Source organism: Dactylosporangium sp. NPDC050588 (assembly GCF_040654975.1).
GTDB classification, from domain to species: Bacteria; Actinomycetota; Actinomycetes; order Mycobacteriales; family Micromonosporaceae; genus Dactylosporangium; species Dactylosporangium maewongense.
The window spans coordinates 1-53590 of the sequence record NZ_JBFAJA010000017.1; the positions used below are offsets into that span (position 1 = coordinate 1).

General features: G+C 73.4%; 63 protein-coding genes (1 of these 63 cut by a window edge). 31 read left to right on the forward strand and 32 right to left on the reverse strand.

Going from position 1 to position 53590, the window contains the following annotated elements; all coding sequences use genetic code 11:
• The 6 genes from AB0I21_RS13675 to AB0I21_RS13700 all read right to left on the reverse strand — a co-directional run.
• Positions 1–2517: tetratricopeptide repeat protein (locus AB0I21_RS13675; RefSeq protein WP_360561017.1), on the reverse strand; the 2517-nt coding region annotated here is incomplete at its 3' end.
• 188 nt (positions 2518–2705) lie between these two features.
• Positions 2706–3149 (reverse strand): hypothetical protein, encoded by a 444-nt coding sequence (locus tag AB0I21_RS13680; protein ID WP_360561018.1) that lies wholly within the window; start codon positions 3147–3149, stop codon positions 2706–2708.
• Positions 3137–3739, reverse strand: a complete 603-nt coding sequence (locus AB0I21_RS13685; RefSeq protein WP_344499449.1) for a sigma-70 family RNA polymerase sigma factor — start codon at positions 3737–3739, stop codon at positions 3137–3139. The genes AB0I21_RS13680 and AB0I21_RS13685 overlap by 13 nt, the downstream gene beginning before the upstream one ends.
• Positions 3736–5040 carry a S8 family serine peptidase gene (locus AB0I21_RS13690; RefSeq protein WP_360561020.1) on the reverse strand — a complete coding sequence of 435 codons (1305 nt, stop codon included), beginning with the start codon at positions 5038–5040 and terminating at the stop codon, positions 3736–3738. The genes AB0I21_RS13685 and AB0I21_RS13690 overlap by 4 nt, the downstream gene beginning before the upstream one ends.
• Before the next feature lie 77 nt (positions 5041–5117).
• Complete coding sequence (locus AB0I21_RS13695; RefSeq protein ID WP_360561022.1) at positions 5118–6686, reverse strand: methyl-accepting chemotaxis protein; 1569 nt, start codon at positions 6684–6686, stop codon at positions 5118–5120.
• 11 nt (positions 6687–6697) lie between these two features.
• A complete protein-coding gene (locus AB0I21_RS13700; RefSeq protein WP_360561023.1) occupies positions 6698–6952 on the reverse strand; it encodes a hypothetical protein in 255 nt (84 codons plus the stop codon).
• 18 nt (positions 6953–6970) lie between these two features.
• Here AB0I21_RS13700 and AB0I21_RS13705 point away from each other — a divergent pair, with 18 nt between their 5' ends.
• The 3 genes from AB0I21_RS13705 to AB0I21_RS13715 all read left to right on the forward strand — a co-directional run bounded on the left by AB0I21_RS13705 (position 6971) and on the right by AB0I21_RS13715 (position 9731).
• A complete protein-coding gene (locus AB0I21_RS13705; protein ID WP_360561025.1) occupies positions 6971–7747 on the forward strand; it encodes a hypothetical protein in 777 nt (258 codons plus the stop codon).
• Positions 7748–7782: 35 nt separating this feature from the next.
• Complete coding sequence (locus tag AB0I21_RS13710; protein ID WP_360561026.1) at positions 7783–8079, forward strand: DUF1330 domain-containing protein; 297 nt, start codon at positions 7783–7785, stop codon at positions 8077–8079.
• A gap of 65 nt (positions 8080–8144) precedes the next feature.
• Positions 8145–9731: a methyl-accepting chemotaxis protein gene (locus AB0I21_RS13715; RefSeq protein ID WP_360561028.1), complete on the forward strand. Its 1587-nt coding sequence runs from the start codon at positions 8145–8147 to the stop codon at positions 9729–9731.
• Between the two features lie 6 nt (positions 9732–9737).
• Here the strand turns inward: AB0I21_RS13715 and AB0I21_RS13720 are convergent, their stop codons facing one another.
• Positions 9738–10220, reverse strand: coding sequence for an SRPBCC family protein (locus AB0I21_RS13720; protein ID WP_360561030.1), 483 nt, complete (start codon positions 10218–10220; stop codon positions 9738–9740).
• Between the two features lie 84 nt (positions 10221–10304).
• Between AB0I21_RS13720 and AB0I21_RS13725 the strand changes: the two genes are divergently transcribed.
• Positions 10305–10433: a hypothetical protein gene (locus AB0I21_RS13725; protein ID WP_360561031.1), complete on the forward strand. Its 129-nt coding sequence runs from the start codon at positions 10305–10307 to the stop codon at positions 10431–10433.
• Here AB0I21_RS13725 and AB0I21_RS13730 read toward each other — a convergent pair.
• Complete coding sequence (locus AB0I21_RS13730; protein WP_360561032.1) at positions 10420–10608, reverse strand: hypothetical protein; 189 nt, start codon at positions 10606–10608, stop codon at positions 10420–10422. The two genes, AB0I21_RS13725 and AB0I21_RS13730, sit on opposite strands and share 14 nt — an antisense overlap.
• A gap of 26 nt (positions 10609–10634) precedes the next feature.
• Here AB0I21_RS13730 and AB0I21_RS13735 point away from each other — a divergent pair, with 26 nt between their 5' ends.
• Positions 10635–11093 (forward strand): TetR/AcrR family transcriptional regulator, encoded by a 459-nt coding sequence (locus AB0I21_RS13735; RefSeq protein ID WP_360561033.1) that lies wholly within the window; start codon positions 10635–10637, stop codon positions 11091–11093.
• 2 nt (positions 11094–11095) lie between these two features.
• Here the strand turns inward: AB0I21_RS13735 and AB0I21_RS13740 are convergent, their stop codons facing one another.
• Positions 11096–11824 (reverse strand): class I SAM-dependent methyltransferase, encoded by a 729-nt coding sequence (locus AB0I21_RS13740; protein WP_360561034.1) that lies wholly within the window; start codon positions 11822–11824, stop codon positions 11096–11098.
• 102 nt (positions 11825–11926) lie between these two features.
• Between AB0I21_RS13740 and AB0I21_RS13745 the strand changes: the two genes are divergently transcribed.
• A complete protein-coding gene (locus tag AB0I21_RS13745; protein WP_360561035.1) occupies positions 11927–12586 on the forward strand; it encodes an HAD family hydrolase in 660 nt (219 codons plus the stop codon).
• 13 nt (positions 12587–12599) lie between these two features.
• Here AB0I21_RS13745 and AB0I21_RS13750 read toward each other — a convergent pair whose 3' ends face one another.
• On the reverse strand, positions 12600–12908 hold the full coding sequence (locus AB0I21_RS13750) for an MTH1187 family thiamine-binding protein (RefSeq protein WP_344499424.1): 309 nt from the start codon (positions 12906–12908) through the stop codon (positions 12600–12602).
• 23 nt (positions 12909–12931) lie between these two features.
• On the reverse strand, positions 12932–14230 hold the full coding sequence (locus AB0I21_RS13755) for a M20/M25/M40 family metallo-hydrolase (protein WP_360561250.1): 1299 nt from the start codon (positions 14228–14230) through the stop codon (positions 12932–12934).
• A gap of 187 nt (positions 14231–14417) precedes the next feature.
• On the opposite strand from AB0I21_RS13755, the gene AB0I21_RS13760 reads away from it, so the two are divergent.
• The 4 genes from AB0I21_RS13760 to AB0I21_RS13775 all read left to right on the forward strand — a co-directional run bounded on the left by AB0I21_RS13760 (position 14418) and on the right by AB0I21_RS13775 (position 17477).
• Positions 14418–15926: a S8 family serine peptidase gene (locus tag AB0I21_RS13760; RefSeq protein WP_360561037.1), complete on the forward strand. Its 1509-nt coding sequence runs from the start codon at positions 14418–14420 to the stop codon at positions 15924–15926.
• Between the two features lie 269 nt (positions 15927–16195).
• Complete coding sequence (locus tag AB0I21_RS13765; RefSeq protein WP_360561039.1) at positions 16196–16444, forward strand: hypothetical protein; 249 nt, start codon at positions 16196–16198, stop codon at positions 16442–16444.
• Complete coding sequence (locus AB0I21_RS13770; protein ID WP_360561041.1) at positions 16441–17028, forward strand: sigma-70 family RNA polymerase sigma factor; 588 nt, start codon at positions 16441–16443, stop codon at positions 17026–17028. Before AB0I21_RS13765 ends, AB0I21_RS13770 begins: the two co-directional genes overlap by 4 nt.
• On the forward strand, positions 17025–17477 hold the full coding sequence (locus AB0I21_RS13775; RefSeq protein WP_360561043.1) for a hypothetical protein: 453 nt from the start codon (positions 17025–17027) through the stop codon (positions 17475–17477). The genes AB0I21_RS13770 and AB0I21_RS13775 overlap by 4 nt, the downstream gene beginning before the upstream one ends.
• Before the next feature lie 9 nt (positions 17478–17486).
• On the opposite strand, the gene AB0I21_RS13780 is transcribed toward AB0I21_RS13775, so the two are convergent.
• From AB0I21_RS13780 to AB0I21_RS13790, 3 genes are all read right to left on the reverse strand, one after another.
• The gene (locus tag AB0I21_RS13780) at positions 17487–17639 is read right to left on the reverse strand and encodes a hypothetical protein (RefSeq protein WP_360561045.1); all 153 of its coding nucleotides are present in this window, start codon (positions 17637–17639) and stop codon (positions 17487–17489) included.
• A 35-nt stretch (positions 17640–17674) separates the two neighbouring features.
• Complete coding sequence (locus AB0I21_RS13785) at positions 17675–17923, reverse strand: hypothetical protein (RefSeq protein ID WP_360561046.1); 249 nt, start codon at positions 17921–17923, stop codon at positions 17675–17677.
• 192 nt (positions 17924–18115) lie between these two features.
• On the reverse strand, positions 18116–18712 hold the full coding sequence (locus AB0I21_RS13790; RefSeq protein ID WP_360561048.1) for a DUF402 domain-containing protein: 597 nt from the start codon (positions 18710–18712) through the stop codon (positions 18116–18118).
• A gap of 23 nt (positions 18713–18735) precedes the next feature.
• Between AB0I21_RS13790 and AB0I21_RS13795 the strand changes: the two genes are divergently transcribed.
• Both AB0I21_RS13795 and AB0I21_RS13800 read left to right on the forward strand, forming a co-directional pair.
• Complete coding sequence (locus tag AB0I21_RS13795; RefSeq protein WP_360561050.1) at positions 18736–19488, forward strand: SDR family NAD(P)-dependent oxidoreductase; 753 nt, start codon at positions 18736–18738, stop codon at positions 19486–19488.
• 18 nt (positions 19489–19506) lie between these two features.
• Complete coding sequence (locus AB0I21_RS13800; protein WP_344499404.1) at positions 19507–19707, forward strand: helix-hairpin-helix domain-containing protein; 201 nt, start codon at positions 19507–19509, stop codon at positions 19705–19707.
• A gap of 6 nt (positions 19708–19713) precedes the next feature.
• Here AB0I21_RS13800 and AB0I21_RS13805 read toward each other — a convergent pair whose 3' ends face one another.
• Complete coding sequence (locus AB0I21_RS13805) at positions 19714–20511, reverse strand: DUF6745 domain-containing protein (protein ID WP_360561052.1); 798 nt, start codon at positions 20509–20511, stop codon at positions 19714–19716.
• Positions 20512–20595: 84 nt separating this feature from the next.
• Positions 20596–20985: a GNAT family N-acetyltransferase gene (locus tag AB0I21_RS13810; protein WP_360561054.1), complete on the reverse strand. Its 390-nt coding sequence runs from the start codon at positions 20983–20985 to the stop codon at positions 20596–20598.
• Positions 20986–21016: 31 nt separating this feature from the next.
• Here AB0I21_RS13810 and AB0I21_RS13815 point away from each other — a divergent pair, with 31 nt between their 5' ends.
• A complete protein-coding gene (locus AB0I21_RS13815; protein ID WP_360561056.1) occupies positions 21017–21661 on the forward strand; it encodes an ABATE domain-containing protein in 645 nt (214 codons plus the stop codon).
• Here AB0I21_RS13815 and AB0I21_RS13820 read toward each other — a convergent pair.
• On the reverse strand, positions 21639–22748 hold the full coding sequence (locus tag AB0I21_RS13820) for a serine hydrolase domain-containing protein (protein WP_360561058.1): 1110 nt from the start codon (positions 22746–22748) through the stop codon (positions 21639–21641). The genes AB0I21_RS13815 and AB0I21_RS13820 overlap by 23 nt on opposite strands.
• 23 nt (positions 22749–22771) lie before the next feature.
• Here AB0I21_RS13820 and AB0I21_RS13825 point away from each other — a divergent pair, with 23 nt between their 5' ends.
• The 4 genes from AB0I21_RS13825 (at position 22772) to trxA (ending at position 26140) form a co-directional block, all read left to right on the forward strand.
• Complete coding sequence (locus AB0I21_RS13825; RefSeq protein ID WP_360561060.1) at positions 22772–24031, forward strand: hypothetical protein; 1260 nt, start codon at positions 22772–22774, stop codon at positions 24029–24031.
• A gap of 73 nt (positions 24032–24104) precedes the next feature.
• Positions 24105–25013, forward strand: coding sequence for an MBL fold metallo-hydrolase (locus tag AB0I21_RS13830; protein WP_360561062.1), 909 nt, complete (start codon positions 24105–24107; stop codon positions 25011–25013).
• A gap of 26 nt (positions 25014–25039) precedes the next feature.
• Positions 25040–25636: a DedA family protein gene (locus AB0I21_RS13835; protein WP_360561064.1), complete on the forward strand. Its 597-nt coding sequence runs from the start codon at positions 25040–25042 to the stop codon at positions 25634–25636.
• A gap of 78 nt (positions 25637–25714) precedes the next feature.
• Positions 25715–26140: a thioredoxin gene (trxA, locus tag AB0I21_RS13840; protein WP_344499388.1), complete on the forward strand. Its 426-nt coding sequence runs from the start codon at positions 25715–25717 to the stop codon at positions 26138–26140.
• A 31-nt stretch (positions 26141–26171) separates the two neighbouring features.
• On the opposite strand, the gene AB0I21_RS13845 is transcribed toward trxA, so the two are convergent.
• Together AB0I21_RS13845 and AB0I21_RS13850 are read right to left on the reverse strand one after the other, a co-directional pair.
• Positions 26172–27653, reverse strand: a complete 1482-nt coding sequence (locus tag AB0I21_RS13845) for an RtcB family protein (RefSeq protein WP_360561066.1) — start codon at positions 27651–27653, stop codon at positions 26172–26174.
• A gap of 44 nt (positions 27654–27697) precedes the next feature.
• Positions 27698–28882: a hypothetical protein gene (locus AB0I21_RS13850; protein ID WP_360561067.1), complete on the reverse strand. Its 1185-nt coding sequence runs from the start codon at positions 28880–28882 to the stop codon at positions 27698–27700.
• A 183-nt stretch (positions 28883–29065) separates the two neighbouring features.
• Here AB0I21_RS13850 and AB0I21_RS13855 point away from each other — a divergent pair, with 183 nt between their 5' ends.
• Both AB0I21_RS13855 and AB0I21_RS13860 read left to right on the forward strand, forming a co-directional pair.
• Complete coding sequence (locus AB0I21_RS13855) at positions 29066–29344, forward strand: GlsB/YeaQ/YmgE family stress response membrane protein (RefSeq protein ID WP_360561068.1); 279 nt, start codon at positions 29066–29068, stop codon at positions 29342–29344.
• 71 nt (positions 29345–29415) lie between these two features.
• A complete protein-coding gene (locus AB0I21_RS13860; RefSeq protein ID WP_360561070.1) occupies positions 29416–29874 on the forward strand; it encodes a GNAT family N-acetyltransferase in 459 nt (152 codons plus the stop codon).
• 11 nt (positions 29875–29885) lie between these two features.
• Here the strand turns inward: AB0I21_RS13860 and AB0I21_RS13865 are convergent, their stop codons facing one another.
• On the reverse strand, positions 29886–30347 hold the full coding sequence (locus AB0I21_RS13865; RefSeq protein WP_360561072.1) for a flagellar basal body-associated FliL family protein: 462 nt from the start codon (positions 30345–30347) through the stop codon (positions 29886–29888).
• A 272-nt stretch (positions 30348–30619) separates the two neighbouring features.
• Here AB0I21_RS13865 and AB0I21_RS13870 point away from each other — a divergent pair, with 272 nt between their 5' ends.
• From AB0I21_RS13870 to AB0I21_RS13880, 3 genes are all read left to right on the forward strand, one after another.
• Entirely contained in the window at positions 30620–31246 is a 627-nt protein-coding gene (locus tag AB0I21_RS13870) for a pyridoxamine 5'-phosphate oxidase family protein (RefSeq protein WP_344499376.1), read from the forward strand.
• Between the two features lie 98 nt (positions 31247–31344).
• Positions 31345–33765, forward strand: a complete 2421-nt coding sequence (gene pepN, locus AB0I21_RS13875; RefSeq protein WP_360561074.1) for an aminopeptidase N — start codon at positions 31345–31347, stop codon at positions 33763–33765.
• A gap of 319 nt (positions 33766–34084) precedes the next feature.
• The gene (locus AB0I21_RS13880) at positions 34085–34291 is read left to right on the forward strand and encodes a hypothetical protein (RefSeq protein WP_360561075.1); all 207 of its coding nucleotides are present in this window, start codon (positions 34085–34087) and stop codon (positions 34289–34291) included.
• A 184-nt stretch (positions 34292–34475) separates the two neighbouring features.
• On the opposite strand, the gene AB0I21_RS13885 is transcribed toward AB0I21_RS13880, so the two are convergent.
• The gene (locus AB0I21_RS13885) at positions 34476–35072 is read right to left on the reverse strand and encodes a DUF1707 domain-containing protein (protein WP_360561077.1); all 597 of its coding nucleotides are present in this window, start codon (positions 35070–35072) and stop codon (positions 34476–34478) included.
• Between the two features lie 83 nt (positions 35073–35155).
• Here AB0I21_RS13885 and AB0I21_RS13890 point away from each other — a divergent pair, with 83 nt between their 5' ends.
• Positions 35156–36058: an MBL fold metallo-hydrolase gene (locus AB0I21_RS13890; RefSeq protein ID WP_360561079.1), complete on the forward strand. Its 903-nt coding sequence runs from the start codon at positions 35156–35158 to the stop codon at positions 36056–36058.
• A 22-nt stretch (positions 36059–36080) separates the two neighbouring features.
• Here the strand turns inward: AB0I21_RS13890 and AB0I21_RS13895 are convergent, their stop codons facing one another.
• From AB0I21_RS13895 to AB0I21_RS13925, 7 genes are read right to left on the reverse strand one after another with little or no spacing between them, the layout of a single operon-like run.
• A complete protein-coding gene (locus tag AB0I21_RS13895) occupies positions 36081–36881 on the reverse strand; it encodes a hypothetical protein (protein WP_360561080.1) in 801 nt (266 codons plus the stop codon).
• Positions 36882–36929: 48 nt separating this feature from the next.
• Positions 36930–37535, reverse strand: coding sequence for a response regulator transcription factor (locus tag AB0I21_RS13900; RefSeq protein WP_344499366.1), 606 nt, complete (start codon positions 37533–37535; stop codon positions 36930–36932).
• Complete coding sequence (locus AB0I21_RS13905) at positions 37532–37675, reverse strand: hypothetical protein (RefSeq protein WP_360561082.1); 144 nt, start codon at positions 37673–37675, stop codon at positions 37532–37534. Before AB0I21_RS13905 ends, AB0I21_RS13900 begins: the two co-directional genes overlap by 4 nt.
• On the reverse strand, positions 37672–38853 hold the full coding sequence (locus AB0I21_RS13910; RefSeq protein ID WP_360561084.1) for a histidine kinase: 1182 nt from the start codon (positions 38851–38853) through the stop codon (positions 37672–37674). The genes AB0I21_RS13905 and AB0I21_RS13910 overlap by 4 nt, the downstream gene beginning before the upstream one ends.
• A gap of 22 nt (positions 38854–38875) precedes the next feature.
• A complete protein-coding gene (locus tag AB0I21_RS13915) occupies positions 38876–39613 on the reverse strand; it encodes an ABC transporter permease (protein WP_360561086.1) in 738 nt (245 codons plus the stop codon).
• On the reverse strand, positions 39610–40509 hold the full coding sequence (locus AB0I21_RS13920; protein WP_360561088.1) for an ABC transporter ATP-binding protein: 900 nt from the start codon (positions 40507–40509) through the stop codon (positions 39610–39612). Before AB0I21_RS13920 ends, AB0I21_RS13915 begins: the two co-directional genes overlap by 4 nt.
• Complete coding sequence (locus AB0I21_RS13925) at positions 40506–41639, reverse strand: hydrolase (protein WP_360561090.1); 1134 nt, start codon at positions 41637–41639, stop codon at positions 40506–40508. The genes AB0I21_RS13920 and AB0I21_RS13925 overlap by 4 nt, the downstream gene beginning before the upstream one ends.
• A 182-nt stretch (positions 41640–41821) precedes the next feature.
• Here AB0I21_RS13925 and AB0I21_RS13930 point away from each other — a divergent pair, with 182 nt between their 5' ends.
• Positions 41822–44053 (forward strand): EAL domain-containing protein, encoded by a 2232-nt coding sequence (locus AB0I21_RS13930; protein WP_360561092.1) that lies wholly within the window; start codon positions 41822–41824, stop codon positions 44051–44053.
• Positions 44054–44058: 5 nt separating this feature from the next.
• Here the strand turns inward: AB0I21_RS13930 and AB0I21_RS13935 are convergent, their stop codons facing one another.
• On the reverse strand, positions 44059–45357 hold the full coding sequence (locus AB0I21_RS13935) for a chitosanase (protein ID WP_360561094.1): 1299 nt from the start codon (positions 45355–45357) through the stop codon (positions 44059–44061).
• A gap of 137 nt (positions 45358–45494) precedes the next feature.
• Here AB0I21_RS13935 and AB0I21_RS13940 point away from each other — a divergent pair, with 137 nt between their 5' ends.
• From AB0I21_RS13940 to AB0I21_RS13955, 4 genes are all read left to right on the forward strand, one after another.
• Positions 45495–45866, forward strand: coding sequence for a metalloregulator ArsR/SmtB family transcription factor (locus AB0I21_RS13940; RefSeq protein WP_360561096.1), 372 nt, complete (start codon positions 45495–45497; stop codon positions 45864–45866).
• Positions 45863–46351 carry an SRPBCC family protein gene (locus AB0I21_RS13945; RefSeq protein ID WP_360561098.1) on the forward strand — a complete coding sequence of 163 codons (489 nt, stop codon included), beginning with the start codon at positions 45863–45865 and terminating at the stop codon, positions 46349–46351. The genes AB0I21_RS13940 and AB0I21_RS13945 overlap by 4 nt, the downstream gene beginning before the upstream one ends.
• 144 nt (positions 46352–46495) lie before the next feature.
• Positions 46496–47428 carry an exopolyphosphatase gene (locus tag AB0I21_RS13950; RefSeq protein WP_360561100.1) on the forward strand — a complete coding sequence of 311 codons (933 nt, stop codon included), beginning with the start codon at positions 46496–46498 and terminating at the stop codon, positions 47426–47428.
• A gap of 335 nt (positions 47429–47763) precedes the next feature.
• A complete protein-coding gene (locus AB0I21_RS13955; RefSeq protein WP_360561101.1) occupies positions 47764–48270 on the forward strand; it encodes a GNAT family N-acetyltransferase in 507 nt (168 codons plus the stop codon).
• Positions 48271–48311: 41 nt separating this feature from the next.
• Here the strand turns inward: AB0I21_RS13955 and AB0I21_RS13960 are convergent, their stop codons facing one another.
• Positions 48312–50555, reverse strand: a complete 2244-nt coding sequence (locus AB0I21_RS13960; RefSeq protein ID WP_360561103.1) for an ATP-binding protein — start codon at positions 50553–50555, stop codon at positions 48312–48314.
• Positions 50552–50833, reverse strand: coding sequence for a histidine kinase dimerization/phospho-acceptor domain-containing protein (locus tag AB0I21_RS13965; protein ID WP_360561104.1), 282 nt, complete (start codon positions 50831–50833; stop codon positions 50552–50554). Before AB0I21_RS13965 ends, AB0I21_RS13960 begins: the two co-directional genes overlap by 4 nt.
• A gap of 104 nt (positions 50834–50937) precedes the next feature.
• Here AB0I21_RS13965 and AB0I21_RS13970 point away from each other — a divergent pair, with 104 nt between their 5' ends.
• From AB0I21_RS13970 to AB0I21_RS13980, 3 genes are all read left to right on the forward strand, one after another.
• Positions 50938–51312, forward strand: a complete 375-nt coding sequence (locus AB0I21_RS13970) for a response regulator transcription factor (protein ID WP_354896400.1) — start codon at positions 50938–50940, stop codon at positions 51310–51312.
• A 9-nt stretch (positions 51313–51321) separates the two neighbouring features.
• Positions 51322–52107, forward strand: coding sequence for a class I SAM-dependent methyltransferase (locus tag AB0I21_RS13975; RefSeq protein ID WP_360561105.1), 786 nt, complete (start codon positions 51322–51324; stop codon positions 52105–52107).
• A 91-nt stretch (positions 52108–52198) separates the two neighbouring features.
• Positions 52199–53182, forward strand: coding sequence for an SMP-30/gluconolactonase/LRE family protein (locus AB0I21_RS13980; RefSeq protein ID WP_360561106.1), 984 nt, complete (start codon positions 52199–52201; stop codon positions 53180–53182).
• A 67-nt stretch (positions 53183–53249) separates the two neighbouring features.
• On the opposite strand, the gene AB0I21_RS13985 is transcribed toward AB0I21_RS13980, so the two are convergent.
• Positions 53250–53590: the 3' portion of a hypothetical protein gene (locus AB0I21_RS13985; RefSeq protein ID WP_360561108.1), read on the reverse strand. Its footprint extends 163 nt past the window's final position; 341 of the gene's 504 nt are visible here — the last part of the coding sequence; its start codon lies beyond the right edge, outside the window; the stop codon is at positions 53250–53252.

Genomic DNA, 53590 nt, shown 5'->3' on the forward strand with positions numbered 1-53590 from the left:
AGCCGAGCCCGACAGCCCCGCCGCGGCTGAGGCGGCGGCCGAACCGGACAGCCCCGCCGCGGCTGAGGCGGCGGCCGAACCGGACAGCCCCGCCGCGGCTGAGGCGGCGGCCGAACCGGACAGCGCCGCAGCGGCCCGGTCCAGGGCAGCGGTCGCATGCGGCGGTCCCGAAGCGCGGTCGTTGGCAGGCTCCGCAAACGGCGCCGAGCCAGTCAGCGCCGTCGCGGTCCGGTCCAGAGCGGCGATCGCATGGCTCTCCGCCGAGATGCGGTCGTTGCCAGGCATCGCAGCCGAGGTGACGGCCGAGCCGGACAGCACCGCAGCGGTATGCACAGCGGCCGAGCCGGTCGGCGCCCCCGCCGGGTGGGCAGCCGACGAGCCGGACAGCACCGCAGCGGCATGCACAGCGGCCGAGTCGGTCGGCATCGGCGCGGCGCGGTGCGGGGCGGCCATCGCATGACGCGCTGCTGCGGCGCGGTCGTTGCCAGGACCCGAAGTAGCCGGGCGGGGCAGGCGGGAGCGGGCGGCCAGCCACGTCGTAGCGGACAGCGTGACGGTGACGGGACGGCCGGTGCAGCCGGGCAGCATCCCCCACGGGACGGTCACCAGGGCGCCGGTTGGCACGACCACGAGGGCGCGGTCGGCGATGCGGTCGAGGACGGGGGTGAGCAGGATGCCGGCCAGGGTGGCGGCGTCGCCGGCGGTGGCGGTCGCCAGGGCGGCGGCCATCCTCGGGGGCAGGGAGCGGCCCGCGGCGGCGTCGAGGTCGGCGCGCAGGCGCAGCAGTGATTCAGCGGCCGCGGCGTAGGAGCCGAGCGGGACGACGCTCGCATGACCGTCCACAATGGTCAGTGCTAGCAGGCGTGGGCCGTCGCGGAGGTACGTGACCATCGCGGTGGTGCCCAGGGCGGCGCGGACGGCGGTGAACGACGCGGGCCGGGTCGCCGTGCCGGGGCCGGAGACGGTCCAGGACTGCTCGCGGATCGTGCGCAGCAGGGCCGTCTCCCGGTGCCGCAGGTCGGACAGTGTGCGGCCGGGACGGTCCCGGGTGGCGGGGCGGACACTGCCGTCCAGCTCCGCCTGGCGGAGGATGGCGCGGACCTGGCGCAGCTCCTCCAGGGCGGCGGCCGCGGCCGGGTCGGTGGGTGGGCGGACCGGCGGCAGGAGCATCGCCTGGGCGCGGGCGAGCTCGGACCAACGGTAGATGTCGCGTGGCGTGCCGTCGCGGACCGCCGCCGCCAGGCCCGCGGCGGCCAGGTCGCGGCCGTGTGCGGAGGCGCCCGTCTGCAGGTCGAGGCAGCCGAACCGGGCGCGGTGCCGCTGCAGCTCCCGGAGTCCGGCTTCCCGGTGCCGGGCGGCGGCGGTCGCGTCGAGCAGCTCGCTGCGGGTGAGGTGCCACAGCAGCCGCGTGTCGAGGCGGCTGGATCGTGGCGGCGGCGGTGGGAGGGTCCCTGATGACCTGGCCGCGACGAGGCGGGCGACGGTCGCGTCCTCCCGCAGGCCCAGGTCGTCCAATGTGGACGCGAGCGCCGCCGCGCGGTCGGCGAGGGCGGGGCGGCCCGCGGCCTGCTCGGCGCGCAGGACCAGCAGCAGCGACAGCGCGGCCCAGCGGTGGTTGTCGCGGCGCAGGAAGGCGGCCCTCGCAACGGTCGCCAGGTCGCGGGCGGCGGCCGCGTCGCCGCGCAGGAGAGCGGCCTCGGCGCGGGCGAGCTGCGCCTCCGCGTAGTCCTGGCCGGTCCGCCGCCGCCGGAACTGCGCGACGGCCCAGACCAGCTCCTGCTCGGCGTCGCGGAAGAGCCCGGCCGCCGTGAGCGCCCGTGCCCTGTCCAGTGCGAGGATCGGCAGCATGCCGGGTTTGCTCAGCTGGTACCGCGGAGCCACCTCCCGGTAGACGGCGAGCGCGGCGGGGATGTTGCCGTTGAGGTGGTCGAGGTAGCCGAGGCTGTGCCTGGCCATCGGGATGATGCGGTCGAAGCCGGCCCGCTCGGCGACGCGGACGGCGCGCTGGAAGTCGTTGCGGGCCGCCCGCATCCGGGCCAGTCCCATGTGGACGTTGCCGCGGTTGTACAGGGCGCGGGCGAGCGCCTCCGGTTCGCCGCCGGACCGCAGGGCGGCGACGGCCGCATCGAACTGCCGCAGCGCCTCCTCGTCGCGGCCGAGGCGGCTGAGGACGACGCCGCGCTGGCCGTACACGGCGCCCCGGCCGTCCGGTGGCAGCAGCGCCTCCGCCTCGTCGAGCAGGCGCAGGCCGGCGTCGACGCGGCCCTGGTCGACCTCCGCGTAGCCGAGCGTCGCCAGCAGCCGCGCCCGGACGGTCGCGGCGCCGGCCTGGTCAGCCGCGGGGAGCCGGTCGAGCAGGCGCAGGCCCTCCCGGAGCAGTTTGGAACCCTGGACGGGACGCATGTCGGCGGTGACCCGCTGTCCCCGGTCGTGCAGCGCCGCGGCCCGCTCGACGACGACGGCCGGCCCCCCACGGCCACGCGCCGCCGACAAACCAGCCGGACGCACAGCCGGCACAGCAGCCAACGAGGCAGCCGGCACAGCAGGCGGCAAGACAGGCGGCACAGCAGGCGGCAAGACAGGCGGCGCAGCAGCCGGCGAGGCAGGCGGCAAGACAGGCGACACAGCAGGCGCCGAGGCAGGCGGAACAGCAGGCGGCACAGCAGCCAGCGAAGCAGCGGCGGGCCGCGGCGCGTCGGCCGTGCTCACAGAGCCAGCGCGGGGGTCACGACGGTCGGGCCGGACGGCGGTTGGACGACCAGCTGCGCCAGGCCGCGCGGGACGTTGTCGAAGACGAACCGGCCGTCGGCCCCCGCGTGAACGGCGCTGTCGGGGCGGGCGGCGACCCGCAGCTCGACCCGCAGCGGGCCGGGCGGGGCCAGCCAGCCGTCGAGGCGGACCCGGCCGTCGGCCCGCTCGACAACGGAGATCATCACGGTGAGGCTGGCGGAGTCGAACGTTATGGTGCGGCTGTGCTCGCTGGCCCGGGCGCCGGATCCGGTCAGGACCTCGCGCTCCAGCCAGGCCATCTCCGTGTCGACGGCGTCGACCTCGAGGGCGAACATGACCCGGTCGTCGAGCCCGGCCGGCGGCGGGTCGGTGCGGTCGAGGGCGCCGGCGAGCAGGCGCAGGAGAGTCAGTTCGTCCATGTCGGGTCCCAGGCGGCGTCGGCGAGGAGGAGGTCGCGCAGCTTGTTCAGGCAGCGGCCGCGGGTCGGGCCGATCGAGCCGCGCGGCATCAGCAGCGCCTCGCCGACCTCGGTGTAGTCGGGGCGGTGGACGGTGGCGACGATGCGCAGCAGCCGCCGGCAGCGCTCCGGCAGCTCCGCGAAGTGCCGCAGCAGGACCCGGTCCCGCTGGTCCGTGAGCACCTGGTCGACCGGCCCGGGTGCCGGGTCCTCCAGCTCGACGAGCGCGTCGGGGTCGCCGGCGGGCCTGCCGTGCAGGCGCTGGCGGGCCCGCCACGCGCCGTGCCGGGTCGTCGAGACGAGCCAGCCGGTCAGCGACTGCGGTGAGCGGATGCCGTCCAGGTGCCGCAGCAACGCCAGCCACGTCGCCTGCACCACGTCCTCGGCCTCGTCGGGCGGCAGGCCGGCGGCCCTCGCCACGTGCCACAGCGTCGGGTTCAGCTCGACGACGACCTCCCTGAGGGCCTCCCGGTCGCCGCCGCGGGCGCGTTCCAGGCAGCCGGCGAGTCGCGTGTACCGGTCGGCCTGCGCCTCCTCCACGTGGGTGTTCATAAGGCGGCCAGCTCGCCGGCGTGCAGCGCGCAGGCGAAGGATGTGCCGCTCCACCGGGCCCAGCCGCGGAACGCGTCGGGGTCGACGCCGACGCCCGCCGAGCCGCGGACCGGCGGCTGCTCGTCGCCGTCCCACACGGGCATCAGGCTGATCAGCGCCGATCCCGGCCGGCGGACCTGCACCCAGTCGCCGTGGTTGCTGTAGTACGCGTCGCTGCCGTCCGGGTTGAGCGCGCCGACGGTGACCACCGGGACGTCCGGCGTGCCGGCGACCGAGAGCGCCGTGAACGCGCCCGGGAAGGTCGGCACCGGCGAGCCGTCGTTGCCCGCGGGCACCACGACCTGCACGCCCGCCCCGCCGAGCGCGCCGAGCACCGCCCGCAGCCAGCCGAGCACGAGCGCGTCGTCGGGCAGGTTGGCGGTGACGGTGATGGGGCAGCACACGACGTCGACGAACGTGGGGTCGGCGGTCCGCTGCTCGTGCAGCCAGCCGAACGCGTTGATGAGCTGGTCGATGTGGGTCGTGCCGTCGTCGTCGACCACGGGGACGGACAGGATCCGCGCGTCCGGGGCGACCTGGCGGATCAGCCCGGCGGAGAACGTGCCGTGCCCGAAGCACTTCGGCATGCTGCGGAAGGACGCGGTCTCCGGCGGCCGGAGCCGGGCCGGGCCGCGCCGCCATCCGTACTGGCCGGCGTCGGCCCAGACACCGTCCGGGTCCGGGTCCGGGTCGCCGAGCCACGGTGCCGGCCGGCCGGGCGCGTGCGGGTCCAGCGCCGTGTCCAGCAGTGCGACCACGGGACGCCGGCCGCCCGGCAGCGCCGACAGCGGGCGGCGGGCCGGCGGCGGCAGGGACGCGGTGACCGGGATCCGGCCCAGCGGCCCGCCGACGAGCGCGGCCAGCTCGGGCAGCGGCCCCGTCTGCCGGACCGCGCCGGGCTTCGGCCCCGGGTTGTCGAACCCGAACGACCCCACGGCCAGGACCGGACCGGGCCACGGCGATGGCCCGGTCCGGAGCTTCAGCAGCGCCAGTACGTCACTGACGGACAGCACGGGCTCGTCCGGCAGCGACAGCTCGGGCCGCCGGACCACCAGCGCCGTCACGACGGGGCGCGTGGCCGGTCCGTCCTCCGGCTCCACCCGCCACCCGGAGCCGAGGTCGGCGAGGCGCGCGTTGCACCAGGCGACCGTCTCGGCGACGTCCGCGCCGGACGCGACGAGCAGCGGCGGGTCGCTGTGGTGCGGCTCGGGCAGCCCCGCCAGCCGGTACCAGTGCCCGGCGCCTTCAAGGTTGAACGGCATCGCGACCTCCGTGACTCGTCCTTCCGACGACAAGAGACCGCGGGGTGCCGCTCAGATACATGCGACCCTCATCCGGGCTACAACCGGAACTGGCCGACCAGCCGGCGCAGGTCCTGGGACATCTGGGCCAGGCCGGCGGCGGCGCTCTGGGCCTCGGCGACGCCGCGGGTGGTGGTGGCCGCGGCGGTGGCGACGCCGGAGATGCTGCCCGCGATCCTGTCCGCGCCGGTGGCCGCCTCCGCGACCGAGCGGCTCATCTCCGCGGTCGTCGCCGACTGCTCCTCGACGGCGGAGGCGATCGTCGCCTGGTACTGGTTGATCTCCTCGACGACGTCGCCCATCCTGCGGATCGCGTCGGCCGCGGCGGCCGTGTCGGCCTGGATGGCGGTGACGCGCTGGTGGATGTCCCCGGTCGCCTTCGCGGTCTCCTGCGCGAGCTCCTTGACCTCGTTGGCGACGACGGCGAAGCCCTTGCCCGACTCGCCGGCCCGGGCGGCCTCGATGGTCGCGTTGAGCGCGAGCAGGTTCGTCTGCTCGGCGATCGACGTGATCAGCTTCAGCACCGAGCCGATCTCGTCGGACGAGGCGGCGAGCTGGTCGACCTTGTCGTTCGCGGCGGCGGCCTCGCGGACGGCGCCGCTGGCGACCCCGGCGGCGTTCGCGGCGTTGCGGGCGATCTCCTGGATCGAGACGCCCATCTCCTCCGCGCCGGCGGCGATCGCGTTGACGTGCCGCGACACCTCGCCCGAGGCGTCCGAGGCGCCGTGCATCTCCCGGCTGGACGTCTCGGCCGCGCCCGAGATGCCGTCGCTGACCTGCGACAGGCTCTGCGACGCCGCGGCGAGGGTGTCGGAGCTGGTGCTGACCTCCCGGATCGACCGGCTGATGCTGTCCAGCGCGGCGTCCAGGTGCGCGGCCATCTGCCCGATCTCGTCCCGGCCCTTGATCTGGGCCCGGTGGGTGAGGTCGCCCTTGGCGAGCGCCTCGAGCACCGCTCTGACCCGGCGGACCGGCCCGCCGATGGCCCGGATCACCGGCACCGACAGCAGCAGCAGGAACACCACCCCGATCAGGATCACGCCGACCGTCGCCCACCGGGCCGTGGTCTGCGCCGCGACCATCGTGTCGCGCTCCTCCTTCACGTGCGCGTCGATGCTGTCCTGCAGGGCGCCGAGCTTGTCGTCGACCGCGTGGTTGCGCTCGGCGATCTCCGGTTCCCGCGCCTGCACCGAGGACTGGTCCTTCTGGGCGTCCCGGACGAACGTGTTGATGAAGTCGTTGAACTGGATGGCGTCGGCCTTGATGTCGTCGACGGCCGCCCGTACCTCGGCCGGCAACGACAACGTGTCCAGCTCGGCGAGGGTGTCGGTGACCGTGGCCATGTCGCCGGGCAGGTCCGCGATGATCGGTGCGATGTCCTTCTCCGCGAGCGCCCGGTACGCGTCGACCTTGAGCTCCGCCTCGCGCGTGTCCAGGTGGTGCATGAGCCCGCTGGCCTCCTGCAGGTCCCGGACGATCTCGGCCTGCTCGGCGAGCGTCACCTGCGCGACGATCCCGACGCCGCCGGTCGTCGCCGAGATGACGACGCCGGCGGCGCACAGCACCCCGATCTTCTGCACGATGCCGAGGTCGGCGAACATGCCCATCTGGTCCCCCATTACACCGTCGCCACGGGCGCACCACCCGATCCACCCGATACATCGGCGTTGCGAGCCGGTTGCTGAGTAAGATTCGCCCGGTCGCGCGACGGCCGCGGATCGGGGGCGATGGTGGACGACGAGATCGTGGCGGCCTGGCGGCGGGTGTTGCCGGCGGCGCTGGAGCTGCTGCCCGGACCGGCGGACGGCGCGGCGGTCGAGGCGGCGTCACAGAAGCGCTGCCGGAGGACTTCAAGGCGATCCTGCTCGTCCACAATGGAACGACCTGGGGAATGCCCAGTCCGGTGCCACTGCGCCAGCTGTGCCGCACGGACGACCTCGCCGGGCAGACCCGCGCGGGAGCCGTACGCGTGACGGGGAGCGGCGAGACCTTCTGCGTCGACGCGTCGGGCCAGGTGCACGGGGTGTTCCCGCCGGGCGCGCACGTGTTCCCCGTCGGCGCGGCCGAGGTCGTGGCGCTCGACGCCGCCGTGCGGGAGGCGCTGGCGCAGCGATGGGCCGTCACCGGCGGGTCGGTCGAGCCGGGCCCGTCCCGGGTCGAGGTCCTGAACCGCTTCGTCCGCGAGCGGCTGCCGGGCCTCATGGCGGCGCTGACGGAGCAAGGGTCCGTCGTGGCCGCGACGCTCGCGCGGGCGGTGGCACGGGTCGAGGCGTTGGAGCAGCTCGGGGCGCCCGAAGGGGTCGTCGCGGCGGCGCGCGCGTTCGCGCTGGAGGTCGCCGCCGAAGGCTGGCGCCCGGTCGTCGACCTGGACCTGCTGGTGCCCGACCCGGCCGAGGCGGCCGCCGCCATGGACGACGACGCGACCCTGGCGGTCGCCGACCTGTCGCCGATCGTCCTGCTGGCGGCGCTGTGCGCGGTCGGCCCCGCCCAGTCGGTACCGGCGCAGGATCCGGCGCTGCGATGGCACCGGCTCGGCGGCGAGGCCCCCGACATCCCCCACGAAAGGGCCGTGGGACTGGCGGTGTACGACGAGCGCGTCGAGCGGCTCGACTACGCGCTGACCCCCGACGGCGGGGCGCTGCTGGCGGTCACGTTGCCGACAGAGTGAGCGCGGACGCGGGCCCGGGCCGGTGAGATGATCACGTGACAGTCTTCGCCATCGCCCAGATCTCCGTCCACGACCGGCCGCGGTACGAGCGGTACGTCGCCCGGTTCATGCCCGTCCTCAAGCAGTACGGCGGCCGGCTCCTCGCCGCCGACGAGCGGGCGACCGTCGTCGAGGGCGCGTGGCCGCACGACAAGCTGATCCTGATGGCGTTCGAGGACCGGGCCGCGTTCGAGCGGTGGGCGGGCTCGCCGGAGTACCAGGAGATCTCCAAGGACCGGGTCGCCGCCACCGAGGGCGTGGTGCTCCTGGTCGACGGCGTGCCGGGCGCCTGAGCGCGGTACGCGCGAATCTGAGGAAGTCTCATTCGCGGCGGGTGTCTCGTCCCTAACGTAGAAGCGTGGCTCTGCGTAATCTGAGTGTGAACGTCAGGATCGTCGCGGCTGTACTGGTCGCGGTGCTGGTGGCGCTGGTCAACGGGGTGCTGGCGGTGTCGGCCCTCGGCGGCGCGAGCGACGCCGCGCAGCAGATCTACCGGGCGAACGTGGCGCATACGAGCGCGGTCGGCAAGATCCGGCTGGCGGCGGCGCAGACCCGGGTCGACCTGGCCAACCATGCGATCTCGTACGGGGACCCGACCAACCAGAAACAGTACGAGCAGGACTTCACCGACGACGTCGACAAGTTCGCCGCGGCGCTGACGGCGTACCGGGCCAGCAGGCCGGCGGGCGACGCGGCGACCATCGACGAGCTGAAGACGAACTGGGACAAGTTCGTCCAGATCGGCCAGACGGTCCAGCTGCCGAACGGCGTGAAGGGCGACATGGCGGCGTGGCTTGACGTGCGCAACACGCAGGTGGCGCCGGTGTTCGCGATCATCAACAAGGACCTGGACACGCTGGAGCGCGCGGAGGCGGGCGCGGCGGCGGCCTCCGCGAAGGCGGCCCGCGACTCCTACGAGTCGAACCGGACGATGGCGATCGTGCTGCTCAGCATCGGGATGGTCGGCGCGCTCGCGCTCGGGTTGTTCGTGGCGCGCGGGATCGTACGGTCGCTGCAGCGGGTGCAGGCGGTCTGTGAAGGGCTCGCCGAAGGGGACCTGACCCGCACGACGGGGCTGACGTCGCGGGACGAGCCGGGGCTGATGGGCCGGGCGCTGGACACCGCGACGGCACGACTGCGGCAGACGGTGTCGACGATCGACGGGTCCGCGGGCCGGCTCGCCGGGGCTTCGGAGCGGATGTCGGGCGTGGCGACGAGGATCGCCTCGTCGGCGGCGCAGACCTCGGCGCAGGCGCAGACGGTCGCCGCGGCCGCGGAGGAGGTGTCGCGCAGCGTCGACACCGTGTCGGCGGGCAGCGAGGAGATGGGCGCGTCGATCCGCGAGATCGCGCAGAACGCCAGCGAGGCCGCCCGCGTCGCCAACGAGGCCGTGCAGATCACCGAGCAGACGTCCGCGACGATGAGCCGGCTCGGCGACTCGTCCGCGGAGATCGGCAACGTCATCAAGGTCATCACGTCGATCGCCGAGCAGACGAACCTCCTGGCCCTCAACGCGACGATCGAGGCGGCCCGCGCGGGCGAGGCCGGCAAGGGCTTCGCGGTCGTCGCCTCGGAGGTCAAGGACCTGGCGCAGGAGACGGCCCGGGCCACGGAGGACATCTCGCGGCGCGTGCAGGCGATCCAGGACGACACCAGCGGGGCGGTCGCCGCGATCGAGCAGGTGTCGGCGGTCATCGCGCGGATCAGCGACTTCCAGACCACGATCGCGTCCGCCGTGGAGGAGCAGACCGCGACCACGTCGGAGATGAGCCGCAGCGTGACGGAGGCGGCCGCCGGCACCGGCGAGATCGCCCGGAACATCACGGGTGTCGCCGAGGCGGCCCGGCTGACCAGCACCGGCGTGACCGAGTCGGAGCAGGCGACCGTCGACCTGGCCCGCATGTCCGGCGAGCTGACGGACCTGGTCCACACGTTCCGCTATTGACGCCGGTCACCGGCCCGGGACGGGCGCGCGCTCGACCTCCCGGGCCATGGCGCGCAGCGCCCGGCGGAACCCGATCCTGCCGACCGCCGTCACGATGAACGGGAACCGCCTGGTCAGGGCGTGCGGCACCACCGTCACGTCCTCGTGCCAGACGACCAGGCTGCGGCCGCCGGGCAGCGGGATCACGTCGAAGGCCGCCGTGCCGTGGATCACCCGGCCGGACTTGTCGACGTCGCACCGGCCGGGCTCGTCGCCGGGCTCGTCACCGGCCGGCGGGCGCCACACCGCCACGGTCATCGGGTCGTCGAACCCGACCCGGCCGATGCCGGAGCGCGCGACGAACGTGGCGCCGATCCCGTCGGGGCGCGGCGTCACGACCCGCACCGACGTCAGCGGTGCCCAGTCGCCGTGCCTGGGCCAGTCGACGAGCGCCGCCCACACCCGCCCGGCGGGAGCGGCGACGTCGAGGGTGACGCTGAAGCGTGCCATGTCCCCATTGTCCGTCGCCGGATGCACCCACCGGCGTTCGCGGTGGCTACCGTCCGGCAATCCGCGCCGCCCACACTCGGACGCATGGTGGTGATCAGCAGCTGGAGCGTGCAGGACCCCCCGCAGTCCCGGGCCGAGGTGACGCGGGAGCTGGTCGCGGTGTGGTTCGTGCACGCGCGCCGCTCGCTCCGCCTGATCCTCAAGGGCTGCTGACGCTCCCCTTCGCCGCCGAGGGCGTCCCGGTGCCGCCGGGGTGGGTGTTGTACCGGTCGGCGCGGTCCTGCCCGGACAGGGCGCCGATCGCGGCCATGATCTCGTCGGTGGCGGCGCGGCGGGCGCGGGGGTCGCCGGGCAGCCCCGTGCACCGCAGCGGCTGGCCGAAGCGCACGGTGCCGGCTCGCCACCGACCTCGGCATGAGCAAGTCCGGCGTCCTCGGCCACTTCGGCGACAAGGGGTCCCTGCAGCTCGCCGTCGTCGAGTTGGCCGCCGACGAGTTCTGGCGCGACGTGTGGGAGCCCGTGGCCGCGACCCCGGCCGGGCTGCCGCGGCTACGCGCCGTCGCGGGGTCCTGGCTGCGCTACGTGACCGGCGACCGGCCGCCGGGCGGCTGCTTCTTCATGGCGGCCGGCCCGGAGTTCGACGACCGGCCGGGCCCGGTCCGCGACGCCATCGCCGGCGCCGCCGACCGCTGGCACCGCGAGCTGCTGCACCAGGCACGCCAGGCGGACGGCGAGGTGGCGCGGGATCCCGAGCAGGTGGTCTTCGAGCTGACCGGCATCATGCTGGCGCTGCACGCCGCGCACCGCCTGCGCCGCGACCCGTCCGCCCCGGCCCGCGCGGCGCGTGCGGTGGCGCGGCTGCTGGACCTGTAGGACTAGGCCAGCACGAGCAGGTCGAGCGCGTCGACGACCGGGCCGGGCTCGGTCTCCGCGAACCGCCGCAGGCGGGCCAGGCCCGCCGCGTAGGCCTCGTCGCTGATCAGCTTCAGCGGGGTGTGCGCGTCGCGGCGCAGGGCCTGTGCCGCCTCCCGCCACGACGGCGCGGTGGTCTGCGGGACCCGTTCGAGGGCGACGGTGCGGAAGCCGTCCCGGAACGCCGCCTCGACGTCCGCCACGCTCGGGTACGTGTCCAGCACCTCGGCGGCCTCCGGGAAGCACCGCACCAACGCGAGCCCGTCGTGCCGGCCGGCGAAGACGGAACGGATCAGCAGCGGCGCGCCCGGGCGCAGGACCCGCCGCAGCTCCCGCGCCGCGGCCGCCAGGTCGGGCACGTGATGGATCACCGTCGACAGCCAGACCGCGTCGACGGTCCCGTCCCCGACCGGCAGCTGGGCGGCGTGCCCGTCGACCACCGGCTGGTGCAGCGACCGGGCCCGCATCGCCGCCGACGGGTCCACCGCCAGCACCTCGACACCGGGGAACCACTGCGTGAACGCCCGCGCCCAGCTGCCGGTGCCGGATCCGAGGTCCAGCAGCCGCTGCCCGGGCCGCGGCGAGACGTGCCGCCCGACCGCCTCCCGCCACGCGTCCAGGCTCGCCTCGCTCAGGTGCCGGTTCGCCTCGAACGCCGCCGCTTCCCTGTCGTCGTACGCGATCCGCCCCATCCGCCGAGCCAACCGCCCACCGGCCCGGGATTCAAGGGAACGTGCATCGATTCACAGCACTGCGGCGATGCCGCGGTCGCGGTTGCTGTTAGCGTGCCTGGCATGCTGCCCCGGTTCCTGGTGTTCGACCTCTTCCACACGCTGGTCGACGGCGCCGACGGCGAGCGCGACCGGGTCGTCGGCGAGATGGCCGAGATGGTTGGGGTCGACCCGTCGGCGCTGCGGCAGGCGTACCGCGACACCTGGGACGAGCGGCTCACCCGCTGGAGCGTCGAGGAGACGATCCACATCCTGGCGGGCCGGCTCGGCGTCACCCCCGCCGAGGACGCCGTCGCCCGTGCCGCCGCGCACCGCCGGGCCCTCGCGCGGCGGGTCCTGGACGCCGCCGGCCCGGCGACCCTCGAGGCCCTGGACGCGCTGCGGGCCGGCGGCGCGCGCCTGGCGCTGGTGAGCAACGCCACCTCGGAGGCCGCCGAGGCGTGGCCGGCGTGCGTGCTCGCGCCCCGCTTCGACGTCGCCGTCTTCTCCAGCGTCCTCGGCGTCGGCAAGCCCGACCCGCGCATCTACCTGGCCGCCGCCACCGCGCTCGGCGCCGATCCGGCCGACTGCGTGTACGTCGGCGACGGCGCGGACGGTGAGCTGGCCGGCGCCGCCGCGGTCGGCATGCGCGTGGTGCGCACCGTCGAGCACAAGGACACCGACCCCACCTGGCCCGGCCCGGTCATCAGGACCCTCCGCGACCTGGCGGACTGCCCCGTGTAGCGGGGCCGGCGCCCTACTCGAGGCCGGCGAGGTGGTGCTCGACGCTGGCGACCTTCTTGTCGAGGGCGCCGGTCACGCCCTCGCGCCAGTCGACCTTGATGACGGTGGAGGTGCGGGGGGACTTGGCGTGGACCGCCTCGACCGCGGCCTTGACGACGGCCATCACCTCGTCCCAGGTCTCGCCCTCGACGGCGGTGAACATGGCGTCGGTCCGGTTGGGCAGGCCCGATGCCCGCACGACCCGGACGGCCTCCGCGACGAGGGCACCGACCTCCTCACCCGAGCCGAGCGGGGTGACACTGAACGCGACGAGCACCGACATGCGGCCACCCTACCCAGCCGCGGTCAACACATTCGCAGGAAGCGGTCCAGGACGCGGGTGCCGAAGAGGAGCCCGTCGACCGGGACACGCTCGTCGATGCCGTGGAAGAGGGCGGTGAAGTCGAGGTCCGGCGGCAGGCGGAGCGGGGCGAAGCCGAGGTTGCGGATGCCGAGGCGCTGGAAGGACTTCGCGTCGGTGCCGGCCGACAGCATGTACGGCAGCAGGCGCGCGTCAGGATCCTCGGCCACCAGCGCGGCGGTCATCGCGTCGACCAGCGTGCCGTCGAACGTGGTCTGCACGGGTGGCATGCTCTTCCACTCGCGGCTGACACCGGGGCCGACGACGGCGTCGACCTCGCTCAGGAACGCCTCCTCGCGGCCCGGCAGCATCCGGCAGTCGAAGATGGCGGACGCGGTCGACGGGACCACGTTGTCCTTGTAGCCGGCGGTGAACATGGTCACGTTCGCGGTGTCCCGCAGCGACGCGCCGATCATGCGGGCGACGGACCCGAGCCGGCCGAGCACCGCCGCCGGGTCATCCTCGGAGAAGGGGACGCCGGTCAGCTCGCTCACCCCGGCGAGGAAGTCGCGCACCGGCGGGGTCAGCACCAGCGGGAACTCGTGCGCGTCGAGCCGGGCGACCGCGGCGGCGAGCCGGGAGACGGCGTTGTCGGTGTGCAGCAGCGAGCCGTGCCCGGGGGTGCCTCGGGTGGAGAGCCTGAGCCAGCCGACGCCCTTCTCCGCGGTTTCGACGAGGTACGCGCGGACCCCGTCGGCCACGGTGAGGGAGAAGCCGCCGACCTCGCTGACCGCCTCCGTCACCCCGTCGAACAGGTCGGGGCGGTGGGTGACGAGCCAGCCGGCGCCGTGCACCCCGCCGGCCTCCTCGTCGGCGAGGTACGCGAAGACGATGTCCCGCGGCGGGACCACCCCGTCGCGGCGGAACCGGCGGGCGACGGCGAGGCTCATCGCCGCCAGGTGCTTCATGTCGACGGCGCCGCGGCCCCACACGTACCCGCCGGACACCTCGCCGGAGAACGGGTGCACCGACCACTCGGAGGCGTCCGCCGGCACCACGTCGAGGTGGCTGTGCACCATGAGCGCGCCACGGGACGGGTCGCCGCCGGGCAGGCGGGCGAAGACGTTGCCGCGGCCCGGCGCGCCCGACTCGACGTACGTCGTCTCGTAGCCCACGTCCTCGAGCCGCTCCGCCACGTACTCGGCGGCGAGCCGCTCACCGCCGGTGCCGTCCGGCGACCCGGTGTTGGTGGTGTCGAACCGGATCAGCTCACTCGCCAGGGCAACAACCTCGTCCACCCGCAGGACGGTAGCGCTTCGGCAGCCCGGCGGACGACCTGAGGGTTTCCCGCGAACACGACCCGCCGGTCGGACGCAGGTCGGTCAGACCGTGTCGGGTGAGCGGGCGGAACGCGACTCCCGCCGGTGACAGGACCGCTCCGGGGCGGTGATCGTGGACTCGACCGCCGAAGCGATTGGAGCGCGCACCTTGGTGACTCGCAGACGAACCATGCTGGCCCTGACGGCCGGCGCGCTGGCCCTGCCGGTCGCGCTGACGGCCGGCGCCGCCGCGACGCCGGCCGCCGCGTCCGGGGGCTGGTCCAGCTCCTGGGCCTCGACGGCCGACACCAGCGCCCCGGCGACCACCCTCGCCCAGGTGCGCACCATCATCGGCGCCGACACCGGCGCGGCCGCGGCGCTGACCGGCAAGGGCGTCGGCGTCGCGCTCATCGACACCGGCGTCGCGCCCGTGCCGGGCCTGCCGGCGGCGCAGGTCGTCAACGGCCCCGACCTGTCGTTCGAGTCGCAGGCGGCGAACCTGCGCTACCTCGACACCTACGGGCACGGCACCCACATGGCCGGCATCATCGTCGGCGACGACACCGCGTCGGGGACGAAGGGCCTCGCGCCGCAGGCGAAGCTCACCTCGATCAAGATCGGCACGGCCCGGGGCGCGGTCGACGTGACCCAGATGATCGCCGCCGTCGACTGGGTCGTGAAGCACCGCAACGACGACCCGGCCAATCCGATCCGCGTCATCAACCTGTCCTACGGCTCCGGCGGCAACCCGCCGAACTGGACCGACCCGCTGCAGTTCGCGGTGGAGAAGGCGTGGCAGGCGGGCATCGTGGTCGTCGCCGCCGCCGGCAACAACGGCAACGGCACCACCAAGCTCACCAACCCCGCCATGGACGAGTGGGTCCTCGCCGTCGGGGCGACCACGACGAACGGTACCGACGCGACCAAGGACGACACGCTCGCCACGTTCACGAACCTGTCCACCGGCGGCAACCAGGTCGACCTGCTGGCGCCGGGCACCTCGATCGCGTCGCTGCGCGACCCCGGCTCCAACATCGACAACACCTACCCGTCCGCGCGCGTCGGCACCACCCTGTTCAAGGGCAGCGGCACCTCGCAGGCGACCGCGGTCGTCTCCGCGGCGGCGGCCCTCGTGCTGCAGTCCAAGCCGTCCGCCACCCCCGACCAGGTGAAGGAGTGGCTGATCAAGGGCGGCACCTTCCTGCCGACCGGCAAGGCCGGCACCATGGGCCTGCTGGAGCTCAACGTCAACGGCGCGCTCGCCCGCACCGGCACCGCCGTCGCGAAGCCGACGTGGAACACGTCCAGCGGCAACGGCACGTTCGAGCTGTCCCGCGGCACCAGCCACGTCGTCCTCGACAACACCCCGCTGTCCGGCGAACGCTCCGTCTGGGGCGCCCTGGCCGCACCGCAGTGGGCCGCGAAGGCCGCCACCCAGTCCTCCTGGTCCGGCGGCACGTGGATGGGCTTCAAGATCGCCGGCGACGGCTGGACCGGCACGTCGTGGGCGTCGAAGACGTGGGCCCCGGCGACCTGGGCCGTGACCCCGTGGGCGACCGGCGCGACGTGGACCGATCCCGCGTGGACCGGCCGCACGTGGTCGGGCCGCACCTGGTCCGCGGGCACCTGGTCGGGTCGCACCTGGTCCAGCGACGACTGGTCGGCGACCAGCTGGTCCTAGCCTGGTGTGATCCAGGTCACCATCGCGGAGCCAACCTCCAGTGGCGTGGTGCGTCTATCGCTGCGAAAGCCGTACCTCGTCCACTGGAGTTCCGCGATGCGTCTGAAGGTTCGTTCCGCTGTCTACGTCGTGTGCGCGGCCGCCGTCGCCACGATCGGCGCCGTGTCCGCCGTCGCGTTCGCCGATGACGGCCCGCCACCGGTGACGCCGTCGCCGGTCCCGTCTTCCGTGGCGCCTTCGGCCGTGCCGTCGCCCGTACCGCAGTCATCGTGGTCGGTCGCGCCGTCACCCGTACCGCGGTCATCGTCGTCGGTCGCGCCGTCGCCCGTACCGCAGTCATCGTGGTCGGTCGTGCCGTCGACCGTACCGCGGCCGTCATCCTCGGTCGTGCCGTCGCCCGTACCGTCGCCCGTGCCGCGGTCGTCGTCGGTCGTGCCGTCGCCGGTGCCGCTCCGGTGACCCCGGCCCGCCCCCGCGGTATCGTCGCGTGCCCGTCCCCTGACCTGCGAGCACCATGACGCTCACGTTCCGCCTGCCCTGGCCGCTGCTGCGCGTGCTGCGCTCGATGCTGTCCGGCACGGCCACCTCCCGGGGCACCCCGCACCGGGACGGCCCGCCGGCGATCAACGAGCTGTACCACGCGCGGCGGCTCAGCCTGGTGCGGCTGGCCGTCCTGATGGTCGACGACCTGCCCACCGCCGAGGACGTCGTGCAGGACGTGTTCGCCGCGCTGTACCAGCGGCACGGGGCGGACCTGCGCGCGATCGCCGACCCGCACGCGTACCTCACCGCGGGGGTGATGAACGCGTCACGGTCGGTCCTGCGCCGGCGCCGCAGCGCCCGTGCCTACGTGCCTCCACCGGCGTCACCAGCGCCGGCCGCCGAGGACGAGGCCCTGCTGCCGGAGGAGGACCAGGAGGTGCTCGCCGCCCTGGCGCGACTGACCGTCCGGCAACGCCAGGTGGTGGTCCTGCGGTACTGGTCGGAGCTGTCCGAGCGGGAGATCGCCGAGGCCCTGCACGTGTCCCGCGGCACCGTGAAGTCGACCGCGAACCGTGCCTTGACGATCCTGCGCGACGCCCTGTCGGAGGCCCGACCATGAACGCCGACCTCGAACAGCGCCTGCGCTCCGCACTCGCCGCGCAGGCGACCCGGGTCACCCCGGACCGGCTGCGACCGGCACTCCCCCCGACCGCACTGCCGGCGCGCAGCCCGGCGCCCATGCTCCTGCGACGCGCGGCCTGGGCCGCCGCAGCGCTGCTGCTGGTGGCCGTCGCGGTCATCACGCTGCGCCCGACCGGCCCGGCACCGCAGCACCCGACCGTGGTGCCGCCATCGCCGTCCGGTTCGTCCAACCCGCCGTCGCCTTTACCGTCGCCGTCGACGTCGACCCCGCCGTCGCCGACGCCTTCACGATCGCTTTCGCTGCCGCAGTCGTCTTCACTTTCACTGTCACTTTCGCCGAGCCCCGCCGCGCTGTCCGGGGACAGCGTCGCACCGTCCAAGGGTCACGTGGTCGCGTCGCCGGACACCCGTTCGTCAGCGCCGTAGCGGGCCGGATCAGTCGCGTCGGATGGTGGTGTACTGGCTGAGCACGGTCGCTCCCGCGCACACCCAGAACACCACCTCCCACCGCTGGAACAGCGCCACCATCGCCGCCACGAACAGCAGCCCCGGCGCCAGCTCTCCCGCGCGACCACCCCACCGTCCCATCCCGCTGAATCCTACCGACATGGTAGGCGTTACGTCTATGGCTGCGCTGTTCCGCCGGTGTACTCGCGGACGCGCTCCTCGCAGTCGTCGAGGGCCTCGTCGAGGAACTCCGCCGCGCCGGCCCCGGCGGCGCCAATGAGCCCGGCCAGGTAGTCGCCGCGCGCGTACGAGTGGGTCGTCTCCTCCCACAGGAACCGCAACGTCGGCACGGCCTCCGCGACCCCGAGCCGCCCGAGCCCGCGCGCGGACGTCTCGGCACCACACCACTCCCGCCGCCCGGCCATCGCGGCCAGATTTGCAGGGCTCGGGCTTCAGCGCGCTGTCGGGGTGCACACGCTGTCGCGGCGCGGGCCGATGCGGCCGACCGCGCTAACGGCGACGGAGCAGGTCACCCAGCCCGCCATCACCAGCCTCGCGCGGCGGCTGGCCGGTCAGGACAACCAGGACACGCTGGGAAGCGCCATGAACCTGCCGACCTACGCCGCACCTTCCGCGGGCAGCCTCGGCAGCGGCCAGTCGCCCGGGGTGAAGTCACACCAGGTGCCGTCGAACGGAAAGCTCCCCGCCTCGACCGCCGCGGCGACCCGGTCGCCCTCCGCGCGGATCGCCGCGGCCTGGTCGGCGCTCCAGAAGCCGGGCCGGCCGATGCAGTCGGTGAACTCGTCCTCGTCCTTCCACCGCCAGCGCCGGTCCGGGGCGACGTCGATGTCGAGGTGGTGGTCGACGACGTCGATCCCGCCGTCGCGGCGGACCGCCGGGGACTCCAGGTTGACGTACCAGCCGGCGAACTCACCGCCGGCGAAGAACCACCACACCGAGTGCGCGGCGCCGGGCGGGTGCAGCAACAGGACGTCGTAGCCGCGCCACGTCCGGGTCGCGAGCGGCGCCGCGCCGCAGGCCTCCACGGTCGGTGCGGCCCGCAGCGGCCGCCCGTCCGCGTCGACCCGGCACGCGAACTCGGCGCCCACGGGTAGCCACAGCAGCAGGCCACGGTCGTCGGCGGCGACGAGCCTGGTCGCCTTCGCCCACACCAGGTGAGGTCCGCGGAAGTACCGTCGGACGAAGTCAGCCATCGGCCGATCCTAGAATGTCTGGTATGGCACGGGTACTGGTGACAGGGTCGACGGACGGGATCGGGCTGGAGACGGCGGAGCAGCTGCTGCGGCTCGGGCATGACGTGGTGCTGCACGCGCGCAGCGCGGAGCGGGCCGCGGCGGCCGGGCTGCCGGGTGTGCCGGTGGTCGTCGGGGACCTCGCGTCGCTGGCGGAGACGAAGGCGCTCGGGCGGGACGCCGGGCAGTTCGACGTGGTCGTGCACAACGCGGGCATCGGCGGGCAGGACGAGCGGCGCACCACCGGCGACGGGCTGGAGCGGACGTTCCAGGTGAACGTGCTCGCGCCGTACGTGCTGACCGCGCTCATGCCCAAACCGGCGCGGCTGGTCTACCTCACCTCGGGCCTGGAGTCGGTCGGGGTCGCCGACCTCGACGACCTGCAGTACGAGCGCAAGCCCTGGCACGGCATGCAGGCATACAGCGACTCGAAGCTGCACGACGTGGCGCTCGCGTTCGCCGTCGCGCGGCGGTGGCCGCAGGTGCGCAGCAACGCCGTCGACCCGGGCTGGATCCGCACGAAGCTCGGCGGCCCCAGTGCCACCGACGGCCTGCCGGAGGGCGCCGAGACCCAGGTCTGGCTGGCGACCTCCGACGACCCGGCGGCGACGGTCACCGCCCGCTACTTCAAGCGCCGCACCGACCTGAAGGCCAACCCCGCCGCGTATGACCGCTCCGTCCAGGACGGTCTCCTCGCCGCCTGCGCCTCGCTGTCGGGCGTCCAGCTCCCCGAGTGACCCGGAGAGTGACCCCGGATGACCGCGAAACCCGACCTCGACTCGCTGCCGAAGATCGGCGCGCCGGCAACCCGGGCGCTGCACGACGCCGGCTACACGTCGCTGCGTGACGTGGCCGGTGTCCCCCGTGTGCGGCTGGCCGGGTTGCACGGCGTCGGACCGAAGGCCCTGCGGCTCCTGCAGGAGGCCCTGCAGGAGCACGGGCTCAGCCTCGGCTGAGCGGCGTCACCAGGTGATGGTGGTGCCGTCGCGGTAGCCGACGCGGCGTGGGGCCACCTGGGACGGGCGCTCGACGAGGACGCAGACGTCGTCGCCGGGCCACCACCAGCCGGCGGCGCGGGCCAGGGCGGCCCACTCGTCGAGCTGCGCGTCGTCGTGCGGGCGGAACCTGGCGAGGCCCAGCTTGCGGATCGTGTCGTAGAAGCCGATCCAGGTCGCGTCCTGCTGGCCGTACCAGCAGACCGGCACCGTCCTGTGTGGACTCAGGGCGGACCGGACCGGCCAGGTGAGGCCGGCGGCGAGGGGCTCGTGCAGCGACCGTTGCAGGACCTCCAGCAGCGGGACCCCGGCCTGCAGGGCCTGTCGCGGCGGGAGGACCGGCCACGGCTTCTTCACCGCGGCGGCGAGCAGTTCGGTGTGCTCGACGGCGTCGTCGAGCGCGCCGCGCAGGCGGGCCAGGCCGGCGGCGATGTCGCCGGCCACCGGTGGTGTCCCTTGTGGACGCCGGTCGCGGACCCAGGACTGCAGGACCTCGTGCGTCGGCAGGCCGGCGAGCAGGGGCAGCGCCTGCCGTGGCGAGGCGACCCAGCGGAACACCGGCACGCGCCGGTGCTGCCGGCGGTAGAGGCCGGCGATGAGGTGTTCGGTCGTCGCCCGGTCGGCCGGGCCGGTGGACCTGCCCGCTTCGAGCCACTCGTCGCGGATCGGCTCCGCGCGATGCCACAGCTCGAGGACCCGGGTTTCACGGGCGGCGGACTGGCGGAGGGTGGGGGCAGCGGCGGCACGCCGCGCCGTGGCGGTCAACGCGCGAGGGCGGACGCGCCCTTCCGGTGAGTGCGGATCATGTCGACCATTCTGCAGGTGTACGGGCAGCGCCCGCAACCCCGTTCACAGCTTGATGAGTCCGGCACCGGTCGGGGTGAAGCCGCACGACTTCAGGTAGAAGCCGCTCAGGTGGTCCTCGAAGTCGACGTGGAGCCACTCGCAGCCGCCGGCGCGCGCACCCTCGACGGCCGCCGCGACGAGGCCCGTGCCGAGGCCGCGACGCCGGCCGGCGGACGAGACGACGGTGTCGAGCACGAACGCGTGGGACGCGCCGTCCCAGGCGACGTTGACGAACCCGACCAGCCGGCCTTCGGCGCGGGCGCAGACCCAGCCGAGGCTGTGCCGGTTGACCCGGGCCCACCACGCGCTGCCGGTCGGCGGATGCCCGAAACCTTCCGCGTGCAGTGCCTCGACCTCAGCGTCGGTGAACGCGCCGCGCCATGTGTACGTCACGGGCCGCACTCTACCCATATATGCTGCGTCAATGTCGTTCCGCCAGGGCACAGGACGGCTGTGTCTGGACTTCGTCCACACGCTGCGCGACCGTGGCAGCGGCACGCCGGTCGAGGACCTCCCCGACGGTCCGGCGCTCGCGGCGTGGGTCCGGCAGTTCGGCCCGGTCGCGCCGCCGGCCGGCAGCAGCGTGCCCGCGGCGATCGTCGCCGGCGCGTGGCGCCTCCGCGAGGCCGTCCACGCGCTGGTCGTGGCCGGCGCGACCGCGGCGCCCGCGCAGGTGCGCGACGCGGTCAACGACGCCGCGGCCCGGTCGGTGCCGGTGCCGTTCCTCGACGCCGGTGGCGCGCCGCGCTGGCAGGCCGCCGACCCGGTCACCGCGACCCTGGCGCTGGTCGCCCGCGACGCCCTGGACCTGGTCACGTCGCCCGCCGCCGCGCGGGTGCGGGCGTGCGTCGACCCGTCGTGCGCGGCGCTGTTCCTGGACGCGTCCCACACGGGCACCCGCCGCTGGTGCTCGGCCGACCCGTGCGGCAACCGCGCCCGCAAGCGCCTGGCCCGCGGCCCGTCGAGCCCGGCACCGGTCAACGGCACACCGCCGCACGCGACCGGTCTCGCTGCCCGAGCGGCACGAGCTGCACCAGCCACACGAGCTACATCACGGCGCGGCGGGTGAACTCCTGCACGGTGCCGTCGAAGAGCACGTCGGACACCTGGGTCAGCAGGACCCGGACGGTGCCGGTCGCCGGGCTGTTGCTCCACGACGTGCCGTAGCCGCCGTCCCAGCCGTACGTGCCGTCGGCGTGGACGGCCATGCCGAAGCCCCAGCCGTGCCCGCCGAGCAGCATCCCGCCGCCCTCGATCTGGGCCGGCGTCAGGCGGTTCACCGTCATCGCCCGCAGCCCCGGGCCGCCGCGCAGCAGGTGCCGGCCGAACGCCACCACGTCGTCCACAGTGGATGCCAGCCCGGCGGCGCCGTCGGGGAACGCCGGCTCGCGGGTCCATGCCTCCGCGGTCGCCACGTCCGTCTGCCGGACGCCCTGGAAGTACACCGCCGGCAGCTCGGCGGCCCGCTCCGGCGGCAGCGAGAAGCCGGTGGAGGTCATGCCGAGCGGTTCGAACAGCCGCTCCCGCAGCGCGTCGCCGAGCGGCATCCCGGCCGCCCGCGCGACCAGCACTCCCAGGATGTGGCCGCTGGAGTTGTACGCCCAGCGCTCCCCCGGCTGGAACAGCAGCGGCAGCGAGGCGAACCGGCGCATCCACTCGTCGACGTCGTGCGGGGTCCTCGGGTCGGGCCGGACGATCGCCAGGTCCAGCGCGTCGGCGGCCCGGACGGCCGGCACCGGCGGGTTGATCGGCGGGTCGGCAGCCGGGTCGAGCAGCAGCCCGTGCCCCATGCGGTAGGTGAGCACGTCCTCGACGGTGATCGCCCGCCGGGCCGGCACCGTGTCGTCGACGTCGCCGTCGGGGCGGCGCAGCACCCGCGGGCCGGCGAGCTCCGGCAGCAGCCGGTCGACGGGCTCGTCGAGGGCGAGCAGCCCGTCCTCGACCAGCGTCATCGCGGCCGCGGCGACCATCGGCTTCGTCACCGACGTCAGCCGGACCGGCGTGTCGCGGCGCATCGGCACCGCGTCGGGCCCGGTCGACGTCGAGCCGAGCACCTCGACCCGGACCGGCCCGTCGGCGCCGGCGACCGCGGCCACCAGGCCGGGCACCGCGCCACGGTCGACCAGTCCCGCCATGCTCCCGTGCAGCTCGTCCATGACCTCACCTTATGGTGTTCCCCGTGGAGACGTCCCTGACCGCAGCTGTCGACGCGTTGCGCCGGTCCGGCCTGGAGCCGGTGGTCCGCCAGGCGCCGCGCCAGTGGTCGGCGAGTCCGGTGGAGCCGGGCGCCTGGGTGCGGATGCCGGGCGAGGAGGCCTACGCGGTCGTGACCGTCGCCGACATCCGGCCCGGCGAGCGCGTCGGCGACTGGGAGCAGGTGGACGCCCTGCCGGACCCGGCGGCCGTGCTCGGGTTCACCGCCGCGTTCTACGAGCGCCGCCAGGGCGACGCGCAGCCGCTGGAGCACGGCGACCCGCTCGCGGTGCCGTCCGGCCAGTTCCACTCGGTGTTCCCCGAGGACGTCGTCGCCGCCGTCGAGGAGTGGGCGCAGTGGGAGGCGACCTGGGCCGTCGTCCCCGCCCTCGAGCCCGAGGGCCGCCGCCGGGCCCGGCTGCAGCGGCTGGCGACGTCGAAGCTCACCAGCGACCGGATCCCCGTCGACGTGGCGCTCGACCCCGCGCTGCTGTCGGTGCTGTCGGAGCGGCAGCTGGAGGACCTCGACGAGACCGTCGCCGGGCTGTTCCTGCCCGGGATCCGGTGGTGGTTCCCGCGCGACCGGACCGGTGGCCGGCTCGCCGGTCGCGTCCAGGTGCTGCTGCGGGAGATCGTGCCGCCGGCGAAACCGGCGGGTAAGGGCATCTGGCTCGCGGTCGGCGTCGTCCCCGGCGGTGGCCTGCGGGCGGGCCTCACGCGGGTGGCGGGCGCGGCGGCACCTCACCGCTGGGACCGGATGCCGCAGTACTGGCAGTCCCCCGCCACCGGCGTCGGCGAGCTGTGGGGCGACGCGGACGACGCCGGCGCGGTCGTCGACGCGCTGCTGGCCGGGCACGCCATGGACGCCCTGGACATGTGCGGCGTCACCACCGACCGGGCCACCGCGCGCGTGCTGCGGGGGCTGCCGGAGAGCTTCCGGCTGCGGGAGTGGACCGACAAGTGGACCACCAACGCGACCGCCCTCATGGCCAACGCGGCCCCCTGGCGCTGGGCGGGGTCGGTCGTCGACGGGCAGCGCCCGCGGCGCCTGGAGACGCTCGGCGGGTTCGGCGCCAGCCGCCGCCCGGGCCTGTTCCTGGGCTCGGCGGGCGGGGCCGCGCACCTGACGTTCGCGCAGAGCGGCAGCCCGCTCGTGGCGCCGCGGGTGGAGTGGGAGCGCGACCTGGACTTCGACCTGGTCAGGCTCGGCCTCGTCACCCCCGGCCAGATCCCGCTGCGACGCTAGCCGCCTTTTCGGGGCCTTTCCGGGACGTTGCGGGACTTTTCGGCGTCATTCCGGTGGCGGTACGCTGCGGGGCATGACGCTGCACGAGGTCGTGCCCGGGGTGCACGCGTGGGTCCAGCCTGACGGCACGTGGTGGCTCAACAACGCGGGCGTCGTCGCCGGCGGTGACCAGGTCCTGCTGGTCGACACGTGCGCGACCGAGACCCGCACCAGGCGCTTCCTCGCCGCCGTGCACGAAGCGACCGGCGGCGGCACGGTCCGCCTCGCCGTCAACACGCACCTGCACGGCGACCACACGTATGGCAACAGCCTGCTGCCCGCCGCCACCGTCATCGTCGGCCACGAGCACATGCGCGAGGGGCTGCGCGTCGACCCGGTCATCGACGGCTGCCCGCCGCTGTGGCAGCCCGTCCCTGACTGGGGCGCCGTCACCCGCAGGCTCCCCGACATCACCGTGCAGGACCGGCTCACCGTCCACATCGGACAGCGCCGGGTCGACGTCGTGCACCCCGGCGGGCCCGCGCACACGACCGGCGACCTCGTCGCGTGGCTGCCCGAGGAGCGGGTCCTCTTCGCCGGCGACCTCGTCTTCAACGGTCTCACCCCGCTGGTGTTCATGGGCTCCGTCACCGGCGCGATCGCGGCCCTGGACTGGCTCGCCGCGTTCGGGCCCGACCATCTCGTCCCGGGCCACGGGCCGCTGCTCACCGCCGCCGACATCGACCCCGTGTTCGACCGGATCCGCCGGTACCTGCGACTCGTCCTCGACACCGCCGACGCGGGCCTGCGGGCCGGGCTGACCCCGCTGGAGGCCGCCCGCGCCTGCGACCTCGGCGAGTTCGCGGGCTGGGCCGACGCGGAGCGGATCGTGCCCAACCTGCACCGCGCGTATGCGGACAGCCGCGGCACCGACGTCGATCCGGTCGCCGCCCTCACCGACGCCGTCGCCTGGCTCGGCGGCCCCATGGCGACCAGCGTCTGAGCCCGTCCGCGGGTAGGCTCCATGCGATGACAGACTGGATCTTCGCCGTCATCGACCAGCTGGGGCCTGTCGGGGTCGGGCTGCTCATCGCCCTGGAGACCCTCGTCCCGCCGATCCCGTCGGAGCTGATCCTGCCCCTCGCGGGCTTCCGGGCGCGGGCCGGCGCCATGCACCCGGTGCTCGTCTGGCTGTGCGCGACCGCCGGGGCCGTCGCCGGGTCGCTGCTGCTCTACTGGCTCGGTGCCCGCCTCGGGTATGAGCGGCTGCACCGGCTCGCGGGGCGCCGCTGGTTCCTGCTCGCCGGGCAGCGCGACCTGGAGCGCGGCCGGCGGCTCTTCCAGCGGCACGGCTCCTGGTTCGTGGCCCTGTCGCGGTGCGTGCCGGTGCTGCGCAGCCTCGTGTCGATCCCGGCGGGGATCGAGCGGATGCGGCTGCCGAAGTTCGTGCTGCTGACCACCGCCGGCTCGGGCGTGTGGAACGCGCTGTTCATCGGCGCCGGCTGGATGCTCGCCGAGCGCTGGCACCAGGTCGACCGCTTCAGCGCCCCGGCCGGCACCGCCGTCGGCGTCCTGCTCGCCGCCGGCGCGGTGACCCTCGCCGTCCGCAAGCTCCGCGCGACCTGACGCCCTCGTCGTCGCGGGAATTTCGCCGGTACGGGCGGCGCTTGCACCTGATGGGTCCTGAGCGAACGGGAGTGACCAGTGGCGGGCAGCATCGTGGCGTGCGCGGCGTGCGGCAAACGGAACCGGGTCCCGGCGGCGGCGTCGGGCAGACCCGCCTGCGGCAGCTGCGGCGCGAAGCTGCCATGGATCGTCGACGCGGGCGACGACACGTTCGCCGAGGTCGCCGAGCGCTCGTCGACCCCCGTCCTCGTCGACCTGTGGGCCACCTGGTGCGGCCCGTGCCGCGCGGTGAGCCCCGCCCTGGAGCAGGTCGCCACCGAGCTCGCCGGCACGGTCAAGCTCGTGAAGGTCGACATCGACAAGGCCCCCGGCCTGTCCCGCCGCTTCGACGTCCGCGCCGTCCCCACCCTGATGATCGTCAAGGACGGCAAGGTCGTCGCCCGCCAGTCCGGCGCCGCCAACGCCACCGTCCTGCGCCGCTGGGTCGAGCAGTCCCTGGCCTGAGGCCTGCCGGCAACCGGACGGCAGGGTCCGGTCAGCCCTTGACGGTGAGGAGGGGGCGCAGCTCGGCGACCGGGGTGGCCACGCCCGCGGTCTCCAGGGTGCGGACGACCGGGCCGACCTCCTTGTACGCCCAGGGTGCCTCCTGTTTGAGGTCGCGGCGCCAGGCGTCGAGGATGTCGCGGCGGCCGGCGAGGGCGGGGTCGCGGTGGTTCAGCGGGGTCACCACGCGGAACTCGTCCAGGAACGCGTCGAGCTCGGCGTCGCTGCCGCGGGAGGCGGAGCCACGCGGGACGCTGCGGCCGGCGCCGTGGCAGGCGCTCTGCAGGGCGCGCGGGTTGCCGAGGCCGCGCAGCAGGTGGCTGGGGGCGCCCATCGAGCCCGGCACGATGACCGGCTCGCCCCACGGGGTCGTGTCGCCGGGGCCCGCGGCGGGGGTGGCGCCCTTGCGGTGCACGACGGTGCCGTCGGGCGAGGGCCACAGGAGGTTGTGCGGCGACTCGTACACCAGCCGCGAATCGACCTGTCCGGCGACGGCGGCGAGTCCGGCACGCATCATCAGGGCCAGGAAGAAGCGGTTGCCGATGGCGAAGTTGGCCGCGTTGGCGAACGCCGTCAGGTACTTCCCGATGCGGGCGGAGCCCTCGTCGGTCAGCTGCATGGGCAGGATGCGGTTACGGGGCATCGGCACGCCCCGCGGCCACAGGGCGCGGGCCTGGTCCTGGCCGGTGGAGTTGGCCTGGTGGCCGAGCGAGAGCGACCCCGTGTGCACCATGAGCACCACCCGTCCCGGGGCGAGGCCCCAGGCGTAGGCGGCCGCGCCGTCGTGGATCTCCGAGACGTACTGCAGCTCGGCGAAGTGGTTGCCGCCGCCGACGCTGCCGATGATGCTGTCGTAGCTGGTGCCGCCGCCGCTGGTGATCCAGTCGTCGAAGCCGGCGGCGGACGCGACCGGGTGGCCGGCGGCGTGCAGGTTGTCCGGGGCGAGGTCGTCGGGGCGGACCTGCGCCCAGGCGCCCTCCGCGCCGGACGGGACACCGGCGGACAGCAGGCCCGGAAGGCCGTCGCGGAGCAGGCCCTCGCGGTGCGCGGGGGTGAGGCCGATGCGCCGGCCGCCCTCGAAGAACAGGTGCCGCAGGTGCTGCTCGAGGCGGTCCAGGTGCGGCCGGACCCGGTCGACGGTCAGTGACGTGGCTTCGACCCGCATGCCGCAGTTGATGTCGTTGCCGACCGCCTGCGGGATGAGGGCCCCGGTCGTCTGCAGGACCGTGCCGATCGGGATCCCGGCGCCCTTGTGGAAGTCGGGGGTGCACACGACCCGGTCCAGCCGGGCGCCCATGGCGTCAAGCGTGGCCGCCGTCTCCACGACGGTGAGCAGCTCGTCGACCGCGGCGGACTCGATCGGCACGTCGGGCGCGGCGCAGATCTCCACGGGCACGCCGTGCGGGTTGGGCAGGGTCAGCCAGGAGTCGTCGGTGCGGGCGAGGCGCGGATCGGGCCGCTTGGTGGTCGACATGGTCCGCCCAGGGTAGGAAGGCGCCCCGCCCGCCGTACAACGAATTACCCGTCGAAGTCGGCCTGCTTGACGGCGAACACGTTGCGGTGCCCGACCTGCTCCTGCAGCGACCACAGCAGATCCGCCTCGGTCGCGTCCTCCCAGTAGCTGATGCTCTCGCCGCCGCTGACCCACGCGTACGTGTGTGAGCCCGCCGACGGCGTCCAGTAGTACAGCTGCTTGGCGCCGGACGAGTTGAACCACCAGCGGTTGTTGTGCGAGGCGACGCCGTTCAGCTTGTACCAGGGAAGCTGCAGCGCCTGGCTGGCCGTGGTGCTCGCGGCGAACGTGGTGGCGCCGGCGGCGAACGGGAAGCGCACCGCCCGCGGGGGCCGGTTGGGGTAGTCGGCGCAGCCGGAGGCGCACGTGTACTCGGTCATGACGATCGACCGGCTGACCCGGTCCAGCGAGATGGACGACCAGGCCAGGTTCGTGCCCGACGTGGTCGCCGCGGTGATCGTGCCGATCTGGGGCAGCACGTACGCGTAGTTGTGCGCGTAGTAGGTGGTCGCGTTCTGCCGGCCGATCTGCGCGGCGGTCCCGCCGGTGTTCGTCTTCAGGATCTTGCGCATGTCGAAGACCCGCATGCCGCGGCCGGTGTCGGCGACGTACAGGTAGTCGCCGAACCACGAGACGCCGCCGGCGTGGATCTTGATGTCCTTGAAGTCGGGGGCGGCCGTCGTGCCGGTCGGCTCGACCAGCAGGACCTTGCGGTACTTGTTGGGATACGTGGCGTCCCAGTCGACGAGCGTGATCCGGCTGCGCGAGGACGCCCCGTCGCAACCGTCCTTGGTGTACCAGCTGACCAGGATCAGCTGGTGGCCGTCGTAGTTGCCGCTGTTGGCGGTGCCGATGGCGTCCCGGCTGGTGGTGATGCCCTGCGGGTAGTTGGTGCAGTCGTTGTCGTCGCCGGAGTCGAACGAGAAGCCGGTCTCGTAGCTGATCCCGAGCGAGTCGGTGATCCCGGTCCGGTCGTGGTTGGCGTTGTCCATGACGGTGTGCACGGCCGCGGTGCCCAGCGTGGACACCAGGGCCGAGTTCACCGCGTCGAACTGGTGGTAGTTCGCCGACAGCGTGAACTGGCCGGCGGGCAGCGTGGCCGGCGCCGCCGCGGCGGACGCGCTGGTGGTGGCGGTGACCAGCGTCGCGGCGACGGTGACTCCGGCGGCGACGACAGCGAGGACTCTCATAGACGCGTAACGATAGCCGATTGCCGGAGTTGCGCCGTCCCGATCGAGGACGGGTGCGATCGGTTTCGGATGACGGGTGCGATCGGTTTCGGATCAGGAACGCACGGGCATCACTGAAGCAGAGCCGAGGCGGAGCGGGAGCAGGGCCGAGGCACACAGGAAGCAACGAGTTCAGGAGGAGCAATGACCGTCACTGGGATCATCACCGCGCTGATCGTCGGTCTGATCGTGGGTGCGCTCGGGCGGCTCGTGGTCCCGGGCCGGCAGCACATGTCGATCCTGCTGACCATGGTCGTCGGTGTCGTCGCCGCGCTGCTGGGCACGGTCCTGGCGAACGCGATCGGCATCGCGACCGACACCCCCGGCGTCGACTGGGGCGAGCTCGTCGTGCAGGTGCTGCTCGCCGCCGTCGGTGTGGCGCTCGTGGCCGGCTTCGCCGGTCGGGGCCGCCGGGCTCTCTGAGCAGACGTCCAGCGCTGACTTCAACGGCGCCCGGCCACCGTGCCGGGCGCCGTTGCCGTATGGTCGCGGCCATGTCGAGCCTGCGGATCGGACCGGTCACCGACGACGCCACGCTCGAGGACTGGAGGCTGGTGCACAACGCGGTCGTGCCGGACGCCGCGATGTCCACCGACGAGGCGCGCGAACGGGTCGGCAGGTATCTGCTGGAGGTCGCCTACGACGGTGACGTGCTGGTCGGCTGCACCACGGTCCGGCCGCCCGAGGCCGGCGGCGGGGCGTCCACGGTGATCGTCCGGGTGCTGCCGCAGTGGCGCGGCCGCGGGCTGGGTGCGGCACTGTACGAGCGGGCGATGCGCCAGGCCGCTGACCAGGCCGTCGACCAGGCCGCCCCCGCGGTCGAGACGGTGGTCTGGGCGGCGAACACCGCCGGTGTCCGGTTCGCCGAGGCGCGCGGCTTCGTCGAGGTGGACCGCTACGAGCCCGAGCCGGGCGCCGTGCCGTACCTCACGCTGCGCCGGCAGACCGCCTGAGCCGTCGCTGACTACTGGATCACGAACGTGGTGTAGTACACGTCCATGATCTCCTTCTCCTTCTTGACCGTGTAGGCCTTGACGACCAGCGCCTTGAGCTGCGTCTTGTACTTCTCCCGGCCGTCGTTGGTCAGCAGCTCCTTGGAGTCCATGTTGCTGAACAGCGAGATCGCGGCGTCCAGCGCCTTGCTGCCGTCCGGGGCCTCGGCCGCCTTGTCGGTCGCCTGCAGCGTCATCTTCAGCTTCAGGTAGTGCCCGTCGGCGAGGTTGATCGTGATCGCGTCCAGCGGCACGACGACCCCGGCCACGAGGACCTCGGCCTCCGCCTTCTTCGGCGCGAACATGAAGTACCCACCGGCGCCACCACCGGCGAGCGCGACCAGGACGATCGCGAGGATCATGATGAGCTTCTTCTTGCCGCCCTTCTTGGGGGCTTCCTCCGTCGCCGCCTTGTCCTTCTCGTCCTTCGCCATGAAGCTCCCCCTCGTGCCTGTACGACCTCCGACGCTTCCTGACATCGGACCGATCGCCCGACAGGTGAGTTGCAGCCAGGTGCGGAGCGGTAGCGCCACGAGCGCACCACCGCGACGCCGGTGCGTGCCGTGGCCGCTGGGACGCCTGTGACGGGGGCGCCGGCAACCGGCCCGGCGGGGCGGCACCGACGTACACGGTGTGCGACGGGACGGTCGCGCGCGTGGAACACTGCGATCTTCGGGGGTCGACGTTGGAGGCAGCGGTGGACACGATGGCCAGCACACACTTGCCGGGGACCGCGGGTGAGCACCTGCTGCAGTCCCGGTTCGGGACCGTCGAGCGGGCGGAGCGGTTCTACCAGCAGCAGGTGCTACCGGAGCTGAACGCCGACATGGTGGACTTCGTCGGCCGGCAGGAGATGATGTTCGTCGCGACGGCGAGCGCGCTCGGGCACTGCGACTGCACGTTCCGCGCCGGTCCGCCGGGGTTCGTGCAGGTGCTCGGGCCGGGGCGGGTCGCGTGGCCGGAGTACCGCGGCAACGGCGTGATGGCGAGCCTCGGCAACATCGTGGAGAACCCCCACGTCGGCCTCGTCTTCGTCGACTTCCTGCGCGACGTGATCGGCCTGCACATCAACGGGCGCGCCACGATCGTGCCCGACGCCGAGATGCGCCGGGCGTTCCCCGGCCTGCCGAGCGACACCGTGCCGGGGCGCCGGGCCGAGCGGTGGGTCAACCTGCACGTCGACGAGGCGTACATCCACTGCGCGAAACACATCCCGCGGCTGCGCAAGGTCACCGCCGAGGAGCGCGCGTGGGGCACCGACGACGCGCGCCGCAAGGGCGGCGACTTCTTCCACGTGGCGGCCGAACGCGCCGGCGCCGACCGCGGCGCCTGATCACCCCGCCCGCTCGTTCAGCTGTACGGCGTCACGGCAGCCACCAGGTCAGTAATGGTCAAGCTGGCAATCTGTCCACGCCGCCTTAGGATCGGCGGATGAGCAACCCGAGCCTGACGCAGGTCGAAGCCGAGCAAAGGGCCGCGCTGCTGGCCGTCGAGCACTACGCGATCGACATCGATCTCACCGAGCTGCCGTCGGGGCCGCGGGTCCGGTGCGTGTCGCAGGTGCGGTTCACCTGCCGCGAGCCGGGCTCGCAGAGCTTCGTCGACTGCGCCGCGGAGGTCGTCAGCGCCGAGCTCAACGGTGTCCCGCTGCCACCCGCCGAGGGCGGCCGGATCCCGTTGCCCAGCCTCGGGGCGACCAACCACCTGCGGGTCGAGACCGTACAGGCGGAGACCAAGGACGGCGAGGGCGTGCACAAGGCGGTCGACCCCGCCGACGGCGAGATCTACGTGTGGACGTCGTTCGAGCCCGACGAGGCGCACTTCGTGTGGGCGTGCTTCGACCAGCCGGACCTGAAGGCGCCGCACCAGTTCACGGTGCTCGCGCCACCACAGTGGACGGTCGTGAGCAACAGCGGCGACCCGGTCGTCACCACCGCCGGTGCCGCGCGCCGGTGGCAGTTCCCCGCGACGCCGCCGCTGTCGGTGTACAACACGGTCGTCAACGCCGGACCGTTCCACGAGGTGCGCCGCGACGTCGACGGGCACGACCTCGGGCTGCTCACCCGCCGGTCCCTCGCGGCCGTGCTCGACCGCGACGCCGACGAGCTCTTCGCGCTGACCCGGCAGGGGCTCGCCTTCTACGGCGAGGTGTTCCGGATGCCGTTCCCGCAGCGCCGGTACGACCAGGTCTTCGTCCCCGAGTTCGGCGGCGCGATGGAGAACTACGGCTGCGTCACCTGGTCCGACTCGTTCATGTACCGGTCGGCGCCCACCCCGGCGGAGCGGGAGCTGCGCGCGAAGGTCCTGTTGCACGAGATGGCGCACATGTGGTTCGGCAACATCGTCACGATGCGCTGGTGGGACGACCTGTGGCTCAACGAGGCGTTCGCCGAGTTCGCCTGCAACTGGGCGGCGGAGCGGGCGACCGAGTTCACCGACGCGTGGGCCGGCCACCTCGCCGAGGGCAAGCTCCTGGCGTACCTCGCCGACCAGGGCCCGGCGACGCACCCGATCCGCCAGCCGATCCACGACGTCGCGCAGGCGATGTCCATCTTCGACGCCATCACCTACCCGAAGGGCGCGTCGGTGCTGCACCAGCTGATGCGCTACGTCGGCGAGGCGGACTTCGAGGCCGGCATGGCCACCTACTTCGCGCGGTACGCCTGGAGCAACACCACCCTGCAGGACCTCATCGACACGCTCGGCGCGGCGAGCGGCCGGGACCTGAACGCGTGGCGGACCGGCTGGCTGGAGACCGCCGGCACCGACCGGATCACGCTGCGCCACACCGGCGACGGCTTCGTCCTGGACGCCCGCGGCCCCGACGGCCCTCCGCGCCCGCAGGTCCTGGCGGTCGGCGCGTACCGCAGCGACGGCGGCGAACGGCTGGAGCGGACCGCCCTCGTCCAGGTCGAGATCGCCGGCCCCACGACCCCCGTCGACCTGCCCTCCGGCGCCGACCTGTACCTGGTCAACGACGAGGACCTGACCTTCGCCACGACCCGCCCCTCCCCCTTCCCGGCCGCGACGGCGCTGCCGAGCGCCATCTCCCGCGGGGTCGCCGTCGCCACCGTCTGGGACATGCTGCTCACCGGCGAGGCGTCCGCGGCGGAGGCGGTGCGCTGCCTCACCGGCGTGCTGCTCGCCGAGACGTCGGGGTCGGTCATCGAGCCGTACCTGACGCTCGCCGCCGACGTCGCCGAGCGGTGGTCGCCGGACGCCGACCGCCCGGAGCTGATCGAGTCCGTCGCCGCGACCTGCCGCAAGCTCGCCGAGCACCCCGACCAGGCGCAGGTGGCGCTGCGCACCCTCGCCCGCACCGCCGCCGACCTCGACGAGGTCGCGTGGCTGCGCTCCCGGGCCGGCGACGACGTCGACCTGCGGTGGCGCGCCCTCGCCCGGGCGGCCGAGCTGGGCGGCACCGTCGACGCCGACATCGACACGCTGCTCGGCGTGGACCCCGACCCCGACGCCTGGGTCTGGGCCACCGTGGTCCGGGCGGCGTCGCCCGACCCGGCGGTGAAGGAGTCCGTCTGGCAGGCCGTGGTCGTCGACCGCTCAGTACCGATCAACGAGGTCAAGACCGTCATGGCGGCCTTCTGGCGCCCGGGCCAGGACGCGACGCTCGCCCCGTTCGCCGCCAGGTACCTGGAGCTCGCGCCGCAACTGCACCGCGGCGGGATGACCCCGGCGATGGTGTTCGCGAACCGGCTCTTCCCGCTGCACGGCGTCGACGAGCCCTACCTGCGCCGCGCCGAGACCGTCACCGCCGACGCGGCACCGGTGGTCGCCAAGTACATGACCGAACGCATCGACGTCGTCCGCCGCATGCTCCACACCCGCACCACCTGACCCACCACCCTCCCGACCCCCCACTGACGTGGCAAGCCACCCTCCACCCCCGAGACGCCCCCTGCCCCGGATAAATCCAGGCGCAAGCGCCCGGATTTATCCGACATTTCGTATATGTCCAACCGACTCTCGTCACCTGGCGGCCGGACCATGATCGAAGGACGGATCTGGTCGCCCGGACAACCGGATCCATCCTTCGATCTTCGAAGAAGTTCGGCACTCAGCGACGGGGCGGTCCACGCGACAGCGATGGTGACGATCTCGTGGAGGGCGGCGTCATAGGTGCTTGCCGCCGCCGCGGTTGAGATGGTGACGAGTGGTGCGGCTGAAGCCGGCGGGGAGTGGGGTGATCCTGGCGAACGCGGCTTCGCCGGCGATGCGACCGTGGGACCAGGCGGCAAGCAAGGGCAACAACGGGACCAACGCCGGGCAGGTCAAGCAGACCAACGACGACCAGATCCGCCATTCGATCTTCGCAGAAGTTCGGCACTCAGCGGCGGGGCGGTCCACGCGACAGCGGTGGTGACGATGCCGTCGAGGGCGGCGTTGAAGGTGCCGACGCCGCGGTGATCCCGGCGAACGCGGCTTCGCTGGCGATGCGACCGTGGGACCAGGCGGCGAGCAAGGGCGACAACGGGACCAACGCCGGGCAGGTCAAGCAGACCAACGACGACCAGATCCGCCATTCGATCTTCGAAGGAGTCCGGCACTCAGCGGTCCTTGCGGCGGACCGTCACGCCGCCCCAGAAGGCGAAGCCTGTGACGACGATGCGGGGGGCGCCGTGGCGGCCTGCGGTGGCGGCGCCGTGGTCGAAGCCGCCCATCACGCCCATGCCGGTGACCTCGACTGCGGCGTCGTCGGGGACGATGACGTCGACGCCGCCCATGACGGCGAACGCGCGGATCTTCAGGTCGCCGTACAGGAAGCGGGCGTCGCGCAGGTCGAGGGTGCCGCCGCCCCAGAATGCCAGGCAGGTGAAGAGGCGCGGCGGGATCCAGGCGCCGCGGCGGTGGAAGCCGCTCATGACCGCGACCGCGCCGCTGCGCTCGGCCACGTCGCCGGGGCGCGGCGGATGGACGCCGTCCAGGTTGACCTTGGCCGATGAGTGGGCCGGCAGGTCGGCGAGGAGCGGCTCCAGGTCGGCGTACGTGCGGGAGGCGTACACGGTGCGCAGCCGCTCGTCGAGCTCGTCCAGGTCCAGCCGGCCCTCGGCGGCGCTGGTGCGCAGGACCTCGGCGACCTGCTCCCGGTCGGCGTCGGACGCGCGGAGCTGCCGGTGGTCCACCCGCTCGGGAAGCTCGCTCATGCCGCCAGCGGAGACGCTGCCGCGCTAATCGGGTTGCCGCCGCCGGTACCGTCGACATTGGACACAGACCGGAGGGGAGCGTCATGCCGCACGCCGAGCTGCTCGACCGCGGGCACCCCTTCCGGCAGTGGAAGTCGTGGGCGATCCTCGGCGCGGGCATCACCATGAGCGGCTACTCCCGCTCCAACGACAAGACGTTCTTCCTGCTGCCGGAGCTGAAGGCGGGCGTCGACTGCGGGCTCGTCGAGGGCTGGCAGCCGGACATGGTCTTCCTGACCCACACGCACATGGACCACAGCAAGGACCTCGACTACGTCGCGGTCAAGGAGACCGGCGTCGACATCTACCTGCCGGCGGCCGCGGTCCCCTACGCGGAGGGCTACATCCGCGCGACGAGCGAGCTGAACCACAACGCCGCCTACGACCCGTCGCTCGCCCCGGCGGCGCGGCTGCACGGCGTCCGCGGCGGCGACGAGTTCAGCATCGGCAAGCGCGGCGCGCACCGGGTCAGGGTCGTCGACTGCGAGCACAAGGTGCCGTGCGTCGGCTTCGCGATCTCGTCGGTGAAGCGGGCGGTCAAGCCCGAGTTCGAGGCGTTGAAGGCCGATGGCCGGCTCCTCGCCGCGAAGCGCCGCGAGGGCGTCGAGATCGACCACGAGGTGGTGACGCCGCTGGTCGCGTTCCTCGGCGACACCCGGCCCGACGTCTTCACCCGGTCGCCGTGGCTGCTGGACTACCCGGTCGTCGTCACCGAGTGCACGTTCCTCGGCGACGACCAGCTGGAGCGGGCCCGCCGCATCGGCCACACCGTGTGGAGCGAGCTGCGCCCGGTCGTCGAGGCCAACCCGGCGACCACGTTCGTGCTGACCCACTTCAGCCTGCGCCACACCGACCCGGAGATCGTCGCGTTCTTCGACAAGCAGGGCCTTCCCAACGTGCTCGCGTGGGCGCACCCGGCCGGCCGGCTGCCGGAGTCGTACCAGTAACTCCGGCAGCCGGCCGGGGTGGTCAGTTGTTGAAGAAGTCGTACACCTCGGCCGGGGCCTCGACGACGGCCTTACCGGTGGGCTTGGCCAGCACCGTGGCGGTGTACCCGGTCACCGTCAGCTTGAGCTGGTGCGCCTTCTTGTCACCGGCCGCGGGGACGTCGATGAGCAGCTCCTTGAGCTGACCCTCGGCGTCGACGGTCGCGGTGAACGGCACGGTGGCCGCCTTGTCGCCGAGGGCCTTGACGACGTCCTCGTCGGTCATCGGGGAGTCGTCGCCCTTGGCGAGGTCGAGGGTGCCGGTGAACTTGCCGGGGCCGTCGGCCTTCACCGACTGGGCGCTCTTGAGCAGCTCCTTGACGTCGAGCATGTCGCTCTCGTCGGAGGAGAAGCCCAGGCTTCCGTTGTCCTTGACCTTGGTGCGGTCGACGTGCATCCACGTCTTGCCGTCGAGGTTCTTGATGCCCATGACCTTGGCCAGCTCACCCAGGTCCATCTTCACGTAGGCGTCCGGCTCGACGAGCAGGAACTCCATCGTGAACTTCGCCTCGGGGTCGGTGGCGTTCATCTTGATGTAGGCCTGCTTCTTCGACGCGTCGATCGCGGCCTGTCCGCCGCCGTCGAGCCCGGTGAAGTCGATCGAATACACGCCCTTGTCGTACTGCGACAGCGAGGTCAGCAGCACGTCCTTCGGCTCGGGCGCCTTGGAGGTGGCCGGCGCGCCGGCCGTGCCGCTGTCCGTGCTGGTGCCACAGGCGCTCGCCCCGACCATGACAGAGGCCGCGACGATCAGCGCCGCGGCCCGTTTCCATGCAAGCTTCATTGAGTTCTTCCTCGGAGGGGATTGAGACGGCAGATCGTACCTGTCGCCTCAGATCCAGCCGCGCCCGCGGGCGATGCGGGCCGCCTCGTGGCGGTTGGCGGCGCCGGTCTTGGTGACGGCCGAGGAGAGGTAGTTGCGGACGGTCCCCGGGGAGAGCGCGGCGCGGCGGGCGATCTCGTCGACGGGCGCGCCGTCGCCGGCCAGCCGCAGCACGTCGGCCTCGCGGGCGGTGAGGGGGCTGTCGCCGGCGCTGATGGCCTCGGCGGCGAGCTGCGGGTCGACGTACCGGCCGCCGGCGTGCACGGTGCGGACCACCGTGGCGAGGACCTCGGCGGCGACGGTCTTGGCGAGGAAGCCGCGCACGCCGCCGGTGAGGGCGCGTTTCAGGTGGCCGGGCAGGCCGTGGCTGGTGACGATCATCGTGCGGCAGGTGGGCACCTCGGCGTGCAGGGTGGTGGCGACCGTCACGCCGTCGAGGTCGGGGAGCTGGAGGTCCAGGACGGCGACGTCCGGGTGCAGGGCCCGGGCGAGGCTCAGCGCCTCGGCGCCGGTGGCCGCCTGCGCGACGACCTCCATGTCGTCCTCGAGGCTGAGCAGCGCCGCGATCGCGCCCCGGATCAGGTGCTCGTCGTCGGCCAGCAGCACCCGGATCACGCGGCCACCGCCGGAGCGACCAGCAGGAGTGGCAACGCCACGCTGCCACCGGCCAGAGCGGCCGGCAGCAGCGGCAACGCAACACGGCCACCGGCCAGAGCGGCCGGCAGCAGCGGCAGCACGACCAGCGGCCGGATCACGCGGCCACCGCCGGGGCGGGCGTCAGCAGCGGCAGCGAGACGAGCAGCTGGAAGCCGTCCGGTGGGGTGCGGACCGCGGTCACCGTGCCGCCGAGGGCCGTGATCCGCTCCGTCAGCCCGATCAGCCCGCCGCCGAACACGATCTTGCCGGAGGCGGGGACGCCGTTGTTCGTCATCGTGAGCGTCACGGCGTCGGCGCCGGTGCGCAGGGTGACGACGCAGGTGCGGGCCTCGCTGTGGCGCAGGAGGTTGGTGGTGCCCTCGCGGACCACCCACCCGAGCGTGCCCTGCAGCTCCGCCGGGAGGGCGCCGCCGTCGCCGATGACGCGGCACTCGATGCCGGCGGAGGCGAGCAGCGCCCGGGCACCGGCCAGCTCCACGTCGAGGTCCGCGGCACGGTACCCGCCGACGACGGCGCGCAGCTCGGTGAGCGAGTCCTGGGCGATGCGCCGCACCTCCAGCATCTCCGCCACCGCCTCCTCGCGGCCCCGGCGGGCGAGCTGCGCGGCCAGTTCGGACTTCAGCGCCACGACGGACAGCGTGCGGCCGACCACGTCGTGCAGGTCGCGGGCGAACCGCAGGCGCTCCTCGGCGACGGCGAGCCCGGCCTGCACGTGCCGGGCGCGGTCCAGCTCGCGGACCACGCCGAGCATCCACAGCGACACCCGGTACGCGCCGATGATCGGGACGAGCAGGGCGCCGAGCGCGATCGCCGCCCCGGTGCTGCTGGTGACGGTGCTGAAGAGGCAGCTGCCGACCACGACGGCGAGCACGACCCGGGGCCGGACGGCGGCGCACAGCGCGGTCACGTACGTGACGACGAGCACGATGAGGATGGCGGTGGCGGGACCGTCCGGCCGGCCCGGGGTCGCGTGCGGGTAGGCGAGGAAGCCGAGCGCCAGGCCGGCGACGGTCAGCGCGCCGCCGGCGAGGATCAGGCCCGTCGGGCGGGGCCGCAGCCCCAGGTACGAGCCGATGCCCGCGTGCACGAGCAGCAGGCACACGACGGTGTGCACGACGAACCCCGCGACGACGACCCCGAGCGCGGTGCGGCTCACCTCCAGCTGGACCAGGAAGCCGATGAGCACCGGCGACAGCGTGAGCTGGCCGTAGAAGGAGCCCCGCACGTACCACTCCAGCCGCGTCGCCTGGCTGCGCCGCCGCCACCACCCGATCAAGACCCCGAACCCCCATCTGCGGCTAACGCCGCGGTGACCAGCGGAACCAGCGTCGCACGGCCACCCAGCCGAGCACGGTCCACGCCGCCAGCAGCCCCGCCGGCGCGGCCGCCGCCCCGAGGACGCCGAGGACGCCCGCCCCGGGCCTGCCGAGCCAGCCGAGCCGGACCAGCTCCAGCGTCGGCGACAGCGGCAGCCACCGTAGCGCCTCCGCGACCGGCCCCGGCAGCGCGTCCGACGGGATCGCGAAGCCGGCACCGGCGACGCAGACCAGCAGGACCGGCAGCGTCGTCACCTGCGCCAGCTCGACGGTGCGGGTGAAGGTCGTGCTCACCGCGGCGAGCAGCGCGAACACCACCGTCCCGAGCAGCACCCCGAGGAGCAGGACGGGGGCGTTCACCGGTGCGGGCAGCCCGAAGGCGGTCGCGCCGACGGCGACGAACAGCGCCATCTGCCCGAGCGCCACGGCGACCGCGGGGCCGGCGGTGCCGGCGAGGATCTCCAGGTCGGTGAGCACGCCGACCCGCAGTCGCTGGAGCACCAGGTCCTCGCGTCGGGCGACGTAGGTGCTGACCAGCGTGTAGTACAGCACCCCGACGAGGACGAACCCGAGCATCCCGGTGACGGCCGCCGTGTCGCCGCCGGCATCACCGCCGGACGCGAGCAGACCGATGATCATCATCGGCACGAGGACCGAGTTGAACACGGCCATCCGGTTGCGGGCGAGGAGGAGCAGTTCGGACCGGACCAGATGCGTCATGCCGCACCCGCGATCGACAGGAACGCCTCGTCCAGCGTCGCGGACCGCGCGTCGAGCCCGGTGAGCGTGATGCCGTGTGCAGCGGCCCAGCCGAGCAGCGTCGTGAGCGCCGTTTGCAGCTGCTGCGTGTGTACGAAGACCCGCCCGCCGGTCAGGTCGTAGGCGCCGACCACGTCCGGCAGCGCGTCGAGGGTGACGCCGGGCGGCAGGTCGAAGGTGATCCGGGCCGGGAACGCGGCGACGACCTCGGCGACGGAGCCGGTCGCGACCACGGTCCCGGCGCGCAGGATCGCCACCCGGTCGGCGAGCTCCTGCGCCTCCTGCAGGTAGTGGGTGCTGAGCAGGATCGTGACGCCGTCGGTGAGCAGCCCGCGCAGCAGCCGCCACGTGTCGTGCCGCGACTCGGGGTCCAGGCCCGTGGTGGGTTCGTCGAGGATGAGCAGGTCGGGCCGGCCGACGATGGCGACGGCGAGGTCGAGGCGGCGCCGCTCGCCGCCGGACAGCTGCCGGACCCGCACGTCCGCGCGGTGCGCCAGGCCGACGAGGTCCAGCGCGTCCGCGACTGGCCGGGCCCGCGTGCCGAACGTGCCGGCCCACATGCGCAGCGCCTCCGCCGGCGTCAGGTCGGGTGGGAAGCCGCCCTCCTGCAGCATCACGCCGGTACGGGCCCGTACTGCGGTACGGTCGCGGACCGGGTCACGGCCGAGCACCCGTACCGTACCCGCGGTCGGCCGGTCGAGCCCCTCGACCAGCTCGAGCGTCGAGGTCTTCCCGGCGCCGTTCGTGCCGAGCAGCGCGAACAGCTCGCCGCGCTCGACGTCGAAGGACACGCCCCGCACCGCTTCGAACGATCCGTAGCGGCGGCGCAGCTCGTACACCTGGACCGCCGCCGTCACGGGAGGAACCGCATCTCGGGGAACGCCGCGCACGGGCCGTCGAGCAGGGTGCCGCCGCGCCCCGACAGCCAGCGGTCGGCCCAGGCCAGCAGGTAGGCGCGCTGCACCCGCACGGACCGCTCGCCGTCGATCGTGCCCAGCTGCCCGGCGAGGTCCTCCGCCGGGATCCCGGCCTGCGGGAGCAGCACCTGGTAGTCGGTGAACGACATGTGCCCGGAGTCGCGCAGCTGCAGCTCGAGGCGCGGCCCGCGCAGCACGGCCCAGAACGCGGCCCAGGTCTCGTCGCCGGCGCGGCCGTGCCCGTCCGACCCGACGAGGACGAACGGCCGGTCCAGGCCCTCGGTCATCACCCGGCCCGACATGGCGCCGTCGAGGTTCACGCCGGCCTTGACGCGACGGTCCTCCAGCATCGTCTGCGCGGCGGTGGTACCGCCGAGCGAGTGCCCGATCATCCCGATCGCGCGCTGGTCCACGGCGTGCCAGAGACCGCTCGGCAACGCCCGCTGGGGACGGGCGAGCCAGTCGAGGACGAACCGGGTGTCGGCGACCCGGGCGGCGAGGGCCTTCGCGATGAGCCGCTCCTCCTCGCCGGGTTCGCCGGTCGGCGGCGGCACCGCGCTCCTGGCGACGCGCCCGCCGGGGAACTCGACGAGCGGCGAGTCATGGGTGTGGTCGATGGTGACGACGATGTACCCGTGGCTCGCGAGCTCCTCCGCGACGGCGGTGCCGGCGGTCCGCTCCACGCCGAAGCCGGGCGAGTACAGCACGACGGGCCGCCGCCCGGGCAGCGCGGGCGCGCCGAGCCGGGCGTGCGTGAGGGGCAGCTCGTAGCCGGAGCCGGGCGGGTTGAGCAGCGCGGCGAACGCCGGCGACACCCACGGCGCGAGCGGCAGCCGCCGAGCGTCGTGGGCGGGGTACCACAGCTGCACCATCAGCTCCCGGACCCGCTCCGCGGGCACCCACGGGTCGGGGCGGGACCGGTCGACGAGGTGCAGCGCGACGGTGCCGATGCGGTGGCGCCCGGTCGGCGCCGGAAGGACCAGCCTCACCGGTCCGGCGGCGAACGCCGGTGCGGGGACGGCGGCCACCGCGGCCGCTGCCGCCGCCGTCAGTACGACTCTGCGTCTCATATGGACAGTCTTCGTGGCCTGCGGCGGCGCTCGTAGTGCTGTCACACACCGGTTGCGGTGCACCGTGCACGCCCCGCCCGTGACAAATGTCAGACTGCAGGCCTCCCCGTTCGCTCCCGTTCCGCACCCGCGGCGGGAACGGATCGGCTCAGGAACACCGGGGCCGCACCGATCAACGGACCATGTCGGTGAACGCGCTGGAGCAGCACGAGAGTGAGTACCGCGCCCGCCAGATCAGACTGGGCACGTGGGTCGGCGTCGCGGTGATCGCCATCGGCGCGGTCCGGGTGCACCTGGACTGGCAGGGCGGGCCGCTGCTCGTCGCCGCGATCGCGGTCGTGGGCGTCGCGCAGGGCGCGATGGCGCTCCTGCCGTGGCACCGGCTGGTCGACCGGCCGTGGCTGCCGCGCGCGCTGGCCGCCTGGTGGCTGGGGAACCTGGCGGTGCTGCTGGGGTTCACCGCGTACGACGTCGCCGCGCTCGCCATCTACCCCGCCGGCGTGACCCTGATCCTGGCGTCCACCGCGGCGCTCGCCTCCGAGCGGGCCGTCATCGGCATCGGCGCGGCGTCGCTGATCGGGTACGTGTCGCTGGTGCTCACCCGGGACCGCCCCGTCACCGGTACCCTCGCCGCGCTGAGCCTCGCGCTGATGGCCGGCGTCATGTGGTTCTGCGCGCGGACCGCCAGCAACCGCCGGCACCTCGACGCGGCCCGGCTCAGCGCCGAACGGCGGATCGAGGCGCTGCTGGAGAACTCCTCCGACGCGGTCATCGCCGTGCTGCCCCGCGGCGGCGTCACCTACTGCAGCCCGTCGGTGCGCACCGTGCTCGGCTACGAGCAGGGGTTCGTCACCAGCGACCTGCTCATGGACATCACCCACCCCGACTTCCTGCCGGTGGTGATGGAGTGGTGGTTGAGCGTCGCCAACGGCGCCCCCGGCTCCTCCGCGCGGGTCGAGTCGCGGATCCGCCGCGCCGACGGCGCCTGGATCTACGCCGACGTGATCGGCACCAACCGGCTGGACGACCCGTCGCTGGAGGCCGCGGTCATCAGCATCAGGGACATCACCGAGCGCAAGGAGCTGGAGGAGGAGCTGACCCGGCAGGCGTTCGCGGACTCGCTGACCGGCATGCCGAACCGGGCCCTGTTCCGCGACCGGCTCGAGCATGCCATCGCCCGCAACCGGCGCGGCGGCGGGCGGATCACGCTGCTGCTCGTCGACCTCGACGACTTCAAGCTCGTCAACGACAGCCTCGGCCACAACGCCGGCGACCAGCTGATCGCGTCGACGGCGCTGCGCCTGCACCAGCAGCTGCGGTCCGCGGACACCCTCGCCCGGCTCGGCGGCGACGAGTTCGCGATCCTCGTCGAGGACATCAACGAGCTCGAGGCGATGGACCTCGGGGACCGGCTCCTCGCCGCGATCCGCCGCCCGTTGCGCCTCGGCAACCGTGAGGTCGTCTGCTCGGCCAGCATCGGCGTCGCGACCGCGAAGGCGAGCGAGGGCGAGGACGGGCCGGACCCGGGTGAGCTGCTGCGCAACGCGGACCTCGCGATGTACGCGGCGAAGGCCGCCGGCCGGGACCGCTACGCGCTGTTCGACCCCGCCATGTACGCCGACATCCTCCGCGAGGCCGACGACCGCGCGGAGCTGGAGCGCGCGCTCGCCGACGAGGAGTTCGTCGTCCACTACCAGCCGATCGTGGACCTGCCGACGAGCCGCCTCATCGGCGTCGAGGCCCTGGTGCGGTGGGAGCACCCGGCGCGCGGGCTGGTCGGGCCGAACGCGTTCATCCCACTCGCCGAGTCGACCGGGCTGATCGTGCCGCTGGGCCGGTGGGTGCTGCGGCAGGCGTGCCAGCAGCTCGCGCAGTGGTGCGCGGAGTTCCCCGAGTCAGCCGGGCGGATCCGCATGAACGTGAACCTGTCGGCGCGGCAGTTCCAGCACGAGGGGCTCGTCGAGGAGGTCGGGCAGATCCTCGCCGAGACCGGCATCAACCCGCACCAGATGGTCCTGGAGATCACCGAGTCGCTGCTGATGCAGGACACCGACTCGACGATCGAGACCCTCGGCCGGCTCAAGTCGCTGGGTGTACGCCTCGCGATCGACGACTTCGGCACGGGCTACTCGTCGCTGTCGTACCTGAAGCGCTTCCCCGTCGACATCCTGAAGATCGACCGGTCGTTCGTCGACGGCATTGACACCGAGGACGGCGACGCGACCCTGGCGGAGGCCGTCGTGCAGCTCGGCCGCGCCCTGCAGCTGCAGACGGTCGCCGAGGGCATCGAGACGCAGGAGCAGTGGTCGACGCTGCAGGACCTCGGCTGCGAGTTCGGGCAGGGCTACCTGTTCGCGAAGCCGGGCGCCGCCGAGGCGATCTCGTCGATCCTCGGCGGCGCCCGTACTGAATAGCTTTGCTACGCGGGGATGTTGAACGGGTCCCCGTACACCTTCCAGCTCAGCGGCGGGTTGAGGTCGAAGTTGCGGTTGTTGAGGAACACCCGCTGCGCGGTGTCGACCCGGCTGGTGTCGCTGTGCGCCTCCTCGGTCTTCATCGCCGCGACCCGCGCGTCGAGGAAGGCGTTGAGGTAGGTGAACTCGTCGCCGCCCTGTGCGGGGGTGCGGGCCTTGGCCATCGCGGCCCGGCGGATGCCGCCGAAGCTGACGGCGCTGTCGCCGGGGCCGTGCATGACGATCGCGTCGTAGTAGGCGAACTGGCCCAGGGCCCGCAGGCCGTCGGCCTTCGCCTGCTGCACCGAGGGGTTGAAGTAGACGCGGTCGCGCTCGTCGTTCTGCGCGGTCTGGAAGGCGGGGTCGGCCGCGGCGGTCTTCCAGTCCCGGGTGAAGTTCGGGTCGAGCCCGGCGTGCGAGTCGGTGCCGTCGACGTTGCGCAGCGCCGGCAGGTACTTGGCGAGCACGTTGCCCGGGACGCGCTGCGTGTAGAGCTGCACCAGCTCCAGCATGTCGCCGGTGCCGGAGCAGAAGCCGATGATCCCGGCGGTGTACCCGCGGCCGTCGCCGATGTCCTCGATGTACTTGTACTGCGCCTTCCAGTCCAGCGAGGAGTTCTCCGCGCTGGACACCAGCTGCATGGCGATGTCCTTCTTGCGCGGGTCGGTGAGGTCCTTGCCGGCGCTGGGGCTGCTGCTCGGCGTCTTCGACGGCGTCGGGCTGCTGGTCGGGGTCTTCGACGGCGTCGGACTGGCGCTGGGCTGGGTGCCGGGCGTCGTGCCGTACACCTTGAACTCCCACAGCGAGTAGCCGTAGGTCGTGCCGCGGGCGGTGCCCAGGACCCGGACGTAGCGTCCCGTGCCGTTCAGGCCGGTGAGGTCGTCCGTCGCCCCGTTGCCGGTGGTGGTGCTGAAGATGGTGGTCCAGGCGCTGCCGTCCGGCGAGGTCTGGATCTGGTACGCCTTGGCGTACGCCGCCTCCCAGCTCAGGTTGACGTGCGTGATCGTCTTGGCGGCACCGAGGTCGACGCGGATCCACTGCGGGTCGACGCCCTCCGCGCTGGCCCAGCGGGTGCCGGTGTTGCCGTCGACGGCGTTGCCCGGGCCGAGCGAGGACAGCTCGTCGGACGACGACGTGGCCGGCCTGCCTTGTGAGAGCAGGCTCTCCGTGGCCGCCTCGGCGCCGTAGGTGGTCACGGCGACCGTCACCCCGCCGATCAGCGCGACCGCGGCACCGATGCCGACCAGCCTGCCGGGAATCTTCACGAGGCCTCCCTCTCGTTAGATAGGTAACTTACCTGACAGATAATCTGATTCGAATCCTTCGATGTCAAGGTGCCTAAGCCAGACTTCAGACTCCGTTAGGCCAGGCAACGTGTAACCCGTGGGTTACACTTCTCGGCGTGGACGACGTGGCGGAGGCGATCGCGGACCCGGTGCGCCGGGCGATCCTCGAGCTGCTGCACACCGGCGGATCCGCGCCGGCGGGCCAGGTCGCGTCGGCGATCGGCGCCCGGTTCGAGATCAGCCGCCCCGCCGTGAGCCGCCACCTGCGGGTGCTGCGCGAGTGCGGCCTGGTCCACGACACCCTCGAGGGCCGGCGCCGCGTGTATTCCCTGGACCCCACCCGGCTCGGCGAGCTGAGCGGCTGGCTCGCCCGGTTCACGGCGCCGCCGATCTGGCAGCAGCGGATGGACGCGCTGGAGACCGAGGTGTACCGCACCCGCCGCGACCGCCTTCGCAACCCACCCATCGGAGAGGAACGCACCGCATGAGCCCGACCCCCACCGGCCGCTGGGTCCCCACCCCCACCGGCGGCGAACTGGTGATCAGTCGCACCTTCCGCGCCCCGATCGAGGACGTCTGGGCCAGCGTCACCGAGTCCGACCGCACGGCCCGCTGGTTCGGCCCCTGGAAGGGCGACGCCCGTCCCGGCGGCCGCATCCAGTACCAGATGATCCAGGAGGAAGGAGCCCCCTGGTCCGAGGCGCGGATCGAGGCGTGCGAGCCCCCGCGGCGGCTCGTCCTGACCGACTCGATGGCCCACCTGGAGCTGCGCCTGTCGACCGTGGACACCGGCACGCTGCTGGAGCTGGTCCACCACCTGCCCGGCCCCGACGGCGTCGGCGCCGGCGACTACGGCCCCGGCTGGGAGTTCTACCTCGACGCCCTCGTGGCCTCCCGCGACGACACCCCGATGCCCGACTTCAACGACTACTACCCGTCCATGAAGCCATACTTCGAGGCCCTGCTTGAGTGATGTCCCCGGCGTCCTCCTGACCTTCACCTGCTGTCGCAATCGGCCGCCGCGGCGCCGATTGCTTCACCGACGTGCCGCCGATCCGCTCAGGTCGGCGCGTCCGCGGCCGATCGGGGGCGACAGGGCTGGAGCAGGGAGATGGCCGTGAAGCACAGGCTCGTGACGCGCAGCGACTTCGACGGCTTGGTGTGTGCCACGCTGCTGAAGCACCTGGACATGATCGACGAGATCGTCTTCGTGCATCCGAAGGACATGCAGGACGGCAAGGTCGAGATCACCGCGAACGACATCATCACGAACCTGCCGTACGTGCCCGGTGCGCACATGGTGTTCGACCACCACCACTCGGAGACGGTGCGCGTCGGGCCGCAGCCCAACCACATCATCGACGCGTCCGCCCCGTCGGCGGCACGGGTCATCTACAACGAGTTCGGCGGCGCCGACTTCTTCACCGACGTGCCGCCGGACCTCATGGACGCGGTCGACAAGGCCGACTCCGCGCAGTACACCGTGGAGGAGATCCTCGACCCGACCGGCTGGACCCTGCTGAACTTCCTGATGGACAGCCGCACCGGCCTGGGCCGCTTCCGCGACTTCACCATCTCCAACTTCGAGCTGATGATGAAGCTCATCCACGCCTGCCACCAACTGGACAGCGTCGAGGAGATCCTGGCGATGAAGGACGTGCGCGAACGCGCCGACCTGTTCCACGCACACACCGAGCCGTTCATCGACCAGCTCCGCCGCGTCACCACCGTCCACGACGACGTCGTCGTGGTCGACCTGCGCGACGAGGACACCATCTACGCCGGCAACCGCTTCATGGTCTACGCCCTCCACCCCGACGCCCGCATCTCCATCCACGCCCTGTGGGGCCGCGCCAAGCAGAACACGGTGTTCGCCGTCGGCAAGTCCATCGTGGACCGCACGTCCCCGGTCGACATCGGCTCCATCATGCTCAAGCACGGCGGCGGCGGCCACCGCGCCGCCGGCACCTGCCAGGTCGACAACCCCACCGCCGACCACGTCCTCACCGAACTCATCCAGTCCCTGTCCACCCCCCGCGTCCCCGCCTGACCCCGCTCGGCGAGCGGTTCCGCCGGGAACATGTCCGGCACCCGCACCTGGGGGCTGTCCATCCGGCACGCCGAGAAGCTCCGCCGTGCACACGACAACACTCCGCCCGCGACCACGACCGCCGACCCCGAGAAGGTCGCACGGGCCGAACCGCTCACGTCCTCCCGCACGGCCGGAATTGTTGAAGAACAGCCACCAATCACCCCGGAGCGTCAATTCGTGGAATTCAGGCAGACCGCAGAAACACATTCCAGAACGCTGGCGAATACGAAAACGGTGTCTGTCGGCGGCGGAAATCTGGTGGCGCTGGCGGGTCATCTGGGTAGGGTCGGGCGATGCCCGAGCTGGAGCGGTTGGATGCCGGTCATGCCCCGGCGGTGCTGGACTTCGAGTTGGCGAACCGGGCGTACTTCGCCGCCTCGGTCTCCGACCGGGGCGACGACTTCTTCGACCGGTTCGCCGACCGGTTCAACGCCTCGCTGGCCGAGCAGGAGGCCGGCGTGTGCGCCTTCTACGTGCTCGTCGGCGAGGGCGGCTCGGTGGTGGGCAGGTTCAACCTGTACAACATCGAAGGCCGCGTCGCGGAGCTGGGTTACCGGGTCGCGCAGCATGTCTCCGGCCGTGGCGTGGCGACCGCGGCCGTCCTGGAGCTGTGCCGGCTGGCGGCGGCCCGGCACGGGCTGGGCACGCTGCGGGCGGCCGCCTCCCACCAGAATGCGGCGTCCCGGAAGGTGCTGGCCAACGCCGGTTTCGTCCCTGCCGGCCCGGCCGACCCGGCGCACCTCGGTGGCAAGGCAGGCACCTGGTATCAGCGCGACCTGGTGCTCGAGCCGCGCCTGTAGCGGTGCTTGAAGGGCGCGGAGACGCCTGCGGGGAAGGGGCGTCAGGAGGCGTTGACGTCGCTGGGGCGCATGAGGCGTTCCCAGCCGGCGTCGGCGGACATGCCGTAGGTGCGTAGGGCGGCGATGGGGTCGGGTTCGGTGGGGTGGTCGGCCGTGGGGAGGGAGACGCAGAACCTGGTGCCGCCGCCGGGGTTGTCCTCGACGGCGATCGAGCCGCCGTGGCGTTCGACGATGCGGCGGCAGATGGCCAGGCCGAGGCCGGTGCCGCCGTAGTCGGCCGGGCGGGCGCGGTAGAAGGACTCGAAGACGCGGGCCTTGTCGCCGTCGGGGATGCCGATGCCGCGGTCGGCGACGACGAGGACGATGCCGTCGGGGTCGGACACGGCGGTGACCTCGATGTGCGGGGTCTGGCCGGCGGGGGTGTACTTGATGGCGTTGCCGATCAGGTTGTCCACGACCAGGCGCAGCAGGCCCGGGTCGGCCTTGATGTGCGGCAGGTCGCCGATGTGGATGCGCGGCGTGGGTGGGAGGGCGACCGTGGACGCCTTCGCCAGTTGCATGGGCGGGGCGAGGGCGGTGCGGTCGGCGACGACGGACGCGACGACGGCGCCCAGGTCGACGTCGGTGAGATTGAGCGGCGCGTCGCGGGCGGTGGTGTAGGCGAGCAGGTCGTCGATGATCGACCGCATCCGGATCGCGCCCTGGCGGACCCGCTCGACCGCGACCTTCGCCGTGTCGGGGCGGCGCGGGGCGACCTGAGCGGCGCCGGGGCCGCAGAGCGCGGCGCCGGCCGAGAGCGCGTCGGCGGCGACGGCGGCGAAGCCGTGCACCGCGGTCAGCGGGCTCTTCAGGTCGTGGGCGACGACGGCGGCGAACTGGGCCAGTTCCGTCTCGTACCGGCGCAGCGCCGTGATGTCGTGCAGGACCGCGACCGCGCCGCGCGGGCCGCCGCCGGAGCGATCCAGCGGGCGGGCGCTGACGCTGACAAGGATGCCGTCGGGGTGGGTGGGGTTGCGGATCACCATCTCGACCCGGTCGACGGAGACGCCGCGCAGCGCCTTCACCATCGGCAGTTCCGCGGCGGGGAACGGGGTCGCGCGGTCCGGCAGGTAGGCGCCGTAGTGCGCGGGCCAGTCCTCGAGCGTGTCGGGGTCGCCGGCGGTGCCGAGCAGCTGGCGGGCCGCGGGGTTGTGCAGCAGCACGCGGCCGTCGGCGCCGACGACGGTGACGCCCTCGGCGAGGCTGGTGAGGATCGCCTGCTGCAGGGCGGCCTGGTCGCGGGCCTCGCGCTCGGCGGCGCGCAGCTCGCGGGTCGACTCGTGCACCAGGGTCATCGCCTTCGAGCGGCGGGTCGACAGCAGGTACACCAGCAGCGTGACGAGGACGGTCAGCGCGGCGCCGGCGGCGGTCGCGACGAGGGGCCGGTCGGTGTAGGCGCCCGGCAGGTCGCGCGGGTCGGCGCTGACCTCCAGGTGCCACACGCGTTGCGCGATGCCGATGTCCTTGGCCCGGCGCAGGGCGTTGCCGGGCATGGCGAGGCGGTGCACGGTCGCGATCGGCAGGAGCCCGCCGCCGGTCTGGGTCGCGGACAGCGTCGCGGTGACCCGGCGGTGCAGCACCTCGCCGAGCGCCCCGCCGAAGAATCCCTCGCCGCGCAGGCCGAGCACGACCCAGCCGCGCAGCGCGCCGTCCGCGCCGGTGACGGGCGTGGCGAGGCTGAGCGTGCGCCGCTGCCCGCCGGCGATCAGTGCCGCGTTGGACACCGTCGCGTGTCCGGACAGGCGCGCCTGCCGCATGACGTCGGCGAGGTCGGGGTTGTCGCCGAGGTCGCTGCCGCCCTCCAGCGGGGCGTTGCCGTCGAGCTGCCGCGCGTACACGCCGAAGTAGTGCTCCTGAACGCCTTCCGCGGGCTTGAGGGTGAGCCCGGTGGCGCCGGCGGCCCGCCACGCGTCCTGGACGGCGGCGACCTCCGGTACACCGGCGGGAACGACGAACACGAGGGCGGTGGCGCCGGCGAGCGACGGGATGCGGGACGTCGCACGGTCGAACGCCTGCGGGCTCAGCCCGTCGTGCGAGCCGAGCGCCGCCGCCACGTTGTCGATGGTGTCGACGTACCGGCGGACCTCCCCCGCGACCGCCGCCGCCGCCAGATCCGACTGGCGTTGGATTGCCAGCTGCGCCGAGCGCCGCTCCTTGCCGGTGATGACGCTCGTGACGCCGAGCGTGACGAGCGCCCCGAGGACCAGGACCGCGGCGGCGAGCGCCATCGAGCCGTACCACCTCATCGCGGCCGCCGCATCGCCCGCACCACGACCCGCTCGCTGGGCCGCACCGTCCGCGGCAACGCCACCCGCAGCTCGCTGTCGCCGGTGGCCACGCTGCCGCCGTGCTGCTCGGCGATCGCCCGCACCCAGGAGTCGAGCATGGTGAGCATGTGCCGCTGCCGCTCGGTGAGCGGGCCGGCCTGCTCCAGCACCTCGCTGTAGCCGCGGATGCCGGTGAGCGGCGTGCGCAGCTCGTGCGACAGCTGCCGCAGGTACTGCGGCTGCACCGCTGCGGTCATCCTCGCGGCCTCCAGACTCGAACCATCCGGAACCACCATAGTTGAGCTGATTTGTCCATATACTCGGTTCGGATGCTTCACATGGGAACGGGAGGTCGGTGCTCGTGTCGACGGTGCTCGTGGCCGAGGACGACCTCGCGATCCGGGAACTGCTGACGTTCCTGCTCGACACGTCCGGCCATCAGGTCATCGCCTGCGCCGACGGCGGCACGGCCCTGGACACGGCCCGCCGCGAACATCCCGACCTGGCGATCCTGGACGTCAGCATGCCCGGCATCAACGGCATCGAGGTCTGCCGCGCCCTGCGCGAGACCGCCGACACCGAGCTGATGCCCGTGCTGATCCTCACCTCCCACGGCCAGTGGCTGGACGTGAGCACCGGCTTCGACGCCGGCGCCGACGACTACCTGGTGAAGCCGTTCGAGCCGAGCGTCCTGCTGGAGCGCATCGAGACGCTGCTCTCCGAGGCCCCTGACTAAGCTCCCCGCATGGGGAAATGGACCGGCCGCGCGGCGGCGTTCGCGGACAGCTACGCCCATCTGTGCGCGTACACGGCGCCGGCGCTGCTGTCAGCCGCGGGGCTCGCACCGGGGATCAGGCTGCTCGACGTCGGCACGGGCACGGGGACGGTCGCGGCGCTCGCCGCCGCGGGCGGCGCCACGGTGACCGCGGTGGACGCCGAGCCGGGCATGGTCGAGCTCGCCCGCGCGGTCGTGCCCGAGGTCCTCCACGCCGGCCTGCCCGACCTGCCGCTGCCCGACGCCGCCTTCGACGCGGTGGTCGCGAACTTCGTCGTCAACCACGTCACCGACCCCGGCCGCGCGGTCGCCGAGCTGGTGCGCCTGACCACGCCGGGCGGGCGGGTGGCGGTCACCGTGTGGCCGCACCCGTCGCCGCCGCTGCAGCAGCTGTGGAGCGACGTCATGGCCGCCGCCGGGCTCACTCCGGCGCCATCGATCATCCCGCCGTCGCTGAACTTCGCCCGTACCGCCGAGGGCGTCACCGGCCTGCTCGCCGGCGCCGGCCTGCGGGACGTCACCTGCCACACGATCAGCTGGACGCACCGCACCGACGTCGACACCTGGTGGATCGGGCCCGCCAACGGCATGGGCGCCCTCGGCGAGGCGCTCGCCGGCCAGGACGCGGCGACGGTCGCCGCCGCCCGCGGCGCATACGAACGCCTCGCCGCCGGGTTCCTCGACGACGACGGCGCGCTCGCCCTGCCGACGGCGGCACTCCTGGCCTCGGGAAGCGCCCCGTCAATCCCGCGGTAGCGCGAACCCGATCACCGCGGCGGCGCTCCCGCCTTCGAGGCCGGCCTTCCCGGACGTGGCGGGTGCGGCCGCGCCGTCGTAGGGTGCTGCCATGCCCCGCCGCTGGATCGTGCCGCGTCGATGGCGGCCGCCCGCGGCGCGCGACACCGGGCCGACCGGCGCGTTCGTCGTCGCGCGGCGGCTGGCGACGGGTGGGCACGGCCCTGAGGACGTCATGTTCGACGCGGCGGGTGTCGTCGTCACCGGCACCGGTGACGGCCGGCTCCTGCGCCTCGGCCCCGCCGGCTCGCGCACGGTCGTCGCCGACACCGGCGGCCGCCCCCTCGGCGTGCAGCCGTGCCCCGACGGCAGCGTCCTGGTCTGCGACCACGACCGGGGCCTGCTGCGGGTCACCGCCGACGGCACGGTCGAGGTGCTCGTCGACACCGTGGACGGCGCGCCGCTCACGTTCGCCAGCAACGTCGTGCGGGGCGCGGACGGCACGATCTGGTTCACCACGTCGACGACCCGCTGGGACCTCGAACACCACCTCGGCGACATGTTCGAGCACACGTGCACCGGCCGCCTGATCCGCCGCGACCCCGACGGCACCGTCACCACCCTGCTGCACGACCTGAAGTTCGCCAACGGCCTGGTCCTCGCCCCCGACGGCTCCCTGCTGTTCGCCGAGACCGCCGGGTACCGCATCCGCCGCTGCCGGCCCGACGGCCGGGTCGAGCCCTTCGTGGAGAACCTGCCGGGCTTCCCCGACAACATGAGCCTCGGCAGCGACGGCCTGTTGTGGGTCGCGATCGCCGCGCCCCGCAACCCGCTGCTCGACCGCCTCCTGCCGCTGCCGGGCCTCCTGCGCCTCCTGGCCTGGAACCTGCCCGCGGCACTGCGCCCCAAGGCGACCCCGATCGCGTGGGTCATGGCCTTCACCCTCGACGGCCACCTCGTCCACGACCTGCGCACCACCGACGGCTCCTACGGCTTCGTCACCTCGGTCGCCGAACACGCCGGCACCGTCATCGCCGGCAGCCTCACCGCCACCGACGTCGCCGTCCTCGATCTCCCGGCCCGACCGGCCGGCTGAACGAAGCCGGCGCGGTGACGATCGCCGGCGGCCCGTCAGGTCACCCGGTCCGCGGCGACGAGCGCACTCAGATGGATGCCCCCGCTGGTTCCCGGCCTCGCGCCTTGAGCTGCCGAAGGCGGCGCCACCAGGACCATGGCCGGGTGAGGACGAGGCCGAGGACGAAGACGCCCCCGGAGATGGCGAGGGTCATGGCGTCGTCCTTCCAGCTCTGGGCGCCGGCCAGCGGATAGATCACGGTCGGGCTTCCGGTGTCGCGGGCGGGCAGCGTGTCCCCGACCTTGGCGCCGGGCGGCAGTCCCCCGGACAACCCCGTGTCCCGGCGCACCACGGTGCCGTCGTCGCTGACGAAGTCGCCGAACCAGCCGCATCGTTGCCGTGGCGGATCCCACCGGTCGCAAGGCCGGG

Excerpts from the sequence above, each read along its gene's own strand:
- AB0I21_RS13680 (WP_360561018.1), bottom strand. The coding sequence starts at position 3,149 with ATGGACGAACTGACTCTCCTGCGCCTGCTCGCCGGCGCCCTCGACCGC.
- AB0I21_RS13685 (WP_344499449.1), bottom strand. The coding sequence starts at position 3,739 with ATGAACACCCACGTGGAGGAGGCGCAGGCCGACCGGTACACGCGACTC.
- AB0I21_RS13690 (WP_360561020.1), bottom strand. The coding sequence starts at position 5,040 with ATGCCGTTCAACCTTGAAGGCGCCGGGCACTGGTACCGGCTGGCGGGG.
- AB0I21_RS13695 (WP_360561022.1), bottom strand. The coding sequence starts at position 6,686 with ATGGGCATGTTCGCCGACCTCGGCATCGTGCAGAAGATCGGGGTGCTG.
- AB0I21_RS13705 (WP_360561025.1), top strand. The coding sequence starts at position 6,971 with ATGCCCAGTCCGGTGCCACTGCGCCAGCTGTGCCGCACGGACGACCTC.
- AB0I21_RS13720 (WP_360561030.1), bottom strand. The coding sequence starts at position 10,220 with ATGGCACGCTTCAGCGTCACCCTCGACGTCGCCGCTCCCGCCGGGCGG.
- AB0I21_RS13725 (WP_360561031.1), top strand. The coding sequence starts at position 10,305 with ATGGTGGTGATCAGCAGCTGGAGCGTGCAGGACCCCCCGCAGTCCCGG.
- AB0I21_RS13735 (WP_360561033.1), top strand. The coding sequence starts at position 10,635 with ATGAGCAAGTCCGGCGTCCTCGGCCACTTCGGCGACAAGGGGTCCCTG.
- AB0I21_RS13740 (WP_360561034.1), bottom strand. The coding sequence starts at position 11,824 with ATGGGGCGGATCGCGTACGACGACAGGGAAGCGGCGGCGTTCGAGGCG.
- AB0I21_RS13745 (WP_360561035.1), top strand. The coding sequence starts at position 11,927 with ATGCTGCCCCGGTTCCTGGTGTTCGACCTCTTCCACACGCTGGTCGAC.
- AB0I21_RS13750 (WP_344499424.1), bottom strand. The coding sequence starts at position 12,908 with ATGTCGGTGCTCGTCGCGTTCAGTGTCACCCCGCTCGGCTCGGGTGAG.
- AB0I21_RS13770 (WP_360561041.1), top strand. The coding sequence starts at position 16,441 with ATGACGCTCACGTTCCGCCTGCCCTGGCCGCTGCTGCGCGTGCTGCGC.
- AB0I21_RS13775 (WP_360561043.1), top strand. The coding sequence starts at position 17,025 with ATGAACGCCGACCTCGAACAGCGCCTGCGCTCCGCACTCGCCGCGCAG.
- AB0I21_RS13780 (WP_360561045.1), bottom strand. The coding sequence starts at position 17,639 with ATGGGACGGTGGGGTGGTCGCGCGGGAGAGCTGGCGCCGGGGCTGCTG.
- AB0I21_RS13785 (WP_360561046.1), bottom strand. The coding sequence starts at position 17,923 with ATGGCCGGGCGGCGGGAGTGGTGTGGTGCCGAGACGTCCGCGCGCGGG.
- AB0I21_RS13790 (WP_360561048.1), bottom strand. The coding sequence starts at position 18,712 with ATGGCTGACTTCGTCCGACGGTACTTCCGCGGACCTCACCTGGTGTGG.
- AB0I21_RS13795 (WP_360561050.1), top strand. The coding sequence starts at position 18,736 with ATGGCACGGGTACTGGTGACAGGGTCGACGGACGGGATCGGGCTGGAG.
- AB0I21_RS13800 (WP_344499404.1), top strand. The coding sequence starts at position 19,507 with ATGACCGCGAAACCCGACCTCGACTCGCTGCCGAAGATCGGCGCGCCG.
- AB0I21_RS13815 (WP_360561056.1), top strand. The coding sequence starts at position 21,017 with ATGTCGTTCCGCCAGGGCACAGGACGGCTGTGTCTGGACTTCGTCCAC.
- AB0I21_RS13820 (WP_360561058.1), bottom strand. The coding sequence starts at position 22,748 with ATGGACGAGCTGCACGGGAGCATGGCGGGACTGGTCGACCGTGGCGCG.
- AB0I21_RS13830 (WP_360561062.1), top strand. The coding sequence starts at position 24,105 with ATGACGCTGCACGAGGTCGTGCCCGGGGTGCACGCGTGGGTCCAGCCT.
- AB0I21_RS13835 (WP_360561064.1), top strand. The coding sequence starts at position 25,040 with ATGACAGACTGGATCTTCGCCGTCATCGACCAGCTGGGGCCTGTCGGG.
- AB0I21_RS13845 (WP_360561066.1), bottom strand. The coding sequence starts at position 27,653 with ATGTCGACCACCAAGCGGCCCGATCCGCGCCTCGCCCGCACCGACGAC.
- AB0I21_RS13850 (WP_360561067.1), bottom strand. The coding sequence starts at position 28,882 with ATGAGAGTCCTCGCTGTCGTCGCCGCCGGAGTCACCGTCGCCGCGACG.
- AB0I21_RS13855 (WP_360561068.1), top strand. The coding sequence starts at position 29,066 with ATGACCGTCACTGGGATCATCACCGCGCTGATCGTCGGTCTGATCGTG.
- AB0I21_RS13860 (WP_360561070.1), top strand. The coding sequence starts at position 29,416 with ATGTCGAGCCTGCGGATCGGACCGGTCACCGACGACGCCACGCTCGAG.
- AB0I21_RS13865 (WP_360561072.1), bottom strand. The coding sequence starts at position 30,347 with ATGGCGAAGGACGAGAAGGACAAGGCGGCGACGGAGGAAGCCCCCAAG.
- AB0I21_RS13870 (WP_344499376.1), top strand. The coding sequence starts at position 30,620 with ATGGCCAGCACACACTTGCCGGGGACCGCGGGTGAGCACCTGCTGCAG.
- pepN (WP_360561074.1), top strand. The coding sequence starts at position 31,345 with ATGAGCAACCCGAGCCTGACGCAGGTCGAAGCCGAGCAAAGGGCCGCG.
- AB0I21_RS13885 (WP_360561077.1), bottom strand. The coding sequence starts at position 35,072 with ATGAGCGAGCTTCCCGAGCGGGTGGACCACCGGCAGCTCCGCGCGTCC.
- AB0I21_RS13890 (WP_360561079.1), top strand. The coding sequence starts at position 35,156 with ATGCCGCACGCCGAGCTGCTCGACCGCGGGCACCCCTTCCGGCAGTGG.
- AB0I21_RS13895 (WP_360561080.1), bottom strand. The coding sequence starts at position 36,881 with ATGAAGCTTGCATGGAAACGGGCCGCGGCGCTGATCGTCGCGGCCTCT.
- AB0I21_RS13915 (WP_360561086.1), bottom strand. The coding sequence starts at position 39,613 with ATGACGCATCTGGTCCGGTCCGAACTGCTCCTCCTCGCCCGCAACCGG.
- AB0I21_RS13925 (WP_360561090.1), bottom strand. The coding sequence starts at position 41,639 with ATGAGACGCAGAGTCGTACTGACGGCGGCGGCAGCGGCCGCGGTGGCC.
- AB0I21_RS13930 (WP_360561092.1), top strand. The coding sequence starts at position 41,822 with ATGTCGGTGAACGCGCTGGAGCAGCACGAGAGTGAGTACCGCGCCCGC.
- AB0I21_RS13945 (WP_360561098.1), top strand. The coding sequence starts at position 45,863 with ATGAGCCCGACCCCCACCGGCCGCTGGGTCCCCACCCCCACCGGCGGC.
- AB0I21_RS13955 (WP_360561101.1), top strand. The coding sequence starts at position 47,764 with ATGCCCGAGCTGGAGCGGTTGGATGCCGGTCATGCCCCGGCGGTGCTG.
- AB0I21_RS13960 (WP_360561103.1), bottom strand. The coding sequence starts at position 50,555 with ATGAGGTGGTACGGCTCGATGGCGCTCGCCGCCGCGGTCCTGGTCCTC.
- AB0I21_RS13965 (WP_360561104.1), bottom strand. The coding sequence starts at position 50,833 with ATGACCGCAGCGGTGCAGCCGCAGTACCTGCGGCAGCTGTCGCACGAG.
- AB0I21_RS13975 (WP_360561105.1), top strand. The coding sequence starts at position 51,322 with ATGGGGAAATGGACCGGCCGCGCGGCGGCGTTCGCGGACAGCTACGCC.
- AB0I21_RS13980 (WP_360561106.1), top strand. The coding sequence starts at position 52,199 with ATGCCCCGCCGCTGGATCGTGCCGCGTCGATGGCGGCCGCCCGCGGCG.